Annotated in this window: 37 protein-coding genes and 1 pseudogene (1 of these 38 running past the window's edge); 16 read left to right on the forward strand and 22 right to left on the reverse strand. The window is 71.1% G+C overall.

What is annotated here, in order from left to right:
• The 3 genes and pseudogenes from ABZ855_RS05195 to ABZ855_RS05205 form a co-directional block, all read right to left on the reverse strand.
• A pseudogene (locus tag ABZ855_RS05195) lies at window positions 1–374 on the reverse strand (ABC transporter); the annotation flags it as partial.
• Entirely contained in the window at window positions 371–1,309 is a 939-nt protein-coding gene (locus ABZ855_RS05200; protein ID WP_360801166.1) for an ABC transporter permease, read from the reverse strand. The gene ABZ855_RS05200 and the pseudogene ABZ855_RS05195, both read right to left, overlap by 4 nt.
• A 42-nt stretch (window positions 1,310–1,351) precedes the next feature.
• On the reverse strand, window positions 1,352–2,941 hold the full coding sequence (locus ABZ855_RS05205; RefSeq protein WP_360801169.1) for an ABC transporter substrate-binding protein: 1,590 nt from the start codon (window positions 2,939–2,941) through the stop codon (window positions 1,352–1,354).
• A 292-nt stretch (window positions 2,942–3,233) separates the two neighbouring features.
• Here ABZ855_RS05205 and ABZ855_RS05210 point away from each other — a divergent pair, with 292 nt between their 5' ends.
• From ABZ855_RS05210 to ABZ855_RS05230, 5 genes are all read left to right on the forward strand, one after another.
• A complete protein-coding gene (locus ABZ855_RS05210; RefSeq protein WP_360801172.1) occupies window positions 3,234–4,259 on the forward strand; it encodes a LacI family DNA-binding transcriptional regulator in 1,026 nt (341 codons plus the stop codon).
• A gap of 125 nt (window positions 4,260–4,384) precedes the next feature.
• On the forward strand, window positions 4,385–5,311 hold the full coding sequence (locus ABZ855_RS05215) for a family 43 glycosylhydrolase (protein ID WP_360801175.1): 927 nt from the start codon (window positions 4,385–4,387) through the stop codon (window positions 5,309–5,311).
• A gap of 93 nt (window positions 5,312–5,404) precedes the next feature.
• Window positions 5,405–6,580 carry a serine hydrolase domain-containing protein gene (locus ABZ855_RS05220; RefSeq protein WP_360801178.1) on the forward strand — a complete coding sequence of 392 codons (1,176 nt, stop codon included), beginning with the start codon at window positions 5,405–5,407 and terminating at the stop codon, window positions 6,578–6,580.
• The gene (locus ABZ855_RS05225; RefSeq protein ID WP_360801181.1) at window positions 6,580–8,271 is read left to right on the forward strand and encodes a CocE/NonD family hydrolase; all 1,692 of its coding nucleotides are present in this window, start codon (window positions 6,580–6,582) and stop codon (window positions 8,269–8,271) included. Before ABZ855_RS05220 ends, ABZ855_RS05225 begins: the two co-directional genes overlap by 1 nt.
• A 70-nt stretch (window positions 8,272–8,341) precedes the next feature.
• Window positions 8,342–9,004: a CGNR zinc finger domain-containing protein gene (locus ABZ855_RS05230; protein ID WP_360801184.1), complete on the forward strand. Its 663-nt coding sequence runs from the start codon at window positions 8,342–8,344 to the stop codon at window positions 9,002–9,004.
• Here the strand turns inward: ABZ855_RS05230 and ABZ855_RS05235 are convergent.
• Window positions 8,944–9,792, reverse strand: a complete 849-nt coding sequence (locus tag ABZ855_RS05235; RefSeq protein ID WP_360801187.1) for an MBL fold metallo-hydrolase — start codon at window positions 9,790–9,792, stop codon at window positions 8,944–8,946. The two genes, ABZ855_RS05230 and ABZ855_RS05235, sit on opposite strands and share 61 nt — an antisense overlap.
• Window positions 9,793–9,955: 163 nt before the next feature.
• On the opposite strand from ABZ855_RS05235, the gene ABZ855_RS05240 reads away from it, so the two are divergent.
• Together ABZ855_RS05240 and ABZ855_RS05245 are read left to right on the forward strand one after the other, a co-directional pair.
• Window positions 9,956–11,125, forward strand: coding sequence for an alpha/beta hydrolase (locus tag ABZ855_RS05240; protein WP_360801191.1), 1,170 nt, complete (start codon window positions 9,956–9,958; stop codon window positions 11,123–11,125).
• Window positions 11,126–11,127: 2 nt separating this feature from the next.
• On the forward strand, window positions 11,128–12,045 hold the full coding sequence (locus ABZ855_RS05245; protein ID WP_360801194.1) for an alpha/beta hydrolase: 918 nt from the start codon (window positions 11,128–11,130) through the stop codon (window positions 12,043–12,045).
• Window positions 12,046–12,127: 82 nt separating this feature from the next.
• On the opposite strand, the gene ABZ855_RS05250 is transcribed toward ABZ855_RS05245, so the two are convergent.
• Both ABZ855_RS05250 and ABZ855_RS05255 read right to left on the reverse strand, forming a co-directional pair.
• Window positions 12,128–13,399, reverse strand: a complete 1,272-nt coding sequence (locus ABZ855_RS05250; RefSeq protein ID WP_360801197.1) for an aldehyde dehydrogenase family protein — start codon at window positions 13,397–13,399, stop codon at window positions 12,128–12,130.
• Between the two features lie 214 nt (window positions 13,400–13,613).
• Window positions 13,614–14,225 carry a CGNR zinc finger domain-containing protein gene (locus tag ABZ855_RS05255; RefSeq protein ID WP_360801200.1) on the reverse strand — a complete coding sequence of 204 codons (612 nt, stop codon included), beginning with the start codon at window positions 14,223–14,225 and terminating at the stop codon, window positions 13,614–13,616.
• 170 nt (window positions 14,226–14,395) lie between these two features.
• Here ABZ855_RS05255 and ABZ855_RS05260 point away from each other — a divergent pair, with 170 nt between their 5' ends.
• Window positions 14,396–15,190 carry an enoyl-CoA hydratase/isomerase family protein gene (locus ABZ855_RS05260; protein WP_360801203.1) on the forward strand — a complete coding sequence of 265 codons (795 nt, stop codon included), beginning with the start codon at window positions 14,396–14,398 and terminating at the stop codon, window positions 15,188–15,190.
• 41 nt (window positions 15,191–15,231) lie between these two features.
• Complete coding sequence (locus tag ABZ855_RS05265) at window positions 15,232–15,948, forward strand: flavin reductase family protein (protein ID WP_360801206.1); 717 nt, start codon at window positions 15,232–15,234, stop codon at window positions 15,946–15,948.
• 2 nt (window positions 15,949–15,950) lie between these two features.
• On the opposite strand, the gene ABZ855_RS05270 is transcribed toward ABZ855_RS05265, so the two are convergent.
• The 9 genes from ABZ855_RS05270 to ABZ855_RS05310 all read right to left on the reverse strand — a co-directional run bounded on the left by ABZ855_RS05270 (window position 15,951) and on the right by ABZ855_RS05310 (window position 22,205).
• Window positions 15,951–16,805, reverse strand: a complete 855-nt coding sequence (locus ABZ855_RS05270; RefSeq protein ID WP_360801856.1) for a class III extradiol dioxygenase subunit beta — start codon at window positions 16,803–16,805, stop codon at window positions 15,951–15,953.
• A 1-nt stretch (window position 16,806) separates the two neighbouring features.
• On the reverse strand, window positions 16,807–17,166 hold the full coding sequence (locus ABZ855_RS05275) for a protocatechuate 3,4-dioxygenase (protein WP_360801209.1): 360 nt from the start codon (window positions 17,164–17,166) through the stop codon (window positions 16,807–16,809).
• A 29-nt stretch (window positions 17,167–17,195) separates the two neighbouring features.
• Window positions 17,196–17,930 (reverse strand): SDR family oxidoreductase, encoded by a 735-nt coding sequence (locus ABZ855_RS05280; protein WP_360801212.1) that lies wholly within the window; start codon window positions 17,928–17,930, stop codon window positions 17,196–17,198.
• Window positions 17,927–18,208: a muconolactone Delta-isomerase family protein gene (locus ABZ855_RS05285; protein WP_360801215.1), complete on the reverse strand. Its 282-nt coding sequence runs from the start codon at window positions 18,206–18,208 to the stop codon at window positions 17,927–17,929. Before ABZ855_RS05285 ends, ABZ855_RS05280 begins: the two co-directional genes overlap by 4 nt.
• 22 nt (window positions 18,209–18,230) lie before the next feature.
• The gene (locus ABZ855_RS05290) at window positions 18,231–18,932 is read right to left on the reverse strand and encodes an alpha/beta hydrolase family protein (protein WP_360801218.1); all 702 of its coding nucleotides are present in this window, start codon (window positions 18,930–18,932) and stop codon (window positions 18,231–18,233) included.
• The gene (locus ABZ855_RS05295; protein ID WP_360801221.1) at window positions 18,929–19,957 is read right to left on the reverse strand and encodes an aromatic ring-hydroxylating dioxygenase subunit alpha; all 1,029 of its coding nucleotides are present in this window, start codon (window positions 19,955–19,957) and stop codon (window positions 18,929–18,931) included. The genes ABZ855_RS05290 and ABZ855_RS05295 overlap by 4 nt, the downstream gene beginning before the upstream one ends.
• An 18-nt stretch (window positions 19,958–19,975) precedes the next feature.
• On the reverse strand, window positions 19,976–21,034 hold the full coding sequence (locus tag ABZ855_RS05300) for a PDR/VanB family oxidoreductase (protein WP_360801224.1): 1,059 nt from the start codon (window positions 21,032–21,034) through the stop codon (window positions 19,976–19,978).
• A 122-nt stretch (window positions 21,035–21,156) separates the two neighbouring features.
• Window positions 21,157–21,459 (reverse strand): hypothetical protein, encoded by a 303-nt coding sequence (locus ABZ855_RS05305; RefSeq protein ID WP_360801227.1) that lies wholly within the window; start codon window positions 21,457–21,459, stop codon window positions 21,157–21,159.
• On the reverse strand, window positions 21,456–22,205 hold the full coding sequence (locus ABZ855_RS05310; protein ID WP_360801230.1) for a PIG-L deacetylase family protein: 750 nt from the start codon (window positions 22,203–22,205) through the stop codon (window positions 21,456–21,458). Before ABZ855_RS05310 ends, ABZ855_RS05305 begins: the two co-directional genes overlap by 4 nt.
• Before the next feature lie 299 nt (window positions 22,206–22,504).
• Here ABZ855_RS05310 and ABZ855_RS05315 point away from each other — a divergent pair, with 299 nt between their 5' ends.
• Together ABZ855_RS05315 and ABZ855_RS05320 are read left to right on the forward strand one after the other, a co-directional pair.
• On the forward strand, window positions 22,505–23,188 hold the full coding sequence (locus tag ABZ855_RS05315) for a 4-carboxy-4-hydroxy-2-oxoadipate aldolase/oxaloacetate decarboxylase (protein ID WP_360801233.1): 684 nt from the start codon (window positions 22,505–22,507) through the stop codon (window positions 23,186–23,188).
• Between the two features lie 7 nt (window positions 23,189–23,195).
• Window positions 23,196–23,897, forward strand: a complete 702-nt coding sequence (locus tag ABZ855_RS05320) for a GntR family transcriptional regulator (RefSeq protein ID WP_360801236.1) — start codon at window positions 23,196–23,198, stop codon at window positions 23,895–23,897.
• 197 nt (window positions 23,898–24,094) lie between these two features.
• Here the strand turns inward: ABZ855_RS05320 and ABZ855_RS05325 are convergent, their stop codons facing one another.
• A complete protein-coding gene (locus ABZ855_RS05325) occupies window positions 24,095–25,729 on the reverse strand; it encodes an AMP-binding protein (protein ID WP_360801239.1) in 1,635 nt (544 codons plus the stop codon).
• Window positions 25,730–26,056: 327 nt separating this feature from the next.
• On the opposite strand from ABZ855_RS05325, the gene ABZ855_RS05330 reads away from it, so the two are divergent.
• From ABZ855_RS05330 to ABZ855_RS05350, 5 genes are all read left to right on the forward strand, one after another.
• Window positions 26,057–27,679, forward strand: a complete 1,623-nt coding sequence (locus ABZ855_RS05330; protein ID WP_360801242.1) for a GAF domain-containing sensor histidine kinase — start codon at window positions 26,057–26,059, stop codon at window positions 27,677–27,679.
• A 26-nt stretch (window positions 27,680–27,705) separates the two neighbouring features.
• The gene (locus ABZ855_RS05335) at window positions 27,706–28,347 is read left to right on the forward strand and encodes a response regulator transcription factor (RefSeq protein ID WP_360801245.1); all 642 of its coding nucleotides are present in this window, start codon (window positions 27,706–27,708) and stop codon (window positions 28,345–28,347) included.
• A 257-nt stretch (window positions 28,348–28,604) separates the two neighbouring features.
• A complete protein-coding gene (locus ABZ855_RS05340) occupies window positions 28,605–30,062 on the forward strand; it encodes an aldehyde dehydrogenase family protein (protein WP_360801248.1) in 1,458 nt (485 codons plus the stop codon).
• Window positions 30,063–30,320: 258 nt separating this feature from the next.
• Window positions 30,321–36,974, forward strand: a complete 6,654-nt coding sequence (locus ABZ855_RS05345) for a papain-like cysteine protease family protein (RefSeq protein ID WP_360801251.1) — start codon at window positions 30,321–30,323, stop codon at window positions 36,972–36,974.
• 96 nt (window positions 36,975–37,070) lie between these two features.
• Entirely contained in the window at window positions 37,071–38,063 is a 993-nt protein-coding gene (locus tag ABZ855_RS05350) for an aldo/keto reductase (RefSeq protein ID WP_360801254.1), read from the forward strand.
• Between the two features lie 91 nt (window positions 38,064–38,154).
• On the opposite strand, the gene ABZ855_RS05355 is transcribed toward ABZ855_RS05350, so the two are convergent.
• From ABZ855_RS05355 to ABZ855_RS05380, 6 genes are all read right to left on the reverse strand, one after another.
• The gene (locus ABZ855_RS05355; protein WP_360801257.1) at window positions 38,155–39,423 is read right to left on the reverse strand and encodes a diaminobutyrate--2-oxoglutarate transaminase; all 1,269 of its coding nucleotides are present in this window, start codon (window positions 39,421–39,423) and stop codon (window positions 38,155–38,157) included.
• Between the two features lie 65 nt (window positions 39,424–39,488).
• On the reverse strand, window positions 39,489–40,490 hold the full coding sequence (locus tag ABZ855_RS05360; RefSeq protein WP_360801260.1) for a TauD/TfdA family dioxygenase: 1,002 nt from the start codon (window positions 40,488–40,490) through the stop codon (window positions 39,489–39,491).
• 32 nt (window positions 40,491–40,522) lie between these two features.
• A complete protein-coding gene (locus ABZ855_RS05365) occupies window positions 40,523–40,732 on the reverse strand; it encodes an MbtH family protein (RefSeq protein WP_360801263.1) in 210 nt (69 codons plus the stop codon).
• 75 nt (window positions 40,733–40,807) lie between these two features.
• The gene (locus tag ABZ855_RS05370; RefSeq protein WP_360801267.1) at window positions 40,808–57,286 is read right to left on the reverse strand and encodes an amino acid adenylation domain-containing protein; all 16,479 of its coding nucleotides are present in this window, start codon (window positions 57,284–57,286) and stop codon (window positions 40,808–40,810) included.
• A 2-nt stretch (window positions 57,287–57,288) separates the two neighbouring features.
• Window positions 57,289–57,546, reverse strand: coding sequence for an acyl carrier protein (locus ABZ855_RS05375; protein WP_360801270.1), 258 nt, complete (start codon window positions 57,544–57,546; stop codon window positions 57,289–57,291).
• 82 nt (window positions 57,547–57,628) lie between these two features.
• On the reverse strand, window positions 57,629–57,671 hold the end of the coding sequence (locus ABZ855_RS05380) for an acyl-CoA dehydrogenase (RefSeq protein ID WP_360801273.1). Its footprint extends 1,688 nt past the window's final position; only the last 43 of its 1,731 coding nucleotides appear in the window; its start codon lies beyond the right edge, outside the window — the gene reads right to left on this strand; the stop codon is at window positions 57,629–57,631.

Genomic DNA, 57,671 nt, shown 5'->3' on the forward strand with positions numbered 1-57,671 from the left:
CGGTAGCCGGCGAGGATGCCCAGAGGCACACCCAGTAGCAGGAACACCGCCAGCGCGGTGAGCGTGTTCACGAGCGCGGGATTGATGCCGTACAGCAGACGGCTGAGCACGTCGCGGCCCACCGTGTCGGTGCCCAGCCAGTGCGCACCCGACGGGCCGCTGAGTACGGTGCTCAGGTCCTGCTCGTCGGGTGAGTACGGGGCGATGGCGGGGGCGAGCAGCCCGGCCAGTACCAGCAGAGCGAGGTAGGCCGTCGCCACCGCGCCCAGGGGCTGCCGGCCGAGGGCGCGGCGCAGCCGACGGGGTTCGGGGGCGGGCTTCGCTGTCGGTGCGGAGGCCGGGACGGCCTCTCTGTTCATGGACTTCGTCGTCATGACGTGCGCACCCTCGGGTTGACGACGTGGTAGGCCACATCGACGAGGAGGTTCACGGCGATGACGATCATCGTGAAGTACACGACGACTCCTTCGATCAGTGGCAGGTCGTGGGAGGCGGTCGCCTGGACGGCGGTGCTGCCCAGCCCGGGGATGGCGAAGATGAACTCCACGGCCACGGTCCCGCCGAGGGCGCCGACGAACACCGTGCCGATCACGGTGAGCACCGGGACGGCGGCGTTCTTCAGGGCGTGCCGGTAGACCACGGACCGTTCCGGCACCCCGGCCGCCCGCAGTGTGCGGACGAAGGGCTGGTCGAGCGCGGTCGCCACGGCGTCGCGGCTCTGCTTGGCGATCACGGCGGTGGCCGGGACCGCCAGGGTGACGACCGGCAGGACCAGGGAGTCGAACCACGCCGCCGGGTCCTCGGGCAGTGCCACATAGCCGGTGGGCGGGAAGAAGGGCAGCTTCACCGCGAAGAGGACGACGAGGACGAGCCCCAGCCAGAAGTCGGGAACGGCGAGGCCGATGATCGATCCCGACTTGACCGCCTGGCCCAGTACGCCTCGCCGGGCGCCGCGGACTCCGAGCAGGATCCCGACGACGGCGGCGAGGAGGGTGGCGCCGATGATCAGTGACAGCGACGGCTCGAGTCGGTCGTCGAGTTGGGCGGTCACCGGCTGCCGGTTGATCAGCGAGGTGCCGAAGTCGCCGTGCAGCGCCTTGGACAGCCACCGCCAGTACTGGACCCACAGGGGCTGGTCCAGGCCCAGTTCGTGGCGTGCGGTGTCCAGTTGCGCGTCGGTGGCGTTCTGCCCCAGCAGGGACCGGGCGGCATCACCCGGCAGGAGCGCCACGAGGACGAAGGAGATCCCCGAGGCCACGAGTGCCAGCGGGACGGCCCAGGCCAGCCGGCGCAGGACGAGCCTCAGCATCGGTCACCTCTGCTCACGCTGCTCACGGGCGTGCGCATCGGCTCAGCTCTCCCGGCGCAGATCGGCGAGCGAGGGAACCCCGGCGTTGGCCGTCGTGGCCTCCAGGCCGGTGAGACCCTTGGCGAGGTAGTAGCTCAGGGGTGCGCCGACGACGGGAAGTGCCCATGCCTGCTTCACGAGGTAGGCGTTGATCTGCTTCTGCAGCGCGGCGCTGTCCTTGTCGTCCGCCGCGAAGTACTGCTTGTACAGCGCGTCGAGGCGCGGGTCGGCCGTGTGGAAGGGGTTGAACGGTCCCTGCGGGTTGACCACACCGACGTGCAGCGTGGCCATGTTCGCCAGGCCGTACGCGATCACGGGGGCCGGATACTTCCCCGAGACCATCGCGACGAAGTAGTCGCTCGCGGTCGGCTTCGTGGTGATCTTGAGCTTGACGCCGACCTTCGAGAGCTGGCCGGACACCGCCTGCGCCATCTTGTCGAGCCCGACGAGAGTGGTGTCGAGCACGGGAAGCGTGAACCCGTCCGGGTATCCGGCCTCGGCGAGGAGGCTCTTGGCCCGCGCCAGGTCGTAGGGGTAGGTGGCGTCGAGCGAGGCGTCGTGCCCGGCCTGTCCGGGGAGGGCGTACTGGGCGAGTGCCAGCTTCTCGTCGCCGTACAGCGCCTTGGCGATGGCCTTGCGGTCGACGGCGTAGTTCAGTGCCTGCCGCACCCGTACATCGCTCAGCGGCTTGCTGACCTTGCCCTGCCGGTCCGCGAGGTTGAGCCCGGTCAGCGCCTGCGGCGGGGCCTGTACGGTGAGTCCGGCGTCCGAGGCCGCCTGGAGTGTGGTGGCATCGCCCAGCGCGGCCTGGACCTGACCGGCCCGCATCGCCTGGATCATCGACGACGAGTTGGGGATGACCCGGATCGTCACCTGCTTCCAGTGCTGCCGACCCTTGTTCCAGTAGTGCGGATTGGGGACGAAGGTGTAGTGGTCCGAGGCGACCGTCCGGGTCGCGTCCAGCATGTACGGTCCGGCGCCGGCCGTGCCGTTGTCCAGGGACGCGGGCTTGCCGACCGCCTTCGGGCTGACGATGTTCCCCGCGCCGAACGCCTGGGCGAAGGCGAATGTCAGGTTGGGGTCGGACGCGCGCAGCTTGAGGCTCACGGTCAGGGGGCCGGTGGCCTCGACGGACTCCACACTGCCCAACAGGCCGGCCGTGCTGCCGGTCTTCTGGGCTCTCTCGTAGTCCAGGTACGTCTTCACCGCCTGGGCGTCCAGCGCCGTGCCGTCGCTGAACTTGACGTCCTTGCGCAGGGTCAGCTCGTAGGCGCGGTTGCCCTTCCCGACGTAGCCCCACTTGACCGCGAGCCCGGGACCGAACGTGCCGTCGGCCCGCATGACCACCAGCGAGTCGTACGCCCACTGGTAGAAGGACGTGTACGCGGGGTCGCCGACCGCCGGGTTGAGGCTCGGCGGCGACAGCGGAGAGCCGAAGGTGAGCTCGGCGCCCACCTTCCCGGCACCGGCCTTCGAGGCCGCGCCCCCCGAACAGGCGGTGAGGACCAGGGCGGTGGCGGCGACCACGGCTGTCGCCGCGCCGCTGCGCGGTCGGGGTGCCTGGAATCTGCGGTGGGACAGGCGAATGGACACGGTGATCTCCGGCGACTCTGAGGAGTTTATCGATTTAGCAAGACAGGAACCCGGCAGCGAGGTGCGCGGGGTGCGTTTGACTGGCTCAGGATGATCGGGGAGGGCCCGCCTGATGGTGCAGGAGGCCCGTTCGCGGCTCGACGAACTTCGGGTATCCCGCGGTGGCGAGATCTCGGTGTACCTTGCTCAAAGGTTTTAGCAGGATGCGCCCGACCGGGCGCCTCGTCAAGCCCCCGTTCTATGCTTCCCGAACCCGAGCACCGGACGACGCGAGCCACAGATGGAGGAGCCCATGCCCCAGCGGCGGGTGACACTGGCCGACGTGGCCCGGCGTGCGGGACTCTCCACCACCGCGGCCTCGCTGGTGTTGAACAAGCGGCCGGGGACCCGGCTTTCCGAGGACGCGCAGCAACGCGTTCTCGCCGCCGCCGAGGAACTGGGCTACCGCCCCAACGCCGCCGCACGCAGTCTCCGTACCCGCAAGAGCGCCACGATCGCCTTCGTGTCGGACACGGTCGCCACCACGCGTTTCGCCGGGGACATGATCCGGGGTGCTCTCGACGCGGCACGGGAACAGGGCCATGTGCTGCTCATCGCCGAGACCCAGGGCAACGCCGACCTCGAGCGGGAGGCGATCGAGGCGATGCTGGACCGCCAGGTCGACGGCATCGTCTACGCCGCCATGTACAGCCGCAGGCTCGCGGTCCCGCAGGAGATCCTGGGCCAGCCCACGGTCCTGCTCAACGCCACCTCGGACGATCCGGTGCCCTCCGTACTGCCGGCCGACGAGGAGGCGGGGCGCGCCGTGGCCACCGCGCTCCTCGACCACGGGCACCGCCGGATCGCCGTCATCGGGCGCGTGGAGGAGAAGGAGCGCGACCCGTGGAAGTCCCTCGCCGTCGGCCCGCGGCTCCGGGGCATACGGCGGGCCCTCGCCGATCGCCGTCTACGGCTCGTCGGCGCCGAGTACACCGCCGAATGGGAACCCTCGGACGGGTATGAGGCCATGACCGCGCTGCTGGGGCGGGCCAACCCGCCCTCGGGGGTCATCTGCATGAACGACCGGCTGGCCCTCGGCGCCTACCAGGCCGCTGCCGAGGCGGGGTTGGGCATCCCGGACGACGTGTCGGTCGTCTCCTTCGACGACGATCCCATCGCCACCTGGCTCCGCCCCGGGCTCACCACCGCCGCCCTGCCCCACGAGGACATGGGGCGGCTTGCCGTACGGCTGCTGCTCGACGACGATCCCGGTCCGGGAGTGCGCTGGGTTCCGATGCCCCTGCGGGAGCGCGGTTCCATCGGCGCCCCCTCGCGCTGACCGGCATCACCGGTCCGCGGCACCGCGACAAACTGGCCATTGCGCTGGAGCCGTACAGACCCCATGATGCTAAATCGATTGAGCAGGTCGATCGAGAAAGTCGATCGAGCAAAGGAGACCGAAGCATGCTGCGTCTGGCCGACCACTGGGTCTGGGACAGCTGGTACGCGCGGGACGACGAAGGCCGGCACCACGCCTTTTTCCTCCGCGCCTCCCGCGCCCTGCACGATCCCGAACGCCGTCACCGAAGGGCGTCGATCGGGCACGCCGTCTCCACCGATCTGCACACCTGGGAACTCGACGCCGACGCCCTCGTGGCCGCCGACGGGCCGGCCTGGGACGACCTCGCCACCTGGACGGGCAGCGTGGTACGCGGCCCGGACCGGCGGTGGTATCTCTTCTACACCGGGCTCACCCAGGCCCCGGACCGCCATGTGCAGCGCATAGGCGTGGCCGTCTCGGACGACCTGACCGTCTGGCGACGGCACGGCGACAAACCGCTCGTGGAGCCCGATCCGACCTGGTACGAGGACCGCGACGCCACCTCCTGGGCGGGCGAGGCGTGGCGGGATCCCTACGTCTTTCCCGATCCGTCCGGCGACGGCTGGCACATGCTCATCACCGCCTACGCCAAGCAGCGCCCCGCCCACGGCGGTGGAGTGATCGGGCACGCCTGGTCGCCCGACCTGCTCAACTGGCAGGTGCGGCCCCCGCTGACAAAGCCCGCCGGATTCGGTCACCTGGAGGTCCCGCAGGTGGCCGTCGTCGACGGCCAGCCGCTCCTGCTGTTCTGCAGCAACTACGCCGAACAGCCCCTGACCCATCAGATCTGGGTGGTGCCCGGCCCGTCCCTCACCGGCCCGTGGGACATGACGCAGGCACGGCCCGTGCCGGTGGCGAACCTGTACGCGCCACGCCTGGTGCGGGACACCACCGGGGGCTGGAACCTCTTGGGCTTCGTCGAGGAGCGCGACGGGCTGTTCGCGGGTGAGCTGTCCGATCCGATCCCCGTTCGCTACACACCCGAGGACGGCCTCGGTGTCATCGCCTGACCCGAGCCCGATCACCCCTTGCTAAATCCATTCAGCAGGGTGCATCCTGCGGAAACCGGACCCACGACCCCCACGACCCCGAGGAGAAACGCCATGGCCGCTCATCACGAGGGCCTCGTCGCCGCCGGGTACGGCACAGTCGCCGACGCGTTCACCGCGGCCCTGGCCCGCAGCACACGCGGCGGCGCGGCGCTGACGGTCATGGTCGGCGGCCAGAAGGTGATCGACCTGTGGGGCGGTACCGCCGACGCCCGCGACGGCCGCGCCTGGACCCAGGACACCCCCAGCGTGACGTTCTCCTGCAGCAAAGGGCTCCTCGCCGTCCTCGTCGCCCGGCTCGTGGCAGCAGGGAAGATCGACCTCGACCTGCCGGCCGGCACCTACTGGCCCGAGTTCGGCCAGGCCGGGAAGGAGAGCATCCCCGTACGGTGGCTGCTGTCCCACCAGGCCGGCCTGTCGTACCCGACCGAGGACGTGACGAAGGCCGATGTCGTCGCATGGCATCCCGTCGTGGACAAGCTCGCCGCCCAGGCTCCGCTGTGGGAGCCGGGGACCGGTTACACCTACCACGCTCTGACCTACGGCTGGCTCGTCGGTGAGATCGTCCGCCGCGTCACCGGCCAGAGCGTGGGCGAGGCGTTCGCGGAACTGGTCGCCGGGCCGCTCGGCGCCCGTGCGTGGTTCGGCGTGCCGCGCGAGGAGCTCGCGTCGGTCGCCGTTCTGGCGATGGCCCCCGACCTCGATGTCGAAGCGATGCCGCTCCCACCGGAGTTCGCCTCCTTGAAGAGGGCCGTCACCCTCGGTGGCGCCTTCCCCAGCACACTCGCCGGGACGGGCACCGGCTTGAACGACCCTGACATCCAGGCCGCCGAAGTCCCCGGTGGCGGGGCGGTCGCGACCGCACGGGCACTCGCCGAGATCTGGTCCTCGACGATCCTGCCCACGAGTACGACCCGGCCTCTCCCGCAGGACGTGGTGACGGACATGGTGCGCGTCCAGTCCTCCGGCCAACAGGTACTGGGTCTCCCGGGCGTCCCTGAACCCAGCTGGGGAACGGGCTTCATGGTCGACAGTCCCGCCCGTCCGTTCCTGACCTCGTCGTCCTTCGGCCATGACGGCGCGGGCGGCCAGCTCGCCTTCGCCGACCCGACCCATGGAGTCGGCTTCGGCTTCGTCACCAACGACGCGCGGGGAGCGGGGGACAGTCGAGCCCTGGACATCCTTGACGCGCTTCGCCGGTCCCTCTCAAAAGAACGGGAAATCAGGTAATGACCACCGCGCTTCCGCCTCACACCGCTACAGCACCGCCGAGCCCGGCCGCTCGCGCCGCCGACCGGTTCCTGACCCGCCTGATGCGGTTGCCGGGGACGCGGTACGGCTACCGGGTCGAGCGGAACCTGCCCGCGCCGACGCGCGACGGCGCCGTCCTGATGACGGACCACTACGCGCCCAACACCGGCAGCCCGAAGGGCACGGTCCTCGTGCGCACACCGTACGGGCGCGCATTTCCCGGCAATCTGGAGGCGAGGGTCTACGCGGACCACGGGTATCACGTGGTGTTGCAGAGCTGCCGTGGCACGTTCGGCTCCACCGGGGACTTCTACCCGATGGCGAACGAGGCCGACGACGCCCAGGACGCCGTGGCCTGGCTGCGGACCCAGCCGTGGTTCGACGGGCGGCTCGCGACCTCCGGCGGTTCCTATGTGGGCTGGACCCAGTGGGCGCTGCTGATGGATCCGCCCGCCGAACTGCGTACCTGCTTGATCGCTGTCGGGCCCCACGACATGCACGACGCGGTGTACGGTACCGGCGCCTTCCAGGTGAACGACTTCCTGTCCTGGGCGGCGGCGCTGGTCAACCAGGAGCGAGTCACCGGGCTGCGGGCCGTGGCTCAGCTGCTGACGATGAAGCGACGGCTGGCCCCGGTCTTCGACGCCCTCCCGCTGGCCGACGCGGCCGACGAGACGACCGAGCACCGCGCGCCGTGGTTCCGGGAATGGCTGACGACCCCGGACTCCAACGAGCCCCCGTGGGGCCGGCTCCAACTCGATGCCGCCCTTCAGCGGGCGAACGTACCGGTGCGCCTCGTCGCCGGCTGGCAGGACCTCTTCGTCGACCAGAACCTGCGGCAGTACGAGTCACTGCGTGCGCGTGGGGTAGATGTCTCCCTCACTGTCGGGCCCTGGACCCACAACGAACTGGGACAGAAGGGGATGGGGCGTCTGCTGCGTGGCAATCTGGCGTGGCTGGAGACGCACCTGGCGGACGAAGCGCCTGCACAGCCACGGTCCACCTTGCCCGTCGAGGTGTACGTCACCGGGCTGGGCGCCTGGCGACAGCTCGCCCAATGGCCGCCGGCCACGGACCAGACCGTGCGCTACCTGCAACCGGACGGCAAGCTCCTGGCCGACGAGCCGACCAGCGGCGCCCCCTCCACGTACGTCTACGACCCGGCGAACCCCACCCCCACCCTCGGCGGCCCCCTGCTCACCCTCGACGGCGGAAGCAAGGACAACGCGAAACTGGAGAACCGCCCCGACGTCCTCACCTTCACCACCGACCCCCTGACCACCCCGCTGGAGATCATGGGAACACCGGTCGTCGACCTGGCCCACACCAGGAACAACCCCCACGCCGACGTCTTCGTACGCCTCTGCGACGTCGACCCCAAAGGCGTCTCCCGCAACTTCGCCGAAGGACTCCTCCGCCTCGACCCCACCTCACCCCTCGACCAGGTCCAGACCGTACGCGTACACCTGGACGCCTGCGCACACCAGGTCAAGGCCGGACACCGCATCCGCCTGCTCATAGCCGGCGGCTCCCACCCCCGGTACACACGCAACGAGGGCACCGGCGCGACGCCGCCCGGCACCGGAACCGAACTACGGCCCTGCACCCACACCGTCCACCACGCCCCCGGCACGATCTCCCGCGTGGTGCTGCCGACACCCTCCGAGTGAGACGGACTCGTCCGTCCTGACGATCCCCGTCCGCTCGCCCATGAAGACCGCAAGCTAATAAGCTATGCCTATGTCTTCACTCGCGAGCGAACGCTACACCGACCGCATCGCCACCGGTCCGCTCATCCTCGTCCAGGAGGTTCTCAACACCCGCGCCGCCGGCAAGCCCGCGCTCGACGACCTGCTCTCGACGCCGGATTCCGCGACGTCGTGGCTCTCCGGTGCGCTGGACGAATGGAGTCGGCGGTCCGGGACGGAGGCGCCCGCGATCGAGGTCGACGAACCGGGGCTGGTACGGCTTCAGCAGCTCCGCGCGTCGCTTCAGCTGACGGTGTCGGGTGTGGTGCGTGACGCTCCGGTCCGATCCGCGCCGAAGGGGGTGAGCGGTTCGCTCGAGGTGCGGATCGACGCCGATGGCGTCTTCTCGCTGGCGCCGCGCGGCAAGGACGTCCCGTGGGTCGTCGCGACCGCGCTCAACGAGATCACGAACGCCCAACTGACGGGCACGTGGCGGCGCTTGAAGATGTGCCGTAACCGGGTCTGCTCGGTTGCCTTCTACGACGGCACCAACCCCAACAACGGTGCCTGGCACGACGTACGCATCTGCGGTAACGCCGTGAACCTTCGGGCCTCGCGGCAGCGTCGGGCGGCCGACCTGCCCCGCCCGGCTCCTCAGCCTTTCGCTGCCCGGCAGGAGCCCCACAGCGCACCTGGATTGATGCGTGAGGGGTGACGCTCCAGCATGTACTCGTAGAGCTCGAGAGTGCTGGTGGTGCGCTGCACGCCGGTGTTGAAATCGAGGATGTAGCGGCGGGTCTCCTCGATGTGACGCGGATCGTCGTCGGCGGCCGGGTCCTTGTGACCCGCGACGATCGCGGTCGGCGCCAGCGCCTCGACCGTGTCGAGAGCCCGCAGCCACTCTGCTCGCCCGTCCGCGTCCGATTGGGCGAGCATGAGGTGCACGTTGTTGTAGATCACGTCGCCTGCGACGACCAGGCCCAGATCGGGAACGTGCAGACAGGTGGTGTTGTCGCCGTCGGTGTGTCCCAGGCGGACCGGGCGGACCTCCGCCCCGCCCACGGTCAGGATTTCGCCGGCGAGCGGCTCGGCGAGCACCAGTCGCTCAGGTATCTGCTCGGGGAACCAGGCACGCCAGACCGCTTTGAGGACCTCGGGCGAGGACTGATACGCCATGTCCTCGACGACCTCGGGCAGCGCGAAGGCGCGCGCGCCGGGGTACTGCCGCAGAACGGCTCCGAGCCCGAACCAGTGGTCCCCATGGCCGTGCGTGACGTACACGCTCGTCACCGGGGCATCACGCTCGACGAGCCACCGCAGCAGGCCCTCCGACTGCGCGATCGTGAAGAGCGGATCCACCAGCAGCGCCTCTCCCCCGTTCGAGATGAGGATGCTCGACGTCGGTGACCAGGCACGCTCGCGCTGATCGGGCGGCACGTCGGCGTTGGTGGTCGGCATGCCGTCGGCGATGTGAACGGCGTAGGTCAGGGCGTTCGACGTCATGGGTGGGCTCCTCGGATGCTCGGGCGGTGGTTTCAGAGCGATGACATTGACGTAAGCATAGACCCTATGCTTACGTCATCAGAGCTCGCGTCGGCCGAGAATCCCGAGAGCCACTGGCTCCGGTTCGTCGCCGCAAGAGAGCGATCGTCAAAGGAGACACGAGATGAACAGCCCAGCGACGAAGGCGCCGACCGCGGTGCTCGTCCACGGATATCTGGACGACGGCGCCATCTGGGACAGCGTCCGTACCGTCCTCGCCGAGCGGTCGATCCACTCGGTCGCGTTCGAGCTCGCCGGCATGGGTGCGCGCGCCTCGGATCAAGGGCCGTTCACACTCGCCCGCTGGGCCGACGACCTCGAGAGCGTCGTGCGCGCGACGGAAGGCCCCGTCGTGCTGGTCGGGCACAGCATGGGCAGCCAGATCGCCGAGCTCGTCGCCGCCCGCCTGCCCGGTCAGGTGCGCTCGCTCGTCCTGGTCAATCCGATCCCGCTCGCGGGCACCCACCTACCCGCCGAACAGATCGCCCCCTTCCAGGCGCCGGATCTCGGACTCGACGCGCAGCGTGCCTTCCGTGGCGCGCTCGCCACCGCGTTCCCGGCCGAGGAGAGCGACCGGCTCGCCCAAGTCGCCCTGCGTGTCGCCCAGTCGACGATCTCCGACACGGCGACGGCATGGAACAACGGCCATCCGGACGGGCAACAGCCCAGCAAGTACGACGGGAGCGTCACCGTCCTGCGCGGCGACAACGACCCCTTCGTCACCGAGGAGATCGTCTCCGCGTATGTCACGCCCCGCTTCCCGGGCGCCACCTCGCAGACGATCGCCGACGCGGGTCACTGGGCGCACGCCGAGAACCCTGCGGCGGTCGCCGCCGTCATCGGCACGGTCGTCGAGGCCTCGAACTCCGCCGACGACCGTCCGGCCGAGGCCTGGACGAGTGCGTTCAAGCAGCGCACCCAGGAGTCCTTCGGGTTGGCGCTCTCGCCGAACGTGCGGATGGAGGCGAGCGCGCTCGCCAAGCCGGTCGAGCGCAAGGAGCACGTCGAGGCCCTCATGGCCGCGGTGAGTTCCGTGTACGAACGGCTCGAGTTCGTCCGGAAGGCGCAGGACGGCCCGCGGACGTATCTGGAGTGGGAGGCCGCCGCGTTCGGTGGCTTCGCGATGAAGGGGATCACGATCCTCACGCGTGATGACGAAGGGCTCATCACGGAGATCGCCATCCACCATCGTCCCTTCGGTGCCGTGGTGCAGATCAACGCGAAGGTCGGGGCACCCCTCGTCGCGGCCGGCGTCATCCCCGCCGAGTACTTCAACTTCACGGAAGGCGAATGATCATGACGGAACGCATCGACGTCGAGTTCACGGCGGACGGGGGCGTGACTCTGCGGGGCTGGCTCTACCTGCCGGACGCCGAGGGTGAACGCCCCGCGATCACAATGGCGCACGGATTCGGCGCCAACCGGGAGATGGGCCTCGACCCATACGCGCGCAAGTTCGCCGACGCCGGGTTCGTGGTGCTCGTCCACGATCACCGCACGTTCGGCGCGAGCGACGGCGAGCCCCGCAACGACGTCGACCCGTGGCGTCAGATCGCGGACTGGCGCCGCGCGATCAGCTTCCTGGAGGCCCGGCCGGAGGTCGACGCGGACCGCATCGGGGTGTGGGGCTCGAGCTTCTCGGGCGGTCATGCGATCGTGCTCGGCGCGACCGACGTGCGGATCAAGAGCGTGGTGTCGCAGGTGCCCACCATCAGCGGATTCGAGCAGTGGCAGCGCAAGGTTCCGCCGGACCGCATCGCCGCCTTCGAGCTCGCCCAGGCCGACGACGAACGCGCCCAGGCCGCCGGCGCCGAACTGCGCTACCAGACCTCCATCGGCGACGATCCCACCGACCCGGCCCTGTACGGCAGCCCGGACGCGGTGCGCTTCTACCACGACCTGGTTCCGCCGGGACGCGAGAACAACACGGTGACGCTGCGCTCCAGCCGGGCCGCGCGGCTGTACGAGCCGGGCGTATGGATCGCCCGGGTCTCGCCCAAGCCGCTCATGATGATCGTCGAGACCGGTGAGACGGTGGTCCCGGCCGACATCCAACTGGCCGCCTTCGAGCGCGCGCTGGCGCCGAAGGAGCTGGTGCTGCTGCCCGGCGGGCACTTCGACGCCTACAAGGTGCACTTCGAGGAATCCAGCGGCGCCGCGCTGTCGTGGTTCCGCACGCACCTCGACCCGGTCGCGGTCCCGACCGGCTCGTGAGTCGGAGGCGGTTCCGGCTGCTGCTGGAACCGCCTCCCCAGGCGCCGCGTCTGCCACCTCCGAGTGCAGGCGCGGCATCGGCTCAACCGCGCACGGCCGCCGCCGGTCGTACGACGTACTGGCGCAGATACAGGTCGCGGTAGGTGACAGGGCCGCGGGGGCCGGGGACACGGTCGATGTTGATGCCGGTCTCCGGCAGGCGCAGGAGCTTGAAGCCGTCGAGGAGACGTGTCGTGGAGTTCCAGAAGACACCTGAGCCGCCGTAGGCGTCCATGAAACGGTCCGCGGTGTCCGGGTCGTGGGTGGCGATGGCGGCGGCCAGGCCGGAGGTCTCCTCGTTGGCGATTTGAGCGGCGTGAACCGGGCCGTCCGCCGCGTCGATCGTCACCGTTGCCGCGTTCTCGGAGTCCAGAGACCACTCGTAACCGCGCGCGTGGGTGTGCGGCGGCAGCGATGCCGCGATGCCCAGGCCTTGGAGGGTTTTCAGGATGCCCGGCAGCAACTGGTCGTGGGCGGCCCGGTCGATGAGGAGCAGGTTGAGGCGGTTGCAGACGCCCAGCCGGTCCAGGCTGCCCGTGATCAGTTCGTGCACCAGCTTCTCGTCGGCGTCCGGGGCCACGTACAGCACACCCCCGCCGTCCGCGTGGGCCAGGGTGCGCACGCCGTGCCGAGCGGCCTCTCGGCCGAGTTCCCGGGTGCTGTCTCCGCTGCCGCGCAGGATGACCAGGGGGACGGTCTCGGGCAGTGACACCAGCGCGTATGCCGCCGCCCGGTCCTCGCTCGGCACCAGCTGGATGGCGTCCGGGTCCAGTCCCGCGTCGGCGAGAGCGGGCGTGATCACGTGGGTGATCAGGGCCTGGGAGGAGCGCAGGGCCGCCGAACCGGTGCGCAGGACGCCGCCGTTGCGGGACTTGAGGAACTGGGAGGCGACGTCGAGTGTGACATTCGGACGTGCCTCGAAGTTCGCGCCGATGACACCCACCGGGCGCCTGCGCTCGAGCAGGACCAGACCGTCGGGACGCTCCTCGATGACGGTGTCCCGGGGCTCGTGCGGCACGTCCGCCAGCGTACGCAACGCCGCGGCCATGTCCTCGAGGCGCGGGCCGGTCAGCCGCAGGCGGTCCTGCAGTGCCGCCGACATCCCGCTCGAGGCGGCCGAACGCAGGTCTTCCTGATTCGCCGCCGTCAGCACGTCGCGAGCCGTGTCCAGCCGCTCCGCCATGGCCCGCAGCGCGGTGTCGATCTCCACGTCCGACGCCCGGGCCAGGGCCGCCGAGCCCTGCGTCGCCCGGACTGCGCAGGCGCGCACCGCCTCCTGTACGGAGGGGGGCACGCTCATCTCGTTGCTGCTCACATCGGTCCCTTCACAGTCACGCGCGACACTCGGCGAATGAGCGACAGGAGGATCGTTCAACAATCCCCCTATGCGCCCACTGTAAACCGCCCAGTTTTCTCGGGGCAAGCAGTAACACGCGGAGGCTCTGACCGCATCCCGAAGGGAGTGAACTCGCTACGAAGGTTGCAGGGAACCGCAAGGCGGCCACGGCCGGCACATCAGCGGGACCGCGTCACGACCCGGAGGGACGGACACGTTGACGGGCCCGGTGGGCGCGCAGGTTCTCCGGGTTTCCGCAGGTCCTGGTGGAGTGCCATACACCGCTGTTGTTGCGGGATCGGTCGAAGAACGCCGTTGTGCAGCGCGTATTGCGGCAGATCTTGAGTCGGCGCCAGGTGTCCGCCTGCTGAGCCTGGAACACCTCGAGGAGCACCAGCGCGGCCACATACCGCCAGCCCTGGCCGCGCGGTTCCAGGACGGCCCGTCCACTGCGGTCCATCCGTACGGCCGCCGCCGCGACATGGACGGCGGGCGCGACGGTCTGGCCGTCGGCGTCCGTGCCGTCGTCGCTCCGTGAGGCGAGAACACGCCGCAACTCGGCGCGCAGGCCGCGCAGTTCCTCGAGATCGTCCTCGGTGAGACGCACCTGCGCGGCGGGCTGCTCCCTCTCCTGGGACCAGCGGTCCAGCGCCTGATCGACCCAGGCCTGCGCGTCGGCGAGGTCGTCCAGGAGATCGGCCGCCCGCGGTCGGCCGGCGGGAATGGTGTTGAGCAGATCGTGCACCAGGGCCAGCCCGAGCGGCGCCGGATCGACCTCGTAGCGCGTGGACGCGGACCACACCATGCCCCTGCCTCACCTTCGCCGGGCGTTCGCCCTGCCGACATGACCGTGACCGTTTGGCCACTGCCTCAGGGTACGACACCCTCACCCCCTTGAAGTGAAAGAAGCTAAAGGCGTAAGGTTCTTTCATCTGATGGGTGTCCGCCCACGCTGTCCCGAGCCTAGGAAGTTCCATGCCGGTTCTCACCCACTACCTCGACGGTGACGGCGACGTCGCCACGATCGTTCTCGACAACCCCCCGCAGAATCGCTTCGCACCCGAGTTCGCCCAGGAGCTCAGCGAAGCCGTCGACGCCATCACCCGCAGCCCGGCCCGCGCCGTGGTACTGCGGGCCGAGGGACCCGACTTCAGTTACGGCGGCGACTTCCGCCCCTGGGTCGGCGCCGACCGCACCAGCCTGCGGGCCGACTTCGACCACATCCTGGCCGTGATCAACCGGTTCGAACAGCTCCCGATCCCGGTCGTGGCCGCGGTGCAGGGGCTGTGCTACGGCGGCGGTTTCGAGCTCGCGCTGCGGGCCGACATCATCCTCGCCGGTGAAAGCGCCCGCTTCGGCCATCCCGAGCAGTCGCTCGGCATCGTCACCCTCCTCGGCGGTATCCACCGCGTGGCCGAACGGGCCGGCCGGGCCCGCGCCTACGAATGGGCACTGACCTCCGAGCAGGTACCCGCCACGGTCATGGCCGAGGCCGGCGTCATCAACCGCGTCGTCCCCGACGCCGAACTCCGCACCGAGGCCGAGTCCTTCGCCCGCAAGATCGCCGCAGGCCCCACCCGGGCCCACGTGGTGCACAAGTCGCTGCTGCGCTCCTGGGTCACGGGCGGCATCCCCGCCGCCGACCAGCAGCTGTTCGACCTCGCCGTCCCGCTCTTCGAGACCGAGGACGTCAAGGACGGCCTGGTCTCCGCCGCCAAGGCCCTCAAGGAGGGCCGCCCCCGCCCCGTACTGCCGTTCAAGGGCCGCTGAGCCGCAGCTCTCCCCCACACACACTCACCAAGGGACACCGCATGATCATCGACTCCGCCGACCTGGACGCGAAGTCCGCCTACAAGCTGCTCATCGGCAGTGTCATCCCTCGCCCCATCGCCTGGGTGAGCACCCTGTCCACCGAAGGCGTGGGCAACCTGGCCCCCATCTCCTTCTTCACCGTCGTCGGACGCAAGCCGCCCCGGATCTCACTGTCCATTCAGCCGCGCTCCGACGGGGCCACACTCAAGGACAGCTTCGTCAACATCCGGGACACCGGTGAGTTCGTCACCAACATGGCCACCCTGCCGCAGATCAACGGGCTGAACCGCAGCGCCTTCGAGTTCGAGCCCGACGTCGACGAGTTCGACGCGGTCGGACTGGAGCAGGAGCCGTCCGAGGTCGTCCGTCCGCCGCGCATCAAGGGCGCGCCCGTCGCGTTCGAATGCACCGTCGAGCACATCTTCTCCTCGCCCGACGGGCTCAACAACGTCGTCTGGGGCAACGTGGTGCGCTTCTACATCCGGGACGACCTCTATGTGGGCGGCCGGATCGACTTCGGCGCCATCGCTCCGGTGGGGCGACTCGCCGCCGAATACACCCTGGTGGACAACGCGTTCGAGGCACCGCTCGACGCCGAAGTGGTCCGGGAGCGCGCCGGTCGCCGTATGGTGCGCCTGGACGGCAAGGACACGTACTACTCGCCGATCGACACACCCCACTGGTCACCATCGGGCTCCACGACGACACTCGACTGACGTCAGGACGTGACGCTTCCCGCACTCAGGTTCTCGAACAGCACCATCCCGGCCGCCGTGTTGGACGCGGGCACGTGGTAGGCGTCGTACACGCGGCGGATCCGTGGTCCCAGGGCGCCGCGCATGATCAGCCACATGATGAGCTCGATGCCTTCGGAGCCGGCCTCGCGGATGTACTCCTCGCGGGTCAGCGCCGCCAGCTTCTCCGGGTCGTGCTCGATGGCGTCGAGGTACATACGGTCGAAGTCCTGGTTGATCAGTCCCGCGCGGGCGCCCGCGAGTTGGTGGGACATGCCGCCGGTACCGAAGACCGCGACCTTGAGATCCTCGGGGAAGGAACGGATCGCCTCGCCGAGGGCCCTGCCCAGCGCCAGACACCGTGCCGCCGTGGGCTGCGGGTACTGGATGACGTTGACCAGAAGGGGGACGACAGCGCACGGCCAGCTCTCCCCGGGGTCGGGGCAGTACACCGACAGCGGCACGGTCAGACCGTGGTCGACGGCCAGGTCCTGGAACACCGTGATGTCGAAGGAGGAGTCGATCAGGCTTTCGACGAGATGATCGGAGAACTCGGGGGCGCCGATGACGGCCGGGACCGGGCGGCTGCCCCATCCCTCGTCCGCCACCTCGTACGAGGCCGCCGCGCCGATCGCGAAGGTCGGTGTGACGGACATGTCGACGGCGTTCGCGTGGTCGTTGTAGACGACCACCGCCACGTCCGGCGTGTGCCGGGCCATCCACTCCCGGGCCGGGGTGTACCCGTCGAACAGCGGCTTCCAGTACGGGTCCTGGGTCTTCCCGTGGTCCATCGCCGCGCCGATCGACGGCACGTGCGAGGTGGCCAGTCCCCAGATCACCTCAGCCAAAGCTCCGCCCTCCCGCCCTGAGTGCCTGCGTGAACTCCTCGGTGGTCATGCCGGTGAACACACCTCCGAGGTACTGCATCGACTTCTGGTCCAGCACCGCCAGCTTGAAGACGTAGAAGATGGAGCCGCCCAGCTCCAGCATCCGCGTCCAGTCCCGCGTCAGCACGGCCTCCCGCTGCTCGGCCGTGAGCCCGTACTCCTCGCAGTACGCGCCTTCGTCGGCGCTGAACCTCGCCCGGTTGCCGGCGTCCTTCAATGATCCGCAGAGCCGGTTCAGCGCCCGGCCCCGACGGCTGTCGGCGGTGTCGAAGACGTAGGTGCCCGTGATGTGGGGTGTGCGGGTGGTGGACATGGCTCCTCCTCTCCCTTGTCTTGGTCCGGTCAGTGCAGCAGGCCACCGCCGTCGCAGACGAGTGTCTGCCCGGTGACCATGGCCGCGTCCGGGGAGGCGAGATACGAGACGAGTCCCGCGAAGTGCTCCGGGGTGACGTACTCCTGGATCGCCTGCTGCCGCATGGTCGCGGCGAAGACCTCGTCACCGGAGTGGGCCCGGGTACCGGGGGTGGCGACCTGGGCGGGTGCCACCGCGTTGACCGTGATCCGCTGCTCACCCAGCTCTCGCGCCATCACCCGGGTCATCCCGATCAGCGCGCCCTTGCTCGCTACGTAGGCGAGTTGGCCCGGGGCGCCGGTGAAGAAGGTGCGGGAGGCGACATTGACCACCCGTCCGCGGTGGGCGCTCCTGGCCAGCCACGGCACGCACGCCTGCACCATCAGCAGCGGGCCGACGGCGTTGACGTCGAAGAAGCGACGCAGCTCCTGCGGGGTGGTGTCCAGCAGACTGCTCCGGCCGGACAACAGGCCCGCGTTGTTGACCAGGACGTCCACGCCACCGTAGGTCTCCGCGACCTCCTCGACCGTACGGCGTGTGGCGTCCGGGTCGCTGACGTCGCAACGCCAGGTCCGTACGCCGGTGTTCTCCGCCCCGTCGCTCGGTTCCGTGATGTCCAGCGCGGCGACGGTGAACCCGTCGGCGGCCAGTCGGCGCACGACAGCCTCACCGAGTCCACCCGCCGCGCCCGTGACCACGGCGACGCGCACGCCCTGCGCGGTCATGGCGCCTTCTCCTGCGGATGGGTGGCCAGGGCCTCCACGGTGATGTCCATCCACTTCCACATCGGCAGCGACACCAGGGCGTCGTGCAGTTCCGCCGGGTCCGCCGCCTCGTACAGGCCGATGGTCGCGTTGCGGCCCGGCACCCGCCACAGCCGTTTCAGGATCCCGGCCTCGCGGAGTTCCGTCGCCCGTGCCCGCTCCCCCTTGCGCAGGCTGTCGCGGACGTCGTCAGGGGTGTCGGGGGGCAGGGTGTTCTCGGTGCGGACGAGGAATTCCATGCGGGTCCTCCCTTTCGAGGCCTCAGGCCAGTTCCAGCAGCAGGTCCGCCAGTTCACCGGGGGCGGTGACCATGGCCTCGTGGCCGGTGGCGATCTCGTGGACCGGCCAGCCGAGGGCGGCGGCGCGCTCGGCGTGCGGGGTGAACACCCGCATCCAGTCCGTGCATTCGACGAAGACCCCGGGGACCTGGTCGCCCTTGCCGGTCAGCCGCAGCGGCTCGGTGTACGTCAGCCAGGGGTGCGGGGTGAGGCGGGCCCCGAGCCAGTCCAGGTCGGCCTGTTCCGTCACGCCCAGGACGCTCAGCGAGCGCACCGGGATGAGCCAGCCGAAGCCGGGCCCCGCGACGGACTCCCGGTAGTGCCCGGCGATGGTGTCGGGCAGCAGGTCGATCGCCGCGTCACCGTCGCCGCCGACGAACGCATCGACGTGGACCCGCCGGGCCAGCCGCTCCGGGACGCGGTCCGCGACCCCGGTGACGACCTGACCGGCGTAGCTGTGCCCGACGAGCACCACGTCCCGCAGGTCGTGGGCCTCGATCAGGGCCACGACGTCCTGGACGTGCGTCGTCAGACCCACGTGGGGACCGAGCAGATGGGCACGGTCGCTCACCCCGGTGAGCGTGGGGGCGTACACCTCGTGCCCGGCGGCGCGTAGCCTCGGCGCCACGCGCTGCCACACCCAGCCGCCGTGCCAGGCCCCGTGCAGGAGGACGAAGACGCTCATGCCGGTACTTTCCCTCGCTGTTCGCGGGCCAGCATCTTCGCCAGGGCCCGGCGTCCGCGCAGGGCGGCCAGGTCGGAGCGGATGCTGGACTCGGCGGTGCCGCCCGGATCGGTGGCGTACATCAACTCCTGGGCCTCCAGGGCGTCCACGTCCTCCTGCATCACCGCGAGCTGCTGCTTGTGCTGGAACTCGGTGAGCTCCTTGTCGTCGATGAGGTAGTCGCGGGCGAGGGCGTAGAAGTCGTGGGTCTCGTTGCCGAGCCCGGGTGTCATGCCGTACAGCACCTTCATGTGGAAGCCCTCCGGTTCCTCGGTGCCGGTGGCCGCGACGCGGATGTGGAGGACGAAGATGCCGGGCGGGTGGAACTCGCCGTCCTGCCAGCGGTCCACCGGCGTGGTCAGTCCCATGGACTTCTCGTAGAAGGGCGGGGCGTCGATGCCGGTCATGCGCCGGCTGAAGCCGACCCGGTCGCCGTCGACGGTGACATCGATCGGGGTGGCGGCGACGGCGGCGTTGCCGATGCTCGTCGGGTGCAGGAACGTCTCGTGGGTGAGGTCGAGCAGGTTCTCCACGAGCAGCAGATGCCGTGCCTTCAGCGGCACGACGCCGTGTACGTGGGTCCAGCGCGGGTCGGTGAGCCACGAGGTGTCCGGCAGCAGGCTCGCGTCGGCCAGGCCGGGATCGCCGGGCCAGATCCAGATGGCGCCGTCCTTCTCGGCCAGGGGAAAGCGGCGCAGGGCGGCCTTGGGACGGTCGGCCTGCTCGGCGACGCCGACGCACACGCCCTGCCCGTCGAAGCGGTAGCCGTGGTAGTCGCACTGGAGGGTGCCGTCGTCGTCCAAGTGCCCCAGGGAAAGCGGGTACTTGCGGTGGGGGCAGCGGTCCTCGACGGCGGTGACCGTGCCGTCGGGCAGCCGGTAGAAGCAGACCGGGAGGTCCGTGATCCAGCGCCGGGTGAGGCTCCGGCCGATCTCGTCGGACCAGGCTCCCAGGTACCAGCCGTTGCGCACGTGTGCGGAGAGCATGACGGCAACGCCTTTCAGTCAGAGGTCGAGTACGAGGCGGCCGCCGCGGGGGCGGGCACGGGAGACGCAGATCATCATGGTGTCGCCGGCGGCCCGCTCGTCGTCGGTGAGGAGGGAGTCCCGGTGGTCGATCTCGCCCGCCAGGACGGCGGTCTCGCAGGAGCCGCAGATGCCCTCCTCGCAGGAGGACAGGACCGCTACGCCCGCCTCCTCCACCGCCTTGAGCACCGACTGTCCGGGCGGCACGGCGAGCGTCACCCCGGACGAGCGCAGCTCGACCTCGAACGCCTCGTCGGCCTCACCGTCGCCGTCGCCGTCGCCGTCGCCGGAGCGCTGCCCCGGCGTCGCGGCGAACCGCTCCACGTTGAGCGATCCCTTCGGCCAGGTGGCGCAGTGGGCCTCGACCGCGTCGATCAGCCCGGCGGGGCCGCAGCAGTACACCAGGGTGGCGGGGTCGGGTTCGCCGAGGTGGCCGGCGAGGTCGAGCAGTCCGTACTCGTCCTGCGGCCGTACGGTCACGTGGTCGCCGTAGTGCTCCAGCTCGGACAGGAACGCCATGGACGCGCGGGTCCTGCCGCCGTAGAGCAGCGACCAGTCGGCGCCGGCCGCCTCCGCCTCGGCGATCATCGGCAGCAGCGGGGTGATGCCGATGCCACCGGCGACGAACAGGTACCGCGCGGCCGGTCGCAGGGGGAAGTTGTTGCGCGGTCCGCGTACCCGCAGCTCGCTCCCCTCACGGACGTTGTCGTGGATCCACTGCGATCCGCCGCGTCCGTCGGGCTCCCGGAGCACCGCGACGCGCCAGCAGTCGGTGACGGTCGTCGGGCCGCACAACGAGTACTGACGGACGGTGCCCGTCGGGAGGACCACGTCGATGTGCGCCCCCGGCTGCCAGGGCGGCAGGGGGACGCCGTCTCGCGGTGCGAGCACCAGGGACGCGACGCCGTCCGCCGCCGTCTGCCGGGAGAGTACGGCGACTGTGCCGCTGTACTCGGCGTCGCGTGGTGCCGGGGCGGTCGCGGCAAGGGCCGTCCTGAGCGGGAGCACCTCCGGGGCGGCGGTCGACGGGCTCGTCATGTGCGTCATCTCCTCGGCGCGGTCGGGGGTCTCGTGGCACCTTCGACGCTAGTCACGGGGAACGCGCAGGTCGTCGCGCTAATGACCGGACCCGGACGGCGGAAGGTCCGGGTCCGGCTACGTCATCCGTCGCGTTCGCCGGTGTCCCGGCCGGGTTCCGGGGCCTGGTCGAGGTGGATGTGCAGCGGTTGGTCCGTGCTCCACAGGGCCTCGACCACGGCGTGCAGATGCTCGGCGTCGACCCGCCACAGGGGTTCGCCGTAACGGTCGTCCCGGGTGACGCCGTCCGAGGGGACGGCGTCGGCCAGCAGTTCGCGTTGACCGAGTTGACCCTGGGCACGGTTCGCGGCGTCCGTTTCCGGCGGGAACTCCACGAACAGGGCCGTCTCGCGGAAGGGGACCCAGATGTGCGTGGTCACCGTCATGCCAGCGTCCCGGTCGTCTCGGGGTAGAGCCGGACATACGCCTCGCCCATGGTCGTGTGCGGAAGGCCCAGGTTGGGACCGGCGTTGCGCTTCAGCTGGACGCCACGGCGCTTGGCGAGGTCGGTGTAGTAGTCCCACATGTGCTGCTGGGCGGCGAGGCACTCCATGGCCTTGCGCTTCCTGTAGAAGACGGGCGTGATGTCGAGCAGGACGTTCGGTTTGAAGTCGCACTGCTCGGGCTGGTGCGGTTCGAAGAAGAACACCGGGGGTGCGCCGAGCGGTTCACCGGGTGCGTCGTAGCCGACCGCCTGGGCGAGTACCCGGGCCTGGAGCGCCATGCGTGCGGCGGCGGGGTGGTCGCCGTTGTAGGGGTCGGTGAGGGTGTGGGTGAGGACCACCGAGGGGTTCACCTCCCGGTACACGCGCACGATGCGGTCCACCAGCTCGGGGGTCTCCGTCAGGGGGTAGTCCCCGGCGTCCAGGAACTCGATCTCCGCGCCCAGTGCGGCGGCGGCGCCGGTGGCCTCCGTGCGGCGGAGTTCCTTGATCGCGTCGAGGCGGAGGCCCTCTCGCCAGGCGCGGGCCGACTCGCCGCGTTCGCCGAAGCTCAGGCACAGCACCTTGGCACGCTGACCGCGTTCTGCGGCGAGGGCTATGGCGCCGCCGGCCCGCCAGACGAAGTCGCCGGCGTGCGCGCTGACGACCAGCAGGGCGCCGCCGGAGGGCTGGGAGGACGTGACGGTCATCTGGACTCCTTGGGGTCGGACGGGAGCGGGGTGTGCGCCGGACGAACGTCGTGTGCGCTGCGAACCGGCGGAGAAGGCGGGTTCGAAAGGTGTTCGACGAGAGGTTCGGCTGCGGAAGTGATCACCTGCGCGAGGGCGAGTGCCGTACGAAGTCCGGCGCGGCGGCGCGGTGTTGACGCGAGGTGGGCGGGTCGGAACGGACCGGCACGTCGTTCACCATATCGCGAAAGTTTTTGTTGACAATAATGTTGACTTCGAGCAATCTCCTGACACCATTCCTGGAGCAACCCGGAGGAGACATGCCCCACCGCTATGTCGTCGTCAGGAACATCGACCGACCGGCCCCGGACGTCGTCGCCCGGCTCGCCGAGGCCGGGGTGTCCACGGTTCACGAGGCCATCGGCCGGCGTGGTCTCGCGGGGACCGGCTTGCGGCCGAACCAGCGGAACGTGCGGATGGCGGGCCCGGCGGTGACGGTCAGCTCGCACCCCGGAGACAATTTGATGATCCACGCGGCGGTCGAGGTGTGCCGCCCCGGGGACGTCCTCGTGGTGACCACCACCTCCCCGTCCACGGACGGCATGTTCGGCGAACTGCTGGCGACGTCCCTCGCCGCCCGCGGTGTCATCGGCCTGGTCACGGGGGCCGGAGTGCGCGACACCGCCGAACTGCGGGAGATGGGCTTCCATGTCTGGGCCCGGGCCGTGTCCGCGCAGGGCACGGTGAAGGCGTCCCCCGGCTCGGTCAACGTGCCCGTGACGCTCGGCGGGGTGTCCGTCCGCCCCGGGGACGTCGTCGTCGCGGATGACGACGGTGTCGTTGTCGTACCCCTCGAGGAGGCGGAGGAGGCGGCCGAGTCGGCGGAGAAGCGGATCGCCAAGGAGGCCGTGAACCGGGAGGTGCTGCGGTCGGGGACACTGGGCGTCGACCACTACGGACTGCGCGCCCGGCTCGCCGAACTCGGCGTCACCTACCAGGACTGACTTCACGATGAGCACTCCCAGCACTACTTCCGGTACTGCCGGTACCCCCGTCGGATTCGACGTCACCGGTGCGATCCGGGACGCTCTGCTGCGCGGCGAGTACGTGCCACGACAGCGTCTGGTGGAGGCGGACCTCTGCGAGCAGTTCGGGGTCAGCCGCGCCACCGTGCGGACGGCGTTCCAGCAGCTGGCGGCGGAGGGGCTGGTGGAGATCCAGCGCAACCGCGGCGCCCGCGTCCGGGAGATCACCTTCGCCGAGGCCGTCCAGATCACGGAGGCCCGCATGGTCCTGGAGGGGCTGATCGCCGCGCGAGCGGCCGAGCGGATCAGTCCGGACCAGGCCGAGACGTTGCGCGGCATCTGCGCGGACATGGCGAAGGCGGTGGCCGACGGCGAGCTCGCGGAGTACAGCGACCTCAACGCCCGCCTGCACTCCCGCATCCGCGACATCGCGGGCCACGAGACCGCCGACCGGCTCATCGAACAGCTGCGGGCCCAGGTGGTCCGGCACCGGTTCATGCTCTCGCGGGTGCCCGGCCGGGCTCGTGCGTCGCTGCCCCAGCACCAGCGGATCGTCGAGGCCATCGCCTCCGGCGATCCGGTGGAGGCCGAAGCGGCCATGAGGGACCACATCGCCAGCGTGGTCGAGGCGCTGAGGGCCCTGGAAGCGAGCGGCACACGGAGGGTCGAGACGCCCCCGGACCTCTGACGGCGACCACGGCCCGAGCGACCGGCCGGACCGCGACGCCGCGAACCGCGCGTCCGCCGGTGGACGACGGTCGCGTGGTCGCGCGGTCGCGTGGTCGCGTGGTCGGCACGACGATCGGCAGCCGGTCGAGGCGGCGGTCTCCGGTCGTGGGGCCGTAGGTCGGCCGGCCCTGGGTCCCCGTCGTCCTGGGAACGGCGTCAGCCTCCCGCCGCCGCACCGGCGTTCTGGGCCGTCGCCCTGGCCCAGGCGATTTCGAGCTTGCCCGTCGGTGTACGGGGCAGGGCCTCCCTCAGTACGACGGACCGCGGGACCTTGTAACCGGCGAGGCCGCGCCGGACCCAGTCGCGCAGTTCCTCACCGGTGACGGTGGCGGCCGACCCGACCGCGACGACAGCCGCGACCCGCTCGCCCCACGTCTCGTCGGGGACTCCGACGACCACGCAGTCCGTCACCTCGGGGTGCGTCAGCAGGACGTCCTCCACCTCCTGCGGGTGCACCTTCTCCCCGCCGGTGTTGATCACGCCCGAGCCGCGCCCGAGGAACCTGATCGCGCCGTCCGCCTCGATCTGGGCGAGATCGCCGGGGATGGCGTACCGCACGCCCTCGATGGTGCGGAACGTCCGGGCGCTCTTGCCGGTGTCCTTGTAGTAGCCGAGTGGCATGGGCCCGCAGTAGGCGAGGTTCCCGGTCTCACCGCTGCCGGGCTCGACGAAACGGTCACCCTCGCCGATCACCCTGGCCGCGGGCACCGGACGGAACCGGGTCGGCAACTCCCGTACCGACGAGGTGATCCCCAGGGCGAAGGGGCCGCCCTCGCTGGAGGCGATGGCGTCGACGACCGTGACATCGGCGCGTTCGTGCAGCGCCTTCTTCAGCCGGTCGTCGAGCGCGGTGCCGGAGCTGATGACCGTACGCAGGGAACGCAGGTCGTACGGCTCGTCGGCGCCTTCCGCACGCACCAGCTCGTCGACGAGCGGCCTGCAGACGGCGTTGCCCGCGACGAGCAGGGTGTCGATCTCGCGCTCGGCGAGCGACTGCCAGACATGGGCCGGATCCAGTCCGCCCTGCCGTGCCATGACCGCCCGGCCGCCCACCAGCAGGGTGCCCATCGTGTTGAACAGACCGGTGGCGTGCATCAGGGGGACGACCGGCATGGTGGTCGGCGCCCTGCCCTCGCGGTGGGCGGCCACCGCGGTCGCCGCGAACTCGTCGAGCGTTTTCGGCAGTTCGGTGACGCCGGCCTGCCGGAGGATCGGGATGGAGTGGAGCAGGTCGCCGAGCTGCCACATCACGCCCTTCGGCTTGCCCGTGGTGCCGCCGGTGTACATGAAGAGCCGGTCCGAGCCGGGCCGGGGCCGGGCCTCGCGGGGCGCGTGCTTCGCGAGCAGTTCCTCCAGCTCGGGCACGGCGGGCCCGGTCGGGCCCTCGGCGGGCAGGTCCCCGGCCCGCACGAGCAGTTTCAACGTCCGTACGTGTCCTGCGGCGTGCGTGACCCGGTCCGCCAGGGCGCCGCTGAAGACGACCGCCGCCGCGTCCGCGTCCGTGAGCAGTTCGGACAACTCCTCGCCGGTGTAACGGTAGTTGGCGTTCGCCGGCACGGCCCCGAGCTTGAACGCCGCGAAGACCGTCTCCAGGTACGCGGCGCCGTTGTACAGGTAGCAGGCCACCGTGTCGCCGGCTCGCACCCCGGCTTCCTCCAGCGCGGCGGCCAGCCGTGACGCACGGTCGTCGAACTCCCGGTAGGTCAGCTCGCGACCGGGCTCGACGATGGCGACGGCATCGGGCAGGGCGCGGCAGACCGCCTCCCAGATCGTGCCGATGGACACGTCCATTCCTCAGACCTCCTCGTCCTCGGGCCTCGCCGGATCCCATCCGGGGGAGTTCGGGAATCCGGCGAGGTGGATGCCCAGGCTAGGCGTGTGGCGTCGGAGGGGGAACGCGAGCAATGACTGAACCCACTCGGCGCTTTCGACAGGCGATGAACAGGTCAAATGACGTAGCACCGCGGTCCGCGCCCCGGGCTACGATGCTGCCGTCGGCCCTACCCCGGCCCCTGCTCCCGCCCCTGCCCGCCCCCTCCACCGGTCCCTTCCGCGAGTCCGTGCGCCTGTCCCTGTCCCCCGGGGGCCCGTCGCGCGCTGCTGATGAGGAGAAAGGCCATGTCCGCTGCACGGCCCGTCGAGTGGGGCGATGTCGCCGCCGCGACGATGGACGGTCTCGCCGTGGTGGACCGCGCGGGCCGCTTCGTCCAGCTGAACCCGGCGGCGGTCGCGCTGTGCGACGCGCGCGTGGAGGCCGATCTCGTCGGGGCCGCCGCTCCGTTCGCGCTCACCAAGGAAGCCCCTGCCTGCCCTGGGCTGCTGGAGGACCAGTCCGATGAGCAGGTGGCCTACTGGGTGACCGGCTCCGGGGCGCGCCGCGAGTTCGCCTACCGGGCCCGCAATCTGCCGGCCGACCCGGGCCTGAAGGTCGTGTCGTTCCGCGACGTGACGGACGAGGGGCACCGCCACCGCAGGGTCGCGGCCATCGCCCGGACCTCCGTCTCCCTGGCCTCGGAGGGATCACTGGGCTCGACCCTGGACGCCGTGGCCGCGCAGATCGTCCGGACCGACGGGCTGGCCGGGGTGCAGATCCTGATCCTGGACAGTACGGGCCGGGAACTGCGGCTGATGGGCTCGGCGGGCCTGCGGCGCTCGGAGACGTTCCTCGACCGTCTGCTGGAGTGCCGCGACCGGGGCGCCCGGCTGGTCATGCTGGACACCCTGAAAGAGCGCAGCCCGATCGTCCTCCCCCACCGCTGGGACGAGATCCGCTCGGACCCTGCCTGGGAACCCCTGCACGACTACCTCGGCGAACTGGCCTGGGACTCCTTCGTCAGCGTGCCGTTGACGGTGCGCGGCCGTGCCGAGGGCGTGCTGAACGCGTACTTCGCACCGGGCCAGGAGGTCGGCACCCGCACCCTGGAGTTCCTCGTCGCCATGGCCGAACAGGCCGCCCTCGCCGTCGACTACGCCACGCTGCTGCAGCGTGAACGCGACGGGGCCCGGCAGGACGAACGTCAGCGTCTGGCCCGGGATCTGCACGACTCGATCGTCCAGCAGGTGTTCTCGATCGGCATGCAGGCCAACGCGGTGGGCGTACTCGGAACGCGCGGCCTGCCGGTGCCCGCCGACTCCGTCCGGCACTTCGCGGACGAGATCGGAACGCTCGCGCGGACCGTCCTCGCCGATCTGCGGGCGATGGTGCACGAACTGCGCCCGTCCTCCACCGCCGGCCTCGGTCTGGAGGAGACGGTGCGGACGCTCGTCAGGAGCACCGAGAACCGGACCGGTCTGGACTTCCGGCTCCGGTTCGGGCGGGGGCTGGACTCGATCGACCCCGAACTCGCCGAGGACGCCTACCGGATCATCGCGGAGGCCATCCACAACGTGGTCAAGCACGCGGAGGCCACCTTCGCCACCGTCCGCCTCGGCGTCCACGGCCACACCCTGACCGCGACCGTGACCGACAACGGCTGCGGACTGCGGGACGCGATGGGGAGCCCGGTTCCTCCGGAGGGGCACCGGGACGTCGGTGCGGGGACGGAGGCGGGCGCTGAGGGTTACGGACTGACGACCATGCGGGAAAGGGCGGAACGATGGGGCGGCACCATGAGGATCAGGTCGCGCGCGCAGACGGGTACGACCGTGCGCGTGGTCGTACCCCTGCCGGTACAGGTGCCGGACTCCTCCCCCGGGGACCCGGACAGCTCGGCGAACACCCCGCTGACGGTGCGGCTCTGAGCAGCGGGGAGCCCCGGCGGACCCGGGTGCTGATCGTGGACGATCACGCCGTCGTACGCCGTGGCATCCGCGCCTATCTGGAGGTCATGGACGACATGGAGGTCGCCGCGGAGGCGGCGGACGGGCAGGAGGCGCTCGCCCGGCTGGACTCGATGGCGGCCCATGGCGAGCTGCCGGACGTGGTGCTGATCGACCTGCTCATGCCCAGGATGGACGGCCCGACCGCGATCGGGCTGATCAGGGAACAGCACCCCGGGGTACGGGTCGTGGTGCTGACGAGTTTCGGTGAGATGGAGCGCGTCCACGCCGCCCTCGCGCAGGGGGCCGCGGGTTATCTGCTCAAGGACGCGGAGGCCGGCGAGGTGGTCTCCGCGATCCGCGCGGCGGCACGGGGAGAGGTCTTTCTCGACCCCGCGGTGGCCCGGGGGCTCACCCAGGAGATCGTCGCGCCGCCGACCGGGCTCGGTGCGCTCACCGGCCGCGAGCGTGATGTCCTCGTCCTCGTCGCCGAGGGACGGTCCAACCAGCAGATCGCCGACGAACTGGTGATCAGCGAGCGCACGGCCCGCACGCACGTGAGCAATGTGCTGCGCAAGCTGCGCCTCACCTCACGGACCCAGGCGGCGCTGTTCGCCGTACGGCAGGGACTGGTACCGCCACGCGGTTGAGCGATGCCTGTCCTGGCCGCGCCGGGACGCGGGACACCCGCCGAACCGGTCGACGGGCCGCTCCTGAATGACGGACCGGCGAAGGCCGAATGTCGGGACCGCCCTACGTCATCTGTCTCCACTTCCTCCGCTGTGCTCCCTTCCTCTTCTGCCGGCGGCCATTGCGCGGCCATCATCCGGAAACCTGCCGGTCGCACTGGAGCGACCGGCGTCGGCACGGTGACGGCCGCGGGCCGCACCGAGGAGGCGAGCGCATCATGAGCGTGCAGCGGCCGCACATCGAGTCGGGCGGGCTGTTCATCGCCGGAGCGTGGCGGGAGGCGGAGTCCGGGGAGCGGCGTGATGTCGTGGACCCGTCCACGGGCCAGGTCGTCACCACGGTCGCGGAGGCCGGCGAGGCCGATCTCGACGCCGCTGCGGGCGCCGCCCGCGAGGCGTTCGACGAGGGTCAGTGGTCCCTGGCCCCGGCCCGCGAACGCGCCCGGGTGCTTAACCGGGTGGCCGGCCTGATCCGTGAGCGGGCGGACGAGATCGCCGCCGCCGAGAGCCTGGATGTCGGCAAACCCGTCACGTTGTCCCGGGCGGTGGACGTGGAGACGGCGGCCGAGACCTACGAGTACTACTCCGCGCTGGCACAGAACCTGGACGGCGCCACCCGGCAGCTCTCGATCCCGGCCCATGCCTACACCCGGCGGGACCCCGTCGGTGTGTGCGGGCTGGTCACCCCGTTCAACTTCCCGTTGATCCTGAGTTCCTCCAAGCTGGCCCCGGCGCTCGCGGCCGGGAACACGGTCGTGCACAAGCCGGCCGAGGACACTCCGCTCAGCGCGCTGCTGATGGCGGACATCCTCACCGCCGCCGGGGTGCCCGCCGGGGTGGTGAACGTGGTCACCGGCGGCGGCGCCCTGGGCGGGGCCCTGGTACGGCACCACTTGGTGGACAAGGTCGCCTTCACGGGCTCGACCGGCGTCGGACGCGTCGTGGCGGGCACCGCGGGCGAACGGCTCAAGCCCGTGACCATGGAACTGGGCGGAAACGCCGCCCAGATCCTGTTCCCAGACGCCGACGTGGAGAAGGCGGTCGGTGCGGTCATCAAGGGATTCGTCTACAACACCGGGCAGTTCTGCATGGGCGCCCCCCGGCTGCTCGTCCACAGCTCCCTGCACGACACGGTGGTCGGCATCCTCACCGAGGCCGTGCCGGGGGTACCCGTCGGCGACCCCTTCGACCCGGCCACCGTGGTCGGCCCGATGGCAGGTGAACGGCACCTCGAGAACGTCGAGAAATACGTGGAACTCGCCAGAAAGGACGGCGGGCAGGTCGTCGTCGGGGGCGAACGACTGGAGCTCGGGGGCGGCTACTACTACAGACCCACGGTCATCACCGGCCTGGACAACGACGCCCGTACCGTGCAGGAGGAGGTCTTCGGCCCCGTACTGACCGTCCAGTCCTTCGACACGGAGGACGAGGCGGTCGGGCTGGCGAACAGCACGCCGTACGGCCTGGCCGCCGGTCTGCACACGTCCGACCTGGCCCGCGCCCACCGGGTCGCCGCGCGCCTGCAGGCCGGCATCGTCTGGGTCAACGACTGGGCCATGCTCGACCCGTCCATGCCCTTCGGCGGCGTCAAGCAGTCCGGCTACGGACGCGAATCCGGCCCGGAGGCACTCCAGGAGTACACGAGGACCAAGTCGGTCGTCATCTCCCTGGCCTGAGCCGGGCGGCCGTGCCCCTTTGCCCGGTACGAGGCCGCCTTCAACCGGGCAAGGGGGCGCGCGACCGCTGCCGTCGGGGCTCGGACAGGGCTCGGAGGGAGCGTGCGCGCCCGTCAGGAGGCGATACAGGGCTACGTAAACAGACGTATTTGCCGGGTTGGCTCGCCGTCGTCCTGCTTGTCATCTTCGGTCTGCAAAAAGAGCCTTGTCCCGCCGATATCAGGCCGAGGCCGGGGAGCCGGACCAGGGGGCGGGACAATGATCATCCTTCAGCGGAGCATCTCCCGGGACGGCGCGGCCGCGGAGTCGATGCCAGTGGAGGTCACCGTCGAGGTGCCCGCCACGGTCTTCACGACCGGGCCCGACCGCGAGGCGATACGCACCACCGGTGAGACCTCTCAGTCAGCGTCCTTCGTCCACACCGCGGGCGACGACCAGTATCAAGTCGCCCTCCCGGAGACCGTCCTGACCGGCCCCACCGACGATTCGGCCACCGCGGCCGCGCTCTTCTTCCGCGCCGCCCTCACCGCGGGCGACACCGACGCGCTCACGCTTCCGGTCCGTGTGCGGTACCGCTCGCTCGACGGTCAGTGGCTGGGCGAGCAGGCCTTCGACGTGCTGGCGATGGCGAAGCTCAGCCCCGACGCCGACCGGGAGGGCCCCCAGCGCCCCCACGGAGTGCGGTCGAGGACGGCGTACTTCCTCGTGAACAAGAGGAAGTTCCTCGCGCTGCGCGAGCAACTAGCCGTCCACGGTGCGGACTTTCCACTGGCAGCTCTGCTGTCGTATCTCACCCAACTGGTGGACGGCGTCCCCGGCTTCGCCGACGCCGACGCGGAGAAGATCACCTCGCTGCTGAGGGACCAGTCCTCGGTGCGCGACGCCGACCGGCTGGTGCAGGCTCTTGGGCGGGCCCACAGCTCCCTCGTCGACAATCCGCTGACGATTCCCGAGCCGAAGACACTGACCGTCGCCGGAACCCTGACCGTCAACGGCCCGCCGGAAAACGCCCTCTCCGCGCGGGACTTCGCGCCGTTCGACGTCTGCGCCGAGTGGACGGACACCGAGGGCCGCCCACGGGCGTACCGCTTCCGGTTCGACACGGACATCGTGGTGACCGACCGCTCCGCCCCGTTCGAGCTCACCGACAGCGGACCGTTCTACTCGAGCGCCGTGCTGGCCGACGTACGGGTGAGCGTTCACGGCCTGGACGGTTCCACGCTGTGGAGCCGGAGCCTGCGGCCGGACGATCCCGCCCTGGCTGAGCTGCGCGCCGTCGTCCCGGCCCAGACACCGACCACTCTGGTCCGGCCGGATGCCCCGCCCCATGACGCCAATCTGCGCCTTCGGGGCCGGGTGGTGGTTTTCAACAGGGATTGCGCTGTCAAGGACATCCTCGTGCTGGTGCAGGTGAGGAACGCCGACGACCAGGCCTGGCGGGCCGTGGGCGCGGCGAAGGCGGACAGTGCGGGCAACTTCACCATGCCCTACCCCTACGGCACGCACGCACAGGCCCGGGCCGTCTGCTCGGTGGCGCCGGACGACCCCGTCGAGATCCCCGTCGTCGCCTCCGACGGCGATCGGACCATCTCCGCCGACTTCCTCTACCTGTTGGTCCGCAACCCCCGGGCCTCCGACGGGCCCTGCTCGGGGGACGACTGCGGATGCGGCACCGCGGAGAGCCCACGTCGGCTCCCCGACCACTCCGACCTGATCGGCTCCGACACCTACTCGCAGGACATCGGCGGTTCCTGCGTCAACCTGTCGACCCCCAACCGCACCATCAACGAGTTCGCCTTCCAGGCCGTCGTACGGACCTCCGATCCGGACGTCGCGACCTGCCGCCTCACCCGGAAGCAGACCGGACTCGCCTCGCTGGACGTCTCACAAGTCGCCGCCCTGGCCACCGGAGCCGCCGCCCTGCACAGCCGGGCGGTCACCGCCCTTCTCGCGGCACGGCAGGGCGTGGAGCTGAACGCGGGGCCGTCGGCGGCCACCGTGCTGAAGGCCGTGGAAGCAGTGCAACCGCACGTCCTCGCCGTCGCCTCCGCCTTCACCGCGGACGGCCCGCCGATCACCCTGAGCGCGTTGGCCGCCGCCCGGGAGCACATCGCCTCCCTCGTCTCCACCCTGCGGGCGACCCGTGACCAGGCGGCGGTGGACGGCTTCGGCTTCCCGCCAGAGGCGGCGCAGACCATCAGCGCGGCCGAGGCTCTGCAACCGCTGGTCGGCCAGGCCGTCGACACCGTCGGCACCTCGGTCCACTACGAGCTGACCGGCGCCACCACGACCCGCGTCCGCCGGCCGGTGGGGCTGCACAATCCGATCGAGTGGCAGAACGCGCCCGAGACCCCGGACCCGCCGGCCACTGCGAGCCCGCTCCCGTTTCCCCGCTGGTGGGCTGCCTCCCTGGGCTCCCCGGGTTCACCCTCCTCACCCGCCTCCCCGCTGTGGCCGCGCGTCCCGTCCGTCCCCCACCTGTCCCGGCCGCAGACCGATCCTGTGCAACCGGCGGACCTGCACGCCGAGTTCTCTCAGGCGGTCAGTGTCGCGACGGGGCACATCCTGCACTACAAGGTGCTGTTCAAGGCCGACGGATACTCCCTCGGCGACCTGGTCTACTCCCTCCCGCTGGCCCCCGGGCAGAAGAAGGAGATAGCGGTCTTCGAGGCGTCGAGGACCCTCGCCGGCGCCGAGGCCCAGCAACTGGCCCAGGACGAGACGCTGGCCATGGGACTGGTGAACGAACGAAACGTCACCAGCCTGCTCGCCGGCGGCATCGACGAATCGCTGCGCGGCAACTCCCGCGCGAACACCTCCGGCGTCAGCTACGGCTTCGGGGCAGCGGGCCAGGGCTCCGGCGGCACCGGTGCGTACGGCGGCTCAGGTGGTGTCGTCATCGGCGTCGCCGGCGGAACCTCGCAGGCGAGCAGCAACGCCCAACAGGACGGCTCGCGCGACGTGGCCCAGTTCTTCAGCGAGCGGCTACGGCAGTCGATCATGCAGAACGCCGAGGCTTACCGGCAGCTCAACGCCTCCGTCGTCACCAGCGTCCAGCAGAGCCAGCGGTACGGGGTCACCAGTGAAGTGATCGCCAACCACAACCACTGCCACAGCCTCACCATGATGTATTTCGAGGTGCTGCGGCACTACGCGCTCTTCCACGAGCTCGCCTCTGTGGAGGAGTGCGTCTTCGTGCCCCTGCCCCTGGCGCGGTTCTCCGTGGAGAACATCGCCGCGTGGCGCGACGTGCTCGCCCCGGCGCTGCTGCCCATGCCGTCGGACACCTACCTCCAGCCGTCCACCGGCCCCACCGCAAACGGACGGCGGCAGCATCCACTGCTGCCCGCCTTCGACGCCGTCCAGCGGCTGCGCACCGCCTACGCGAACGTCGACTTCCCCGCCGCCTCCTACGACGAGGAGCCCGTCCGCTTTCTGAGCGGCCGGATGCAGTTGCGTGTGGCCCTGCCCCGCCCGAAGACACGCTACGACCGGGTCAAGAGCCTCCCGGTGATCAGCAAGACGGTGGTCACCGACCGGGTGGACGTGTCGGCGACACTCAAGTCCACGTGGGTCGACGGTCTGGCGGCGGGCCTGACCGGCGGCCTGTCCCTGCTGTTCACAGGACCGCCGGGCAGCAACATCGAGTACAAGACGGCTCAGGTCGAAGGCAGGAAAGCCCTGTTCGACGCATTCATGACACTCGACGCCAACTATGAGAGCGTGCCGCCCGCGCGGTGCATGCGCGTCAAGAACTTCGACCCCGTGAGCATCACCGCCAACGGAGTGACCGTCACGGTGTCCGGCCTCGACTTCTTCCAGGACGGTCAGCGCGACCGGGAGCAGTGGGAGCTGTACGGCCGCCTCCTCGGGTACAGCGATGTGCTCGACATGCTCACGTACTACTTCGGCGGCCGGCTGATCTCGGAGTGGGACGACATCTTCTACCAGGACATCGCCCCGCTGGTCTTCGACAGAATCATCAACAGCGTGCGGCTGAGCGACTTCGCCGTCGACACCACGGCGTCCAGCCGCTACACCGGCGGCGAGCGGCTGATCGAAGTCACTCTCTCGGGGACCACGAGCAAGCGCCGCAATCAGCTCCCCGACCAACTCCTCCTCGACGTCACCAGTGCCACCGCCCGGGCGCTGCGCGGCTACGTCACCCTGAATGTGGAGAACGTACGGCTGGACTACGCCACCGCCCACTACCGGGGGCCCCTGTACGCCGGCGGACTCCGGGACGGCCTGCTGGACGGGGTACGGCTCGACGTCCCCCTGCGCCCGGACGAGAAACGCAATCCGCGCCGGGAGGACAGGTATCTGGTCTCCGCACTCGTGGAGCATCTCAACAACAACCTGGAGCACTACAACAAGCTGCTGTGGTCCCGGCTCGATCCGGACCGCCGTTACATGCTGCTGGACGGGTTCGGCATCCAGGTGTTCCACGCCGACGGCACCCCTGTCCCGGGTCCGGCCGGGCTGCGCAGCCTCGCGTCCGTGGTGAAGAACGAGGTCGTCACCGTCGCCGGCAACTCGCTCGTCCTGCCGGTCGCGCCCGGCTACCGGGTGAGCGGTTCCTTCGTACGGGCCACCGTCAGCGGCGAGGACGCGCCGGTCTCGCTGCTGGACCACTACCAGCCGCTCACCCCGGTCGAGCCCTACCGGATCAGCGTCCCGACCCGAGGGGTGTTCACCGAGGCCGTCATGGGAGCGTGCAACGCCTGCGAGAAGGTCGAGACCGACCGGCTGCAGGACTGGAGCCGCTTCGGCCTGGACGCGACACCCACGATCGAACCGGTCACCCTGCCCACCCCCGCCCTGGACGAATGGAAGGCAGCCTTCAAGGACTTCGCCGCCCCGATGGTCAACGTCCAGAACGCCCCCGCGGTGCCCGAGCCGGGTGCGGGACTCGCCGGCCTTTCCGGACTCCTCGCCAACAGCGGGGTGTTCAGGGACCTCACCGGGCTGGACGCCAACCAGCAGAACGCGATCCGCACGTACCTGTCGAACCAGGAGAACGCCAAGGGCTTCGCCGAGATGGCCAAGGAGATGGCGACCCAACGCCACAACACCCAGAACAGCGGCCGGATCATGGACTCGATCACCGCAGCCAAGAACTCCGGCGCGATCAGCCAGGAGGACCAGGGGCGGCTCGTCAAGGACCATCTGCGTCAGCAGATCGACGGCGGGGCGGGCCGACAGGCCGAGGCCGAAGCTGAGGGACAGAAGACGGCCACCCCGCTCAGCCAGGCAGCCGTCCGGGCCGTGGCCCAGGGCAAGGACGTCACGGCCAGCCGCCTCGACAGCTCCGGCAACAGCGAGTCGGTCACGATCCGCGGCACGGCCTCGTCCCGGGTGCTCGCGGAGGTCTCCGGCACCGTGCCACATCTCCGGCAGCGCCGGGAGGAGGACTGCTGGGCGGTGGCCGCGGCGATGATGGCGGGCTGGAAGGAGAACCGACCGGACATCACTCCTTTGGCCGTGGTGAGCGCCGCCGGACGGACCTACCGGGACATCTACCTCGCCGACACCGGTCTGTACGCCGAGGACAAGAACGACTTCGTGCTGCGCGTCCGGATGGTCGCCGAACCGCCGGCGAGCTACCGGCTGGGACAGTACGTGGACTGGCTGCAGACCTACGGGCCCCTCTGGGTGACCACGGACGGGGCACCCGGACAGCAGTGGTCACCGCATGCCAGGGTCCTCATCCGGATCGCCGGGACCGGAACGGAGGACGGCCACGGGACCTACTTCACCTTCATCGACCCGAGCACCGGCAGTGAGGCGACGACGGAGTTCGCGGAGTTCGTCCGGGACTACGAGGCGATGGTCCATGACAGCCCGCTCGACGTGCGACCGCGATCGCAGGTCGTGCACTTCATCGAAGGCCGCGACAAGACCGAGGGTTTCCAGATCGAAGGGCCCTTCGGCATCCACGAACCCATCCACGAACTGGTGACCCTCGCGGCTCTGTCCCGCTCTGACGTACCGGTGCCGCGCCGTGTGCGGGCCGGGACCCACCAGCCGACGAACGAGTTCTGCCGCGGCGTGATCTGGAACGACGACCCCGCGATCCTGCTGTTCGACGAGGACCCGGAGAACAACTGGAAGTTCACCACCGGGGTTTGTTGGTCGTTCGCCTTCAAACGGGCCGGTCGGGCTTCGGTCAACGACCGTACCAACCTCACCGGCCGCTCCCACTACTTCGACCTGCAGTTCCTGCACGCCATGGCCGAACGGGCCGGGGAACCGCCGTGGGACACCCTCGCGCAGATCATGCTCTGGGCCGAGGTCATGTACCGGCTGTCCATAGGTGACGGCCTGTCGGGCGACGAACAGTTGGCGGCCGTTCCCGTCACCTCGCGCGTCGTCCACAACGAATTCACCTATTCCTACGCGCTCAGCCGGTTCTTCGACGGCTCCACCCGGCCCAAGGGCACCGACACCCTGCGCCACCTGCTCACGCTCGACAGCGCCTACGGCTCGGTCGACCTCGGCCGCCGCGCGATGGGTTCGTTGCTGCACCTCGTGCAGGACTCCTACGCCCGCGGCCACGTCAAGCGGACGCTGCTCAACCCGGAGGACCTCCTCCCCGGCCGCGACGACGCGTTCAAGTCCGGCACCCACGGCCGCTACGGCGGCATCGAGACCTTCCACTGCTACAGCGGACAGGACTCCGACGCACACAACGCATACGACAAGCCGGCCGGCGAACTGCCGCACATCGAGGACATCACCTCGTTCGACCCCCTCATCGGCGCCCGCGACGCCGTCGCGGCGAGCCGGACCCTGCTGAACATGTGGCACGCACAGACACCGTGGGACGCGCCGGGCGGCCCGAAGGAGTACCTGGAGAGCACGGTGTTCATGCTTGCTCCCACAGCGACGCACGCCAACCCGGACGTCTGAACGCCGGAGCATAACCACCTCTCCGGTCGTGCCCGGACGAGGTGGGCCGATGTGGGCCCTTGCCTAGAGCGCACTCCACGCGACTAGCGTGAGTCCATGAAGTACACGCAGCTCGGACGCACGGGACTCAAGGTCAGCCGGCTCGTCCTCGGCACCATGAACTTCGGTCCGCTGACCAGCGAGGCCGACAGCCACGCGATCATGGACGCGGCGCTGGATGCGGGCATCAACTTCTTCGACACGGCGAACGTCTACGGCCGGGGCAAGGACAGGGGCCGTACCGAAAGCATCATCGGGAACTGGTTCGCGAAGGGCGGCGAGCGGCGGGACAGAGTCGTCCTCGCCACCAAGGTGTACGGCAACATGGGCGGGGACGGCGCGGCGTGGCCCAACCACGACAAGCTGTCGGCGGTGAACATCCGGCGCGCCGTGGACGCGTCGCTCAAGCGCCTCCAGACCGACTACATCGACGTCTACCAGTTCCACCACATCGACCGGAACACCCCGTTCGAGGAGATCTGGCAGGCCGTCGACGTACTGGTCCAGCAGGGGAAGATCCTCTACGTCGGGTCGTCCAACTTCCCTGGCTACAAGATCGCCCAGGCGAACGAGATCGCGGCCCGTCGCGGCGGCACCATCGGCCTGGTGAGCGAGCAGTGCCTCTACAACCTCTACGAGCGCCGCGCCGAGATGGAGGTCATCCCGGCCGCGCAGGAGTACGGCCTCGGCATCATCCCGTGGTCGCCGCTGCACGGCGGTGCGCTCGGCGGCGTGCTGAAGAAGGAGGTCGAGGGCGGCCGGCGCAGCGAGGGGCGGGCGGCGGGCGGCATGTCCGGGCCTGAGGTACGCGCCAAGCTCCAGGCGTACGAGGATCTTCTCGACAAGCACGGGCTGGAGCCCGGTGAGGCCGCGCTGGCCTGGCTGCTCACCCGCCCCGGCGTGACGGGCCCGATCGTCGGCCCGCGCACGGCGGAGCAGCTCGAATCCGCCCTGCGCGCCGTTGAGTTGGAGCTGAGCGAGGAGCTGCTGGACGGGCTGGACGAGATCTTCCCAGGACCGGGACCGTCCCCGGAGGCCTTCGCCTGGTAGGACTCGCCGCCACCACGGCCAGGACCAGGAGGAACAGGTCGTGGTGGCGGCCCTGCGGGCGCCGGACGGATGCCTGTCAGCGCATGAGGGACTACGCCGTGGCGAGTTCCTGGACGGTGTCGCCCAGGGTGCCCGCCACTTCCTTCCATTCGGTGAGGGAGATCGTCAGGGGCGGCAGGAGCTTCAGGACGTGCCCCGCCCCCGAGGTCTCGGCGACGACACCGGCGCGGAACAACGCATCCCTTATCCGCTCGGCCGTCCCGGAAGCGGGGAATCTCAGTCCGGCCATCGCTCCCTTGCCGACCACTTCGGCGGCACCCGCCGGGAGTGCGTCCGTGATGCTCGCGAGGGTGGTACGGATCGCGGCGCTCAGTTCGGCGGCGTGGTCGGTGAAGTGCGGGTCGGTCCAGTAGTCGAGTGCCGCGGAGCCCGCCACGAAGGCCAGGTTGTGGCCACGGAACGTGCCGTTGTGCTCGCCGGGGGCCCACTGGTCGATCTCGCGCCGGATCAACAGCGCTGCCATCGGCAGCCCCATTGCGCTGAGGGACTTCGACAGGCAGACCAGGTCGGGGCGGAGTTCGGGGGTGTCCTCGAAGCTGAAGAAGGTTCCGGTACGTCCGCAGCCCGCCTGGATGTCGTCCACGATGACCAACGTGCCGCTGGCGTCGGCGAGTTCACGGATCCGGGCCAGCCACGCGCGGGGAGCGGCGTGCAGTCCGCCCTCGCCCTGGACCGTCTCCAGCAGGACCGCGGCGGGCGGAGGTGTCGCCGCGCGCGGCCCGAGGGCGTGTTCCAGGGAGGCGAACGGATCGGGCTCGGCCGCGTCTCCGTACGGCAGGATCGTGACGTCCGTCAGTGGTACGCCCGCCGCGCCGCGCAGCAGCGGGGAGGTCGTGGCGGCGAGGGCGCCGAGGGACGCGCCGTGGAAGCCTCCTTTGAAGGCGATCACCTCGGTACGCCCGGTGACCTTGCGGGCCAGCTTCAGCGCCGCCTCGACGGCGAGCGTTCCGGCCGGTCCGGGGAACTGGACGACATGGTCGCCGAGGCCGCGCGGCCGAAGGACGATACGGGTGAACCGCGCCAGGAAGTCGGCCTTGGCGGTGGTGTGCAGGTCGAGGGACTGCACCGGGCCGCCGGCCGTGAGGTAGGCCGTCACCCGTTCGACGATCTCGGGCGGGTTGTGGCCGTAGTTGAGCGAGCCGGCCCCGCACAGCAGGTCCACATAGCGGCGCCCCGAGGTGTCCCACAGATGGTGTCCGGCGGCTCGTTCGAAGACCACCGGAAAGTCTCGGCAGTAGCTGCGTACGTTCGACTCGTGACGTTCGAACAGCGCGAGGGGCGTCCGGTCGGTCTCGGCCATGTCAGCACGTACCTTTCGTGTCGACGGTTCTCGTAACGCGTCGCGGGCCCACGTCACTTGAGGGGTCACTTGACCAGCACCGTCCCGTCACCGGGACGGTGGTCCCGGGAACGGCGCAGGTCGCTGAAGGCGAAGGTCCGCTGGAGCCAGCGGTCTTGGCCGTCGTAGCGCGGGGTGAACGCCGAACGGCCGTGCAGGGTGATCCGGTTGTCGACGACGGCGAGATCGCCGGGACGCAGCAGCACCCCGGTGTACGTGTGGTGCGCCACCTCGGCCAGTTCGGCGAGGGCGGCCCGGCCCTCGGGGGTCACCGCCTTGGTGGCCGCCTCGTCGAAGCACCAGTCGGGGTCGTACGGGTCGCCGGTGAGCACGGCGTGCGCGGTGCCCTCGCCGGCCCGGCCGAAGGACGGCGGTGCCTCGGTGACGTACTCGGGCCTGCCGAGCGCCTCCCGGGAGCCGGGTGTCAGCAGCGGCAGGACGCGTCGGGCGCAGCTGGTGCGCAGTTCGGCCTTGCCCTCGTGGTCGGGGCGCAGGCACAGCAGCATGACGTGGTCGGGGCGATGGGGGTGGAAGGCGTTTTCGGTGTGGAAGGTGAGTTCGACCGAGCCGACGTTGCCCTGGACCGTCTCCTGACCCGGCACCGGCACGACGTCCTGGACTAGGGCGCCGGACTTCTCCGCCGCGAACGCGGCCGGCTCGCCGAGCCCGGCCGCGAACAGCAGCAGCGTCGCCGCGGACAGGGACGGGCCGTGCTGGACCGAGCCCTGCACCATCGGGGTCGGCGCCAGGCGCGCGGCACCGATGGGCAGCCGCCGCAGGACGAGGGCGCCGTCGGGGCCCGAATGTCTGCGGAACTCCCTTACGGTGCGGCGTATTTCGGCGGGGACGTCCTCCCAGGCGTGCCGGGCGAGGGCCACCCATGCCGGGTCGTCGACCCGGTCGCCCGCCTGGTCCAGCAGTTCCGCCGCCACCTGGCCGAGCCGGGCCAGGGTGCGGGCGTCGTACCGCACCGTGCCGTCGGCGCTCGCCGGGGCGTGCGGTGCCCGCGTCATGTCGACGCTGCTCACGTGCGTGTTCCCCTTCGTCCGCTGCGTTCGCGTCACTCGCCCATGGCCCGGACGAGGCTCTGGGGGCGCAGGTCGGTCCACTCGCGTTCGACGTACTCCAGGCAGGCGGTGCGGCTGTCCGGGCCGAAGACGGTGGTCCAGCCGGCGGGCACGGGGCTGAAGTCGGGCCACAGCGAGTGCTGGCCCTCGTCGTTGGCCAGGACCAGGTAGGTGCCGTCGGGGTTCTCGAAGGGGTTGGTCATGACGGGTCGGTGTTCCTTTCGGGAGCCGGGAGGCGCTTCGCCTCCCGGTGCGGGTGGTGGGGCGAATGACTCGCCTCACTGTTCGACGAAGTCCCAGTAGCGGGAGATGGCGGCCTCGTCGATGTCCGGGATCGCGACCGCCAGGTCCCTGAGGCGCCGCAGCGTCCTGCCGTTGTCGAACTCCAGGGTCGGCCGCCGCGGGTCAGGTGCCCTCCTCGCGTGTTCCTCGAGATGCGCCTGGTAGGGCAGGATCGGCAGCTCCAGCTCCAGCTCCAGCTCCTGTCCCTGTTCGCTCGCGCGCCGCAGACGGCGCAGCCACTCGGTGAGCGGGACCGCTTCGGAGACCGTCCCGCGCAGCCGGTCGTAACCGTTCATGAAGGCACCGGCTGAGACCTTGCGCGGGTGGTGAAGGTGGTGCACGCGGGCGGTGCCGGTCCCGGTCAGGATCAGCTCCACGACGGCGCGGGCCAGGACGTCGACAGGGAGCAGCTCTTCCTCCAGATCCGGCCCGGTGGGATGGCAGCCGAGCGCGGCGCAGCTGGTGAGCAGCCGGGAGAACATGTCGTCGGTACTGACGGCGCCGGTCGAGGTGTGCGCCCAGATACGGCCGAGCCGATGGATGCCTCCGGTGGCCCCCCGCTCGAAAGCACGCTCCACCAGCCGGTCCGCGACCCATTTGCTCGCCGCGTACCCGTTCCCGAAGGGGTGTTTCTCACCGTCGATCGGTGAGTCCTCCCCGACCAGCCGGGAGTTCTGGCCGAGCCCGAACACACCGAGGGTGGAGAGGTGGTGGAACGCCTTCGGCCGTCCTTCGGCGGCCAGGCGCAGCAGGGTTCGGGTGCCCTCCACGTTCGCGGGTTTCAGCCGGTCGTACGGCGAGAGGTGATGGACGTGGGCGCCGCTGTGCACGATCGTGTCGACCCGCTCGCGCAGCCCCGCCCAGTCGGAGGGGTCGAGGGCGAGGTCCACCGCCGCCAGGTCCCCCCGGACGACCCGCAGCCGTGTCTCGTACGGGGTCGGCCCGAGGTCGATGCCGTAGCGCCGCATGAGTCCGGTCAGCCGGTCCATCGCCTCGGCGTCGGTCCGGGCGCGGACGAGGCAGTGCACGCGCGCGGATGTCCGGTGCAGCAGTTCGGCCAGGAGGAAGGCTCCGACGAAGCCGGTGGCCCCGGTCAGCAGGATCTCTCGTGGACCTACGGAGTCGGGGCCGGACCGCGGTTCGTCGGTTGGGCCGGCGGGGGATGTGCCGGAGGTGAAGCGCAGGTCGGGGTCCAGCTCGGCTTCCGAGTCCGGCACCCAGGACGCGGGGTGCGGGCCGCCCTCCGTGAGGTGGCGGGCCAGTCCGGCAGGGGTGGGGGCTTCGAGAAGCGCCGACAGGCTGAACCGGACCGCCAGGCTCTCACTGATCCGGCCGGCCAGCCGGGTGGCGAGCAGGGAGTGACCGCCCAGCGCGAAGAAGTCGTCGTCGGCGGAGACCTCGGGCACGTTCAGTGCCTCGGCGAACAGGGTGCACAGCTGGGCCTCTACCGGGGTACGCGGTGCCCGGCCGGTGCCGGCGGCGACGTCCGGCGGGGCCGGCAGCGACCTGCGGTCGAGTTTGCCGTTGGGGTTCAGTGGGATTTCGGCGATCTCGATGACGGTGGAGGGGATGAGGTGGGCGGGGAGAGTCGCGGCGAGCCTGGTTCGTAGGTCGTCGGGGTCGAGGGGGGTGTGGGGCGTTGAATGGGTCGGTTGTTCGCTGCGGGTGAGTGGGGGCTGGTCGCGCAGTTCCCCGCGCCCCTTGGGGGGCGCTGCTTGCCCCGGGGTTTCAAGGGGCACCACGTAGGCGACCAGGCGTTGGTCGCCCGGGCGGTCCTCTCGGGCTATGACTGCGGCTTGGGCTATTTCCTCCAGTGCCGTCAGAGCGGACTCGATCTCGCCCGGCTCGATCCGGTAGCCCCGGATCTTGACCTGGTCGTCGACGCGTCCGGCGTACTCCAGCACCCCTGCCCGGTTCCAGCGGGCCCGGTCGCCCACCCGGTACATCCGGGCGCCGGGCGGGCCGTACGGGTCCGCGACGAACCGCTCGGCACTCTGGCCGGGCCGCCCGGCGTAACCGCGGGCGAGGCCGGCGCCGGCGAGGTACAGCTCGCCCCACACACCGTCGGGGACGGGCTGGAGCCGGTCGTCGAGTACATACACGCGCGCGCCCCCGACTGGGCGGCCGATGGGCACCGGACCCGCCGCGAGGTCGTCGCCCGGTTCGAGCCGGTGGACGACACAGCCGACGGTCGCCTCGGTCGGGCCGTACTCGTTGGTCACCACCGCCTTGGGGTGCCGCTCGCGCCACGCCCGCAGAGCGGTGCCGTCGAGGGCCTCGCCGCCGATGACCAGGTTCCGGGCGTCGCTGACGCGCTCGGGCAGGGACTCCAGCAGTCGCAGGTGGCTCGGGGTGACCTTGAGCAGGTCGGGGGTGGGTGTGTGCTCGTCCAGTTCCCCGAACCGCACCCGGCCGCCTGTGATCAGCGGGGTGAACAGCGTGGTCACCGGCATGTCGAAGGCGAGGGAGGTGTGGACCAGGGACTCACCGGACGCGGCGGGGTACATCGCCGCGGCCTCGCTCACGTAGCCGGCGAGCGAACCGTGTCCGACGACCACTCCCTTGGGGCGGCCGGTCGATCCGGAGGTGTAGATCAGGTAGGCGGCCTGGTGGGGGTGGATCCGGACGGCGAGGTCGTCGTCCGCGCAGGTGTCGGGTGCCGCGGCGAGGGCGGCCTCGTCGAGGACGATCGTGGCGCCCGCGTCGTCGACGAGCGCGTCGATCCGCGCGCGGGGGTCGGCCGGGTCGATCGGCAGGTAGGCGGCCCCGGTCTTCAGGACCGCGAGCAGGGCCACGACCACGTCCGGGCGGCGCGGCAGCACCACGGCGACGACGGTCTCCGGCCCGGCCCCGAGCGAGGCGAGATGCCGGGCGAGCCGGTTCGCACGGCGGTTCACCTCGTCGTACGTCAGCGCGGTGCTGTCCGAGCGCCCTGTACCGCCCGGGAGTTCTGTGCCGGCCCCGACGACGGCCACGGCGTGCGGGGTGCGTGCCACTTGTGCCTCGAACATCTCCGGCAGCGACGCCTGGGGCAGCGGCCGGGCGGTGCCGCCCCGCCCGGCGAGCAGGTCCGCGCGTTCGGCGGGGGTGAGCAGGGGCAGTGCGTGCAGGGGGCGGGACGGGTCGGCGGTCACCTCCTGGAGCAGGCGGAGACAGTGGGCCGCGACGCTCTCGGCGGTGGCTCGGTCGAACAGGTCGGAGGCGTACTCGACCGATCCGGACCAGCCGCCCTCGGGGCTCTCCACGAGCATCAGTGACAGGTCGAACTTGGCACGGTCGCCTTCCACGTCCCCGACGGTCACCTCAAGTCCGGTCAGCACGGGCGGGATCGGTTGCTGGTTGACCGTCAACATGACCTGGAACAGCGGGTGCCGGGAGCGTGAGCGTGCCGGGTTGAGCACCTCGACCAGCTGCTCGAACGGCAGGTCGTCGTGGTCGTACGCCGCCACGTCCGCCGCCCGCACCCGGTCGAGGAGTTCCTCGAACGTGGGGTCGCCGGAGGTGTCGGCACGCAGCACCAGTGTGTTGGCGAACAATCCGACGAGGTCCTCGAGCGCGGTGTCCGGGCGGCCCTCGACCGGCGTTCCGATCACGATGTCGTCACCCGCGCCCAGCCTGTTCAGCAGGGTGACGAGGGTGGCGTGCACCACCATGAAGGCGCTGGCGCCGCGTTCCCGGCCGAGGTCCTCGATGCGGTCGCGCAGTGCGGCCGGCACCGTGAAGGGCACCGTGCCACCGCGCTGGGACGCGACGGCGGGCCGGGGCCGGTCGGTGGGCAGCTCGACCTGGTCGGGGATCCCGGCCAGCTCCCGCATCCAGAAGTCGACCCGGTCGTACGGCAGTTCGCGCTCCCACAGCGCGTAGTCGGCGTACTGGACTGGCAGTTCGGCCCAGTCGGGGGTGCGGCCGGCGCGGCGGGCGGCGTAGGCCGTGGAGAGATCCTCGGCGAGGGGCCGCATGGAGGCGCCGTCGCCCGCGATGTGGTGCAGGTGCAGCAGGAGGGCGTGTTCGCGGTCGCCGTCGGTGAACAGCACGGCGCGGATGGGCAGTTGGCGGTCCAGGGAGAACGGCGTCCGGGAGGCCTCCGCGATCCCCGCGTCGAAATCGGCCGGGTCGGACGGCCGGATCGAGAAGTGCGGTTCCGTGTCGGTGACGACCTGGTGCGGACCCTCCGGGCCCTCGGCGATCACCGTGCGCAGCACCTCGTGCCGTCGGACCAGGTCGCCGAAGGCGTCCCGCAGGGCGTCCCGGTCGAGGTCGCCGGTCATCCGGAGCACAACGGGGACGGTGTACGTCCGTGCCTGGCCGTCGAGCCGGTCGAGGAACCACATCCGGCGTTGCGCCGCCGACAGGGGCACCCGGGCGGGCCGTTCCCGGCGGACCAGCGGAGGCCTGGTGGTCGTCGTCGGCCGGCCCGAGAGCAGTTCGGCGAGTCCGGCGACGGTCGCGTGCTCGAAGACGTCCCGGATGGACAACTCGGCGCCGAGGCCGGCCCGGACGCGGTTGACCAGCCGTGCGACGAGCAGGGAGTGGCCGCCCAGACGGAAGAAGTCGTCGTCGGCGCCGACGTCCGGTACGCCGAGGACGGCCGCGAAGACGTCCGCCACGCGCCGCTCCATGCCTGCGGCAGGCGGTCGGCCGGATCCCTCGGGCTGGAGATCGGGGGCCGGCAGCGCCCTGCGGGCGATCTTGCCGTTGGCGGTCAGCGGCAGGGTCTCCAGTACGACGAAAGCGGCGGGGACCATGTAGTCGGGCAGCGCCTGTGCGGCGGCGGCGCGCAGGCCCGCCGGATCCGCCGGACGGCCCGTCTCCGGTATGACGTAGGCGACGAGGCGCCTGTCGCCCGGGGTGTCCTCGCGGACCACGACGGCGGCGGCGTCGATGCCGGGCCGGGCGGTCAGAACGGCCTCCACCTCGCCGAGTTCGACGCGGAAGCCGCGGATCTTGACCTGGTCGTCGACCCGGCTGACGAATTCGAGCAGTCCGGCGGCCGTCCAGCGGGCCAGGTCACCGGTGCGGTACATCCGGGTTCCGGGCGGGCCGTACGGGTTGGCGACGAAGCGTCCGGCGGTCAGTCCGGGGCGGCCGTGGTAGCCGCGGGTGACGAGGTCGCCCGCGACGTACAGCTCGCCCGGGGTGCCGGTGGGCGCCGGGCGCAGCAGGGCGTCCAGCACGTACATCCGGGTGTTCCAGGCGGGCGTGCCGATGGTGATGACGCCGGACGGCACGGGGGCGCCGGGTTCGATGCGGAACAGGCTGCAGCCGATGGTGGTCTCGGTGGGGCCGTACTCGTTGAGGACGGTGACCCCGGGGTGGCGGTCGCGCCAGGCGTCCAGTACGTCGCCGAGCAACGACTCGCCGCCGAGGACGAGTTGGTCCGCGGGCGAGTACTCCTCGGGCACCGCGCCGAGCAGGTGCAGATGGCTGGGGGTGGCTTTGACGAAGTCGGGCCGGGGGACGTGGGCGTCCGGGTCGGGGCCGCTCGACGTCCAGCGGACCAGTTCCACGGTGCCGCCGCAGATCAGCGGGCCGAACATACCGGTGGCGGTGAGGTCGAAGGAGACGGGTGAGTGCACCAGGACGCGGCGGCGCAGGGCGGTGTACTCGGACGTCGCCCAGACCAGGTAGGCGACGAGTGAGCGGTGTTCGACGACGACCGCCTTGGGGCGCCCGGTGGAGCCCGAGGTGAAGATGACGAACGCGGCGTGCTCGGGCCGACGGACCACTCCGGTGAGGGGGGCGGCCTGCTGTCGGGCGATCGTGGGATCGTCCGTCAGGACGACCGGGGCCTCAGTCAATGAACGTATGCGATCGGCCAGTTCGGCCGTGGTGACGACCGCGACCGGTGCGATGTCGGCCAGCATGAAGGCGAGCCGCTCGGCCGGGTGCGCGGGATCCAGCGGCAGATAGCCGGCCCCTGTCTTCAGGGCGGCCAGCAGGGTCACCGGGATGTCCTCGCAGACCGGCATCAGCACGGCGACATACCGCTCCGGACCCGCGCCCAGGCCGACCAGGTGCCGGCCCAACCGGTCGGCCCGGGCGTCGAGTTCGGCGTACGTCAGCTCGCTCGCGCCGAAGACGACGGCGGGGGCGTCCGGGGTTTCGGCCACCTGGGCCTCGATCAGGTCGGTGAGGGTCAGCGCCGGCACCGCGTGGTCGGTGTCGTTCCAGTCGGCGAGCAGCAGGCTCCGCTCGTCCTCGGTCACGACGTCGAACTCCCTTACCGGACGGCCGGGTTCGGCGATGACGTCGGTCAGCAGTCGGGTGAAGCGCTCCGCGATCCGGGCGGCCGACTCGCGGTCGAACAGGTCGGTGGCGAACTCGAGGAGCCCGCTCACCCCGCCCTCGGGCCGCTCGGTGAGGAAGAACGACAGGTCGAACTTGGCGGCCGGCGAGGCGACCGGCCGCACACGTGCCGACAGTCCGGGCAGCTCGACGGCGAGGTCCAGGGCCGTCTGCTGGTCGGCGTCGTTGAAGTTCAGGCCGGTCTGGAACAGAGGGTGCCGGGCGGTGGAGCGCACCGGGTTGACCGCTTCCACGACCCGCTCGAAGGGCACGTCCTGGTGGGCGTAGGCAGCCAGGTCGGCGGCCCGCACCCGGCGCAGCACCTCGGTGAAGTCGGGGTCGCCGGTGAGGTCGGTGCGCAGGACGAGGTTGTTGGCGAAGTAGCCGACCAGAGGTGCGAGGGCGTCGTCCGTGCGGCCCGCGACGGGCGAGCCGATGACGATGTCGTCGCCGGCGCCCAGCCGGTGCAGCAGGGTGGCCAGGGCGGCGTGCACGACCATGAAGACGGTCGTGTGGTGCGCGCGGGCGAGCCGCACCAGGGCCTCGTGGACCTCGGGTCCCACGGCGAAGGGCACCGTGTCGCCGCGATGGGTGGGGACGGCGGGCCGGGGCCGGTCGAAGGGCAGCTCCAGCTGCTCGGGCAACCCGGCGAGTACGCCCCGCCAGTGGTCGAGCTGCCGGGACAGGACGCTGTCCGGGTCGTCGGACTCCCCCAGGGTCTGCCGCTGCCACACCGCGAAGTCGGCGTACTGGACGGGCAGTCGGGCCCACCCGGGTGCCTCGCCCCGGGTCCGGGCGGCGTAGGCGGTGGCGAGGTCGCGGGCGAGCGGGGCCATGGAGGCGCCGTCGCCGGCGATGTGGTGCAGGACGAGGAGCAGGACGTGTTCGCTCGCGCCCAGGTCGAAGAGGGTGGCCCGCAACGGGGGTTGGGCGGTGAGGTCGAACGGGGTGCGGACGGCCTCGGTGAGTCGGGCGGCGAGACCCTCCTCGTCGACGCCCACGACACTCAGCGGCGGCACCGACGGCAGTATCACCTGGCGGGCCCCGTCTCCGTCCTCGGCGAAGACCGTGCGCAGGGCTTCGTGCCGCGCCGCCAGGTCGTCCAGGGCGGCGCGGAGCGCGGCCACGTCGAGGTCGCCCGTGAGGCGTAGCGCGACGGGCAGGTTGTACGTCGGGGACGGGCCCTCGAAGCGGTGCAGGAACCACAGCCGCTCCTGGGCGTACGACAGCGGCAGGCGCCCCTCGCGCGGCCGGGCCGTCATGCCGGTGCGGCGCGGTCCGCTCCCGGCGAGCCGGGCCGCGAGCTTCGCGACGGTCGTCGCCTCGAACAGCACCGACAGTTCGAGGTCGACGTCGAGGGCGGCGCGGATGCGGCCGGCCAGCCGGGTGACCAGGAGGGAGTGGCCGCCGAGCGAGAAGAAGTCGTCGTCGATCGTCACCCCGGGCACGCCGAGCACCTCGGCGAACAGCCCGCACAGGATCTCCTCCTGCGGGGTGCGCGGTGCCCGCCCGCCGGTGTGGGCGAGGTCGGGCACCGGCAGGGCCCCCCGGTCGAGCTTGCCGTTCGGGGTGAGCGGCAGCTCGGTCAGGGTGACGATCTGGGCCGGGACCATGTACTCGGGCAGCCGGGCGGCGAGCCGGTCGCGGATGTCGTCGGAGTCGGGTCGGGGGTTCGGGTCGGCGGGGACGACGTAGCCGACGAGCCACTGGCCGTGGACGGCCGCGGCGGCCTGGGCGACGGCCGGGTGGTCGGCCAGCGCGTCCTCGATCTCGCCGAGTTCCACCCGGAAGCCGCGCAGCTTGACCTGGTTGTCGGCGCGGCCCAGGTACTCCAGCTCGCCGTCCGCCGTCCAGCGGGCCACGTCGCCCGTGCGGTACATCCGGGATCCGGGCGGGCCGTAGGGGCTCGCGACGAACCGTTCGGCGGTCAGGGCGGGCCGGTCGAGGTAGCCCCGGGCGAGCTGGACGCCCTCGACGTACAGCTCGCCGGGGACGCCGGGGGCGACCGGCGCCAGCGTCGCGTCGAGGACGTACGCGCGGGTGTTGGCGATGGGACCGCCGATCAGCACGGTCTCGGTGTCGGGCGGCGCGGCCCAGGCGGTGACGTCGACGGCGGCCTCGGTCGGACCATAGGCGTTGAGCAGCACGGCGCTGGAGTCGTCGTGGAATCGGCGGACCAGTTCGGCGGGCAGGGCCTCGTCTCCGGAGACGACCAGACGCACGGAGTCCGGCAGCCGGGTCTCGGCCAGGTAGGCGCCGAGCATGGACGCGCTGAGGTGGACGACGCCGACGGACTCCTCGCTCATCAGCCGCTCCAGGTGGAGCGGGTCGCGGTGGCCGTCGGGCCGGGCCACGACGAGGGTGCCGCCGTACATGAGCGTCCAGAAGACCTCCCACACGGACACGTCGAAGCTGACCGGGGTGGACTGCAACACCCGCTCGCCCATCGCGAGTCGATGGTCGCGCTGCATCCACCACAGCCGGTTCGCCATGCCCGCGTACGTGTTGACCGTGCCCTTGGGCCGGCCGGTGGAGCCCGAGGTGTAGATGACGTACGCGGCGTTGTCGCCGTGGGCCGTCACCCCGGGGTTCTCCACGGGCCCGTCGGCGTCGGGGGCGATGCGCTCGAAGCCGTCCGCGTCCCGGTCGGAGATCAGCAGCCGGGCGCCGGAGTCGTCGAGGATGTACGCGATGCGGTCGGCCGGGTAGCCGGTGTCGATCGGCACGTACGCGGCACCCGCCTTGATCACCGCCCACAGGGCCACCATCAGGTCGACCGAGCGCGGCAGCATCACGGCGACCCGTGACTCGGGTCCGACGCCCCGCGCGCGCAGGGCGTGTGCGAGCCGGTTCACCCGGGCGTTGAACTCGCCGTACGTGACCCGATCGCCCTCGAAGAGGATCGCCTCGGCGTCCGGGTCCCGCAGCGCGTGCGCCTCCAGCAGCTCGACCGCCGAACCCTCGCCGTCGAACACCACGGCCGTGTCGTTCCAGCCGTGCAGGACGAGGGCGCGGTCGTCGGCGCCGAGGACGTCCACCTCCGACAGCCGCCGGCCGGGGTCGGCGGTGACGCCCTCCAGGACCCGGACGAAGCGGGCCGCGAAGCTTCGCGCCGTCCGCCGGTCGTACAGGTCGGTGGCGTACTCCAGGCGGCACAGCAGCCCGCCGTCATCGTGGACATGGCAGTCGAAGTGCACATCGAACTTGGCGGTGCCGCTGGTCACCGCGCCCGGCTCGGCGGTGATGCCGGGCAGGTCGAAGCGGGCCTCGGTGAGGTCGAGCCAGGCCAGCATCACCTGGAAGAAGGCGTGCCGGGAGCGGGAGCGCTCCGGGTTCAGCTCCTCCACCAGGCGTTCGAAGGGGACGCCCTGGTGGGCGTAGGCGGCGAGGCCGGTCTCACGGACGCGGACGAGCAGTTCCTCGAAGCTCGGGTCGCCCGAGGTGTCCATGCGGTAGACGAGGGTGTTGATGAAGACGCCCACCACGTCGTCGAGCACCGAGTCGGGCCGGTCGGCGATCACACCGCCCAGGGGGATGTCCTCGCCCGCGCCGAGCCGGGTCAGCAGCAGCGACACGGCGGCCTGGAGGATCATGAACGGGGTGGTGCGGGTACGGCCGGCGAGGTCGAGCATCCGCCGGTAGAGCTCCGGCTCGACGGAGAACTCCACGTGGTCGCCGCGATGGCTGACCACCGCAGGGCGCGGCCGGTCGCCGGGGAAGGTGACCTCGGGCGGGACGCCGTCGAGGTGCTCCTTCCAGTAGTCGATCCGGCGCGGCAGGTCGGCGGCGAGTGTTTCGCGCTGCCAGATCGCGAAGTCCGGGTAGTGGACGGCCAATTCGGGGAAACCGGGGTCGCCGCCGCCGGTCCGGGCGCGGTAGGCGGACGTGATGTCCTCGGCCATCGGGCGCAGCGAGGCGCCGTCCGCCGCGATGTGGTGCACGACCAGCAGCAGGATGTGGGTGTCGGGCCCGGTCTCGTACAGCGTCGTCCTCAGGGGTACGTCGCGGGTCAGGTCGAAGGGCCGGCCGGCGTCGGCGGCGAGGTCGGGGGCGGCGTCCCGTACGACCTGGGTGGTGTACGGCGTTTCGGGCGGCAGGACGACCTGGTGCGGGCCGTCCGCGTCCTCCGGGTAGACGGTACGCAGCGCCTCGTGGCGGGCGACGAGGTCGGCCAGCGCGCCGCTGAGGGCGTCGGTGTCGAGGGCGCCGGTGAGCCGGATCTGCAGGGGGATGTTGTACGTGCCGGAGGAGCCCTGGAGCCTCTGCAGGAACCACATGCGTTCCTGGGCGAACGACAGCGGGATCCGCTCGGGCCGTTCCTCGGCGGTGATGCCCTTGGCCTGGGGGGCGAGACGGTTGAGGCGTTCGGCGACGCCCGCGACGGTGGGGCCCGCGAAGAGGTCCCGCAGCGACAGGTCGACCCCGAACTCGTCGCGTACGCGGTGGACCAGACGGATCATCAGGATCGAGGTGCCGCCGAGGGCGAAGAACTCGTCGTCGACACCGATGCGTTGAACCCCCAGGACGTCGGCGACGATGGCGCACAGCGTCCGTTCCTCGGGCGAGCGGGGCTCCCCGCTGCCGACGACAGGGGCGGTCCTCGTGGGAGCCTCGGTCGCGCGGTGGCCCATGACGAGCAGCCGGTCCTCCTCGCCGACCGCGGCCAACTCACCGGCTCGGACGTCGAGTCCGGCCACCGCGCGGCCCATCACGTCCGCCAGGCGATCACCGAGCCGGGCGACGGCCGTCGCGTCGAAGGCACCGGCAAGGTACGAGAACCTCAGCCGCAGCCGTTCCCCGGGGAAGACGGACAGGCTGACCGGGTAGTGGGTGCGCTCGACGAGTTCGGCGTGGACGAGGCGCGGCCCGCCGTCCCCGGTGATGCCGTCGCCCATCGGGTAGTTCTCGAAGGCGACGACGGTGTCGAACAGGGCGTCGAGGCCGGACGCGCGGGTGATCTCCGCGAGGGAGGCGTGCTGATGGGCCTGGAGGGCCTGCTGCTCGTGCTGGAGCCGGGCCAGCAGCGCGGCCAGTGGCTCCTCGCGGTCGACGCGGACGCGGACCGGCAGCGTGTTGACGAACAGTCCGACCATCGACTCCGCGCCGGACAGTTCGGGTGGCCGCCCGGAGACCGTCGCGCCGAACACGACGTCGTCACGACCGGTGAAGGCGCTCAGCAACAGACCCCACAGACCCTGCACGACGGTGTTGAGGGTGAGCCGGTGCGCCCGGGCAGTCGCCGAGAGGGCGTCGGTCAGCTCCTCGGGCAGGACCAGCTCGTGGATGTCGTGGGCGTCGGAGGTGCGCTCGGCGGGGGCGAGCAGGGTGGGTCCGGCAAGGCCCGCGAGCTGCCGGCGCCACACCTCGGCGGCGGTCTCGTGGTCCTGCCCGCCGAGCCAGGCCAGATAGTCGCGGTACGAGGCGGCCGGGGGCAGTTCGGTGCCGCGGTACAGGGCGAACAGGTCGCGCACCAGCAGCGGCAGGGACCAGCCGTCCAGCAGCAGATGGTGGTGGGTCAGCACGAGGCGGTCGCCGAGCGCGGTGAACCGCAGCAGCGGCGGACGGACGACGCTGAAGCCGCGGGCCCGGTCGCGGGCGAGGAACTCGGCCGGATCGTCCTCGTCGCGCTCCTCCCAGACCACCTTGACCTCGCTGGGGACCACCTGCACGGGGGCGCCCGACGAGCGGCTGCGGAAGGCCGCGCGCAGATTGGGGTGGCGGTGGAGCAGGGCGGTGGCGGCGGCCCGCATCCGCTCGCGGTCGAAGCCTCCGTCGATCTCCAGGACGAGCTGGCCCACGTACGGGTCGTCGGGCTCGTACAGCGCGAGGAAGAGCAGGCCCTCCTGGAGCGGGGCGAGCGGCAGGACGTCGGCGGCGTCGCGGAACCGGTCCAGTTCGTCCTGGGTGATGTGGACGAGGGGTACGTCGGAGACGGTCAGTCCGCCTCGCGTGTGCGCGGCGAGTTCGGCGAGGGCCTCGGTCCATGCCCCGGCGATCGCGCGCACCTCGGCCTCCGTGAGGACGCCCGAGGGGTAGGTCCACTCGGCGGTGAGCTCGCCGTCGCGGACGTGGGCGTCGATCTGGAGGGCGTGGGTGAGCGCGAGGCCGTCGTCGGCGAGGAGTTCCACGGCTGTCGCGCCCTCGGCGAGGTGCATTCCACCGAGGTCGGTCGCGTCGAGGCGGCCCAGGTAGTTGAAGGAGATCTGGGGTGCGGGCAGACCGGTGAGGCGGTCCCGGAGCAGGTCGTGGCCACGGCCACCGTGGGGGACGGCGCGCAGTTCCTCCTTGGTGCGCTTGAGCAGGGCGGGGCCGGTCTCGGCGCCGGGGCCGAGACGGACCGGGTGGACGCGGGTGAACCAGCCGACGGTGGTCGACAGGTCCATGCCGTCGGGGAGGTGGTCGCGCCCGTGGCCCTCCAGGTCGACCAGGACGGGCCCTTCGCCCCGGTGGCGCTGTACGGCCGCCGAGAGTGCGGCGAGGAGGATGTCGTCCGGGGTCGCCCGGTAGGCGGGGGGCAGCGTGGTCAGCAGGGTGCCGGTGAGGTCCGCCGGAACGGTGACGGTGATTGAACGGGCGGTGCCGTGGACGTCCTGGGCGGGGTCGAGGCGGCGGGCGCCGAGTACGGGCTCGGGCTCGGGGGTGGACAACAGGTCGGTCCACAGGGGGAGTTCGTCGTCGGGAGCGTGCAGGTGGGTGGCCCAGTGCCGCAGTGAGGTCACCGCCGGGGAGAGATCGTCCCCGGCGAGGGCCGCGGCGAGGTCGCTCAGCAGGATGCGCCAGGAGACGCCGTCCACCACCAGGTGGTGCAGGACGAGCAGCAGTTGGCCCGACTCGAACCACACGGCCCGGACCATCGCGCCGTCCTCCGGCGACAACGCCCGCCGGGCGGCCTCCTTGTGCGCGGCCACGTCCTCGTCCGCGGCGCGGGTCAGGCAGTCCCCGGCCCGTACGGCGCCCACGGGCCGGATGTGCCGGCCCCGCATACGCAGGGCGTCGTGCCGGTCGAGCACCTGCTGGAGGGCGGCGGCCAGTCTGTCGTACGACAGGCCGGGCTCCGGGGCGAGGAGGACGGACTGGGCGAACCCGGCGGTGGGGCCGCCGCGTTCGGCGAGGCGCCGGGCCATCGGTGTCACGGGGAGTTCGCCGACCGGGTCGTCCTCGACGGGCGGGGTCGCCGGGGAGGTCACGGCGACGCGGGCGAGCCGGGCGACGGTCGGGTGGTCGAAGACGTCCTGGGGGGTGAGGCGGAGGTCCTGGCGGTGGGCCCGGCCGACGAGCTGGATGGCGTGGATGCTGTCCGCGCCGAGGGCGAACAGGTCGTCGTCCACGCCCAGTTCGGGGCGGCCGAGCAGCTCCGCGGCGAGGGCGCGCAGGGTGTGTTCGGTGGCGTTCCCGGGCGCTCGGCCGCCGGCCCGCCCGTCCGGGGCGGGCAGGAGGCGGCGGTCGGCCTTGCCGTTGGGGGTCACCGGGATCGACGGCAGGACGAACACGCTCACCGGCACCATGTGCGCGGGCAACCGGTCCGCGAGATGGGCGCGCGGGTCGGTCCGGGGCGTACCGGTCACATAGCCGACGAGTTGCCGGGCGCCCGCGGTGGAGTCGTGGACGAGGACCACGGCCTGCTCGACGCCGGGCACCGAGGCCAGTACGGCTTCGACCTCGGCGGGTTCGACGCGCTGTCCGTTGATCTTGATCTGGTCGTCCGCGCGTCCGACGAACCGCAGGTCCCCGTCGGCCAGGCGGCGCACCAGGTCACCGGTGCGGTACATACGGGTGCCGGCCGGGCCGTGCGGGTCGGCGACGAACCGCTCGGCCGTCGGGCCGGGGCGGTCGAAGTAGCCGCGGGCAAGCTGGACGCCCGCGAGATACAGCTCACCGGTGACCCCGTCCGGGACGGGTTGCAGGGCCGGATCGAGGACATAGGCACGGGAGTTGTGGGTGGGCGTGCCGATGGTGACGGGCTCGCCCGGCGCACAGGCGTGGGAGGTGGCGGTCACCGAGAACTCGGTGGGCCCGTAGGAGTTGTGCAGCCGCGCGGCGCACTCTCGGTGGAAACGGTCCGCGAGCCCGGCAGGCAGTGCCTCGCCGCCGCAGCTGACCATGCGCAACGACGCGGAGGGCACGTACGCGTACTCGTCGAGGAACGGGCCGAGCATCGCCGGGACGAAGTGGATGACGGTGACGTGTTCGTCGCGCACCAGACGGGCGAGGTACGCCGGGTCGCGGTGGCCGTCGGGGCGGGCGACGACGAGGGTCGCGCCCCGGGAGAGGGTCCAGAAGACCTCCCACACCGACACGTCGAACCCGACCGGCGTCTTGTGCACGACCCGGTCCGCCGGGGTGAGCCGGTACTCGTCCTGCATCCAGGCGAGCATGTTGGTGATCCCGGCGTGGGTGACGACGGTGCCCTTGGGGCGGCCGGTGGTACCGGAGGTGTGGATGACGTAGGCGGCGCCGTCCCCCCGCGGGACGACGCCGGGGTTCGTGTCGGGCTCGGCCGCGCCGAGGTCCCGTATGTGCTCCTCGTCGAGTACGAACGACACGCGGGCGTCGGCGAGGACATGGGCGATCCGCTCGGCCGGGTAGCCGGTCTCGACGGGCACGTACGCGGCACCGGTCTTGAGGACCGCCCACAGCGCGACGACCAGGTCGGGCGAGCGGGGCAGCCGCACCGCGACCCGTGACTCCGGTCCCACACCCCGTCCGCGCAGGGCGTGCGCGAGCCGGTTCACCCGGCTGTTCAGCTCGCCGTAGGTGAGCCGCTCGCCCTCGCAGACGACGGCCTCGGCCGCCGGATCCTGGGCCTCGAACAGTTCCACCAGTGAGCGCGGGTCGGCCGGGCGGGTGGTGGCGTTGTGTGCGTGGAAACGCTCCCGTTCCGTGTCGTCGAGGAGGTCGAGGGCGCCGATGGGCAGGTCGGGGTGTTCGGTGGCCGCGGTGAGGAGGCGGGCGTAGCGGTCGCGGTGGGCGGCGGCCGTGTCGGGGGTGAAGCGGCCGGGGTGGGCGTTGACGGTGAGCTCGATGCCGTCGCCTGCCCCGGGATCGCCGTACGCGTGCAGGGCGAGGTCGCGTACCGGTCCTGAGGCCAGCTGGTGTGCCTCGGCCTGGACGGTCCCGAAGGGCAGCCGGGCGGCGGCGAAGGAGAGCACGTTGAGGGACGGGCCGTTCAACGCGCCCGGGTGGGCCGTGGCGGCGAGGTCTCGGCGGAGTTCGTCGTGCGGGTAGCGCTGGTGGCGGGTGGCCTCGGCCAGGCGGCCGGCGACGCGGTCGAGCAGTTCGGTGAAGGTGGTCGAACCGTCGACGCGGATCCGCAGCGGGACGTCGTTGACGAGCATGGCCGGGGTCGCCAGCGCGTGCGGGCTGAGCCGGGCCGCCATGAACACGCGGACGAGGACGTCGTGGGCGCCGGTGACCCGGTGGGTGTGGGCGGCCATGGCGGCGATCACCGGCAGGGACCAGCGGGATCCGGTGATCCCGCGCACCCGCAGGGCGCTCTCCTCGGGCAGCGTCAGGCGCGCGCCGGGCAGGCTGGGCGCGAGTCCCGTGGACCCGGAGCCCAGTTCGGTGGACTCGGGCAGATCGGCGAACTCCCGCTGCCAGTAGGCGCCGTCGCGCTCGTGGCGGGTGGAGCCGAGGTATGCGTTCTCTTCGGCGAGGACCGCGTTCAGCGTGCCGAAACCGCTCGCGGACGGCTGCTCGCCGGCGGCGAGGGCCGTGTAGACCTCCAGCAGGCGGCGGCAGTGCAGGACCTGTCCGTACCCGTCGAGGAGGATGTGGTGGTAGCGGAAGTGGAACCAGTGCCGGTCATGGCTCAGCCGCAGCAGGGTGTGCCGGAACAGCCGGTCGCCCGTGACCGGGACAGGGCGGGCCTGGTCGGCCTCGATCCAGGCCCGGGCGGCGCCCGCCGGGTCGGCCTCATCGCTCAGGTCGAGGTGGTCCAGTTCTCCCGTTACGGATGGGTCGACCGTCTGCCGACCCGTCTCCCCGTCCGCATGGAAGCGGACCCGCAGTGCCTCGGTCTCGGACACGGCCTGCTCGACGGCACGGGCCAGCAGGGCTCGGTCCACGGGTCCGGGGACGTCGTAGTAGATGCCGCAGGTGTACATGGGGCTGTCGGGGGCGAGGCGCTGGGCGACCCAGACCCCGTGCTGGGCCGCCGTGAGCGGTAGCGCAGTGATCGCAGTGGTCATCGTCAGGCCCGCTTCTCGCCGACCAGCGCGGACAGAGCCGCGCTCAGCGCGTCGACCGTGGGGTGGTCCCAGGTCAACGCGTCGTCGACGGTCACCTCGAACTCGTCCTCGATGTCGGCGGTGATGGCCAGCGCCGTCAGGGAGTCCAGGCCGTAGTCGGCCAGCGGGAGGGACGTGTCGATGTCCTCCGGCGAACGCCGCAGGTAGGCCGCCACGCGTTCGGTCAGCCAGGTGTGCACGTCTTGGATGCCAGAGGTCATGAGGGTTCTCTTTCTCGAGCAGAGAAGAAGGAAAGGCAGGAAAAGGAGATGGGAGGAAGAGGGGCAGGCCGGCCTGCGGCCGTCAGAGCGCCCTCGGTCCGAACGCGGCGAGCGGTCGTCCCGTC

Origin of the sequence: Streptomyces sp. NPDC047042, from assembly GCF_040644035.1 — a bacterium.
In the GTDB taxonomy this organism is placed as follows: Bacteria; Actinomycetota; Actinomycetes; order Streptomycetales; family Streptomycetaceae; genus Streptomyces.

What these genes read in the sequence shown, in the direction of transcription:
- ABZ855_RS05200 (WP_360801166.1), bottom strand. Translation starts at nt 1,309, where the DNA reads ATGCTGAGGCTCGTCCTGCGCCGGCTGGCCTGGGCCGTCCCGCTGGCA.
- ABZ855_RS05210 (WP_360801172.1), top strand. Translation starts at nt 3,234, where the DNA reads ATGCCCCAGCGGCGGGTGACACTGGCCGACGTGGCCCGGCGTGCGGGA.
- ABZ855_RS05215 (WP_360801175.1), top strand. Translation starts at nt 4,385, where the DNA reads ATGCTGCGTCTGGCCGACCACTGGGTCTGGGACAGCTGGTACGCGCGG.
- ABZ855_RS05220 (WP_360801178.1), top strand. Translation starts at nt 5,405, where the DNA reads ATGGCCGCTCATCACGAGGGCCTCGTCGCCGCCGGGTACGGCACAGTC.
- ABZ855_RS05225 (WP_360801181.1), top strand. Translation starts at nt 6,580, where the DNA reads ATGACCACCGCGCTTCCGCCTCACACCGCTACAGCACCGCCGAGCCCG.
- ABZ855_RS05230 (WP_360801184.1), top strand. Translation starts at nt 8,342, where the DNA reads ATGTCTTCACTCGCGAGCGAACGCTACACCGACCGCATCGCCACCGGT.
- ABZ855_RS05235 (WP_360801187.1), bottom strand. Translation starts at nt 9,792, where the DNA reads ATGACGTCGAACGCCCTGACCTACGCCGTTCACATCGCCGACGGCATG.
- ABZ855_RS05240 (WP_360801191.1), top strand. Translation starts at nt 9,956, where the DNA reads ATGAACAGCCCAGCGACGAAGGCGCCGACCGCGGTGCTCGTCCACGGA.
- ABZ855_RS05245 (WP_360801194.1), top strand. Translation starts at nt 11,128, where the DNA reads ATGACGGAACGCATCGACGTCGAGTTCACGGCGGACGGGGGCGTGACT.
- ABZ855_RS05255 (WP_360801200.1), bottom strand. Translation starts at nt 14,225, where the DNA reads ATGGTGTGGTCCGCGTCCACGCGCTACGAGGTCGATCCGGCGCCGCTC.
- ABZ855_RS05260 (WP_360801203.1), top strand. Translation starts at nt 14,396, where the DNA reads ATGCCGGTTCTCACCCACTACCTCGACGGTGACGGCGACGTCGCCACG.
- ABZ855_RS05265 (WP_360801206.1), top strand. Translation starts at nt 15,232, where the DNA reads ATGATCATCGACTCCGCCGACCTGGACGCGAAGTCCGCCTACAAGCTG.
- ABZ855_RS05275 (WP_360801209.1), bottom strand. Translation starts at nt 17,166, where the DNA reads ATGTCCACCACCCGCACACCCCACATCACGGGCACCTACGTCTTCGAC.
- ABZ855_RS05280 (WP_360801212.1), bottom strand. Translation starts at nt 17,930, where the DNA reads ATGACCGCGCAGGGCGTGCGCGTCGCCGTGGTCACGGGCGCGGCGGGT.
- ABZ855_RS05285 (WP_360801215.1), bottom strand. Translation starts at nt 18,208, where the DNA reads ATGGAATTCCTCGTCCGCACCGAGAACACCCTGCCCCCCGACACCCCT.
- ABZ855_RS05290 (WP_360801218.1), bottom strand. Translation starts at nt 18,932, where the DNA reads ATGAGCGTCTTCGTCCTCCTGCACGGGGCCTGGCACGGCGGCTGGGTG.
- ABZ855_RS05295 (WP_360801221.1), bottom strand. Translation starts at nt 19,957, where the DNA reads ATGCTCTCCGCACACGTGCGCAACGGCTGGTACCTGGGAGCCTGGTCC.
- ABZ855_RS05300 (WP_360801224.1), bottom strand. Translation starts at nt 21,034, where the DNA reads ATGACGAGCCCGTCGACCGCCGCCCCGGAGGTGCTCCCGCTCAGGACG.
- ABZ855_RS05305 (WP_360801227.1), bottom strand. Translation starts at nt 21,459, where the DNA reads ATGACGGTGACCACGCACATCTGGGTCCCCTTCCGCGAGACGGCCCTG.
- ABZ855_RS05310 (WP_360801230.1), bottom strand. Translation starts at nt 22,205, where the DNA reads ATGACCGTCACGTCCTCCCAGCCCTCCGGCGGCGCCCTGCTGGTCGTC.
- ABZ855_RS05315 (WP_360801233.1), top strand. Translation starts at nt 22,505, where the DNA reads ATGCCCCACCGCTATGTCGTCGTCAGGAACATCGACCGACCGGCCCCG.
- ABZ855_RS05320 (WP_360801236.1), top strand. Translation starts at nt 23,196, where the DNA reads ATGAGCACTCCCAGCACTACTTCCGGTACTGCCGGTACCCCCGTCGGA.
- ABZ855_RS05325 (WP_360801239.1), bottom strand. Translation starts at nt 25,729, where the DNA reads ATGGACGTGTCCATCGGCACGATCTGGGAGGCGGTCTGCCGCGCCCTG.
- ABZ855_RS05330 (WP_360801242.1), top strand. Translation starts at nt 26,057, where the DNA reads ATGTCCGCTGCACGGCCCGTCGAGTGGGGCGATGTCGCCGCCGCGACG.
- ABZ855_RS05340 (WP_360801248.1), top strand. Translation starts at nt 28,605, where the DNA reads ATGAGCGTGCAGCGGCCGCACATCGAGTCGGGCGGGCTGTTCATCGCC.
- ABZ855_RS05345 (WP_360801251.1), top strand. Translation starts at nt 30,321, where the DNA reads ATGATCATCCTTCAGCGGAGCATCTCCCGGGACGGCGCGGCCGCGGAG.
- ABZ855_RS05350 (WP_360801254.1), top strand. Translation starts at nt 37,071, where the DNA reads ATGAAGTACACGCAGCTCGGACGCACGGGACTCAAGGTCAGCCGGCTC.
- ABZ855_RS05355 (WP_360801257.1), bottom strand. Translation starts at nt 39,423, where the DNA reads ATGGCCGAGACCGACCGGACGCCCCTCGCGCTGTTCGAACGTCACGAG.
- ABZ855_RS05365 (WP_360801263.1), bottom strand. Translation starts at nt 40,732, where the DNA reads ATGACCAACCCCTTCGAGAACCCCGACGGCACCTACCTGGTCCTGGCC.
- ABZ855_RS05370 (WP_360801267.1), bottom strand. Translation starts at nt 57,286, where the DNA reads ATGACCACTGCGATCACTGCGCTACCGCTCACGGCGGCCCAGCACGGG.
- ABZ855_RS05375 (WP_360801270.1), bottom strand. Translation starts at nt 57,546, where the DNA reads ATGACCTCTGGCATCCAAGACGTGCACACCTGGCTGACCGAACGCGTG.